Raw genomic sequence first — 56,419 nt, 5'->3', positions numbered from 1 at the left:
CATCAGCTACCGTCAAGCCGTCATCGATGGATTACACCCAGGACGGACAGCGGAAATCCTCTTGAACGATGAAGTCATCGGTTTCGTCGGTGCCACCCATCCGGAAGTGGAAAAAGACCTTGATCTCGACGCAACCTACGTATTCGAACTGAAGGCCGCACCGGTATTCGGATATGATAAAGCACCTCTCGGCTACTCACCGATCCCGCGTCACCCATCGATCACAAGGGATATCGCCCTCGTCGTCACACAGGATGTGAAAGCGGGAGACGTTCAAGCCATCATCAAAGAAGCAGGAGGAAAACTTCTCAAAGAAGTCTCCGTCTTCGACCTTTACGAAGGAGAGCATATGGAACCAGGCAAGAAATCCCTGGCCTTCTCCCTCAAATACTTCGACCCGGCCAAAACCCTGACCGATGAAGAAGTCGTGAAAGTCCATAACAAAGTCCTTGACGCCGTAAAAGCGAAAGCCGGAGCGGAACTTAGGGGATAAATTAAGAAAGATGCCGGGAGTGGTTCCGGCATCTTTTTTTGGCTTTTCCACTAGACTTATCTCTCATCATGATCATGCATGATCCCTTTGCGGAGCGATTCACTATTAATCCTCTCGTTTTTCTTACAGGAACAGTCGAGAGACCCCTCAGGATGATGAAAGAAATCCTCCTGCCCTTTGTCCTCCATCAAATCCCTTCATCTGCAAAACATCTTAATAGAATCATGGGAAGGCTGCCTCATGTCAGTATGCAGGAAGTGGATAAAGACATAATTGGCGATAATGATATCTATCTACCCAAACTGACAACCAAGAAAGAAATGAAGCACTTTACCTCTCCTGTGCTCATCATAGCAGGGCAAAAAAGATTTTTTTCCTGAAGATCGAGTAAGTAAAAGAGCTCAAGAGATCATTACGAATGTAAGTCATATTATATGGGCCACTTTCCTTCCGAAGAGCATCTTGTGAAAATACATCATGATACAGAAGCATTTTAAATTGCGTATAACGAACTATTTCTATCCGAAAATCGCAGAGTCCCCCGGAGCGGAAGGCAGACGACTCCAACGGAAAAAACGGGCAGGGTGAGACTCAGGGGATAAGCCGAAGCAGCTCACTGCAAGCCCCGTGGAAAGCGGCCGACCGCAGAGGAACGAACGACCTAGTCTCCAGCTTCTATCCAATGTAAGAACAAGATGGCGATTCCAAGTTTCGAATCCGCCCCTCTCCATTCTTTGTACAAAGTCCAGTGAAGCGGAAGGTAGACGACTCCAACGGGAAAAGCGGGCAGGGTGAGACCCTGCAGGCCTGCCGAAGCGGCTCACCGCACGCCCCATGGAAAGCGGCTACCTGGAGCGGAGAGGAACGGACCCTATTCAAAACAAAAAAAGATGCCATCCCAAAAGGATGACACCTCCCTCTACTTCTTCGAAATCTTGATTGCCTTATCACTATTGGCAAAATGCCACTTCGTCATATTCTTCAGGGAGTCAACGCCCCTGCGCTTGATGATCTTGGCCGCAGCGATATCAACGGCGCTTCCGGCACCCTTAGGGATCGTCACGCCGGCCTTTTCACTCAGCTTGTCCATCTCCTTCAGGAACGCATAGCGGGCTATGATCGATGCCGCCGCAACGGACAGATGCATGCCTTCACCCTTCGTACTGAAGTAAACCCGGTCCCGCTGGATCTTTTTCTGTGAAGCAATATGTTTGTAGTACGTATTTTTTTCCACAAACTGATCGATCAGGATCCCTTCCGGCTGTTCGGGGGAGATTTTGTCCATCAGATTCAGGATCGCTTTATTGTGAAGCAGGGCTTTGATCTTCCCTTGGGTCATCCCGCTTTCCTGGAGCTCATTGTATTTCGGGTTATGAAGGATGAGGAGACTGTAAGGAATCGTCTGGATCAGGTCCTTGGCGATGCGCTTGATCGTCTCGTCCGTCAAGTTTTTGGAGTCCTGGACACCAAGTTCCTTCACGAGTTCGAGATGCTCCCGTTTTACATAGGCGCTGACAACCGTGATCGGTCCGAAGAAATCCCCGGTCCCGACTTCATCCGATCCGATCACCGACCACGAAGCAAAGTCTTCGGGAAGGGTGGTGGTCTTTTTGTCGATCTTCTTTACTTTAGGAGCAACCTTCGTTCCCCAGCGGGATGCTTCCTCTTCGCCCCGGGCCCCCTGGAAGAGGACTTTTCCCGATTTATAGGCCGTGACGGTGCATCCTGCAGGCTTGGCAGAGAATACTGCACCGGGTGGCACCTTGCCTGTGAGGACGGAAGAATAGTGTTCTTTCATTTTATGTATCTGATCAGATGTCGTTTGAATGACGGTATTGGCCAAAACGGATCTCTCCTTCTTTACAAGTATGGTACGATGGATATGAGTTCATATGACAATGTTCTACCATTCTCAACAGGTACATGGTATGATAGTGTGTAGAATTTTTAAGTGAACGGGGGTCTTTCGGATTGTCTGAAGCAGAAAAAAATCGCATTACCGTGGATATATATGGTCAGCACTATACGATCGTCGGGACAGAGGCGCCTGATACGATCCGCTTCGTCTGCTCCAAAGTGGATGACAAAATGAGAGAAATCAACTCTGCGAACCCGTATCTCGACACGGGAAGACTTGCTGTCCTGACAGCCGTGAACGCCGTGAACGATTATATCAAACTTCAAGAGAAGTACGAAGACCTCGAACGGCAAATCAAACAATTAAAGGATTGAAGTAACTATGTTGGATATCATACTGCTCGTACTCCTGCTTTTTGGATTCCTCATCGGTTTGAAACGGGGATTCATCCTGCAGGTGATACATATATTCGGTTTCATCGCTTCATTCATTGTAGCATATTTGTATTATGATCAGCTTGCTCCCAAGCTGACTTTGTGGATTCCTTATCCGAATCTTGACGACCAGATGGCATTGAAGATGATCTTCCAGGCGGGGAATATGGAAGACGCCTACTACCGGGTGATCGCATTCACCATCATTTTCATTGCAGTGAGGATCATCCTTCAGATTATCGGCTCCATGCTTGATTTTGTCGCCCACCTTCCAATCTTGAAGCAGGTGAACAAACTGGGCGGGGGAGTGCTGGGATTTGCGGAAACGTATTTGATCCTGCTCATCCTGCTGTTCATCGGGGCCCTCCTGCCAATGGATTCCGTGCAGTCGGCCATTCAAGGATCCTTCCTTGGACAGGGCATGGTCAAAAACACCCCGATCTTCTCCGATATGATTCAATCATGGTGGATGGGGAAATCAGCTTGATAACAGGACTGGGTCCAGGAACCGAAGCATTCGATGCTGTTCCGGATTCAGTCTTTTTCTTTTGATGCGGAGTTTGCTACTATAGAGAGTGGAGAAACCATTTTCATGATGGAGAAGGTGATTGACGTGAATAAAAAAGATATCATTAAACTATTAGAAGAGATTGCCATCTATATGGAGTTGAAAGGCGAGAACTCATTCAAAATCTCGGCTTATCGCAAAGCAGCTGCAGCTCTTGAAAATGATGATCGCAGTTTAAGTGAAATAGATGATTTTACAAAAATCAGTGGAATAGGAAAAGGGACGGCAGGGGTCATCCAAGAATACGTGGAAGAGGGCTATTCATCGGTATTGGAAGAGTTGGAGGAACAGGTTCCTGCCGGACTCGTTCCCCTTCTTCAACTTCCCGGACTAGGTGGGAAGAAGATTGCGAAGCTGTACAGCGAGCTTGGCGTGGAAGGAATTGAAGACCTGGAAGAAGCATGCCGTAACGAGAAAGTCCAGGCCCTGGCCGGTTTCGGGAAGAAGACGGAAGAGAAGATCATCGCCGCCATCGAGCAGGTTGGCAAGCGGCCGGACCGCCTTCCCATCGGTTTCATGGAAGGAGTGGCAGTCGAGATCGAAGCCTTCCTAGGCAATATGGACAGCATCAGGACCTACTCCCGTGCCGGCAGCCTGCGGAGGGGACGCGAAACCATCAAGGATCTTGATTTCATCCTCTCCACTGATGAGCCGTCACAGGTGAAGGAAGCCCTTCTGAAGTTCCCCGGTATCGTGGAGACCATTGCAGCGGGAGACACAAAAGTATCATTGACGCTCCGGTACAGCTGGGATGTGAGCGTCGATTTCAGGATTGTCGAACCGCAGGAATTCGCCACAGCCCTCCATCATTTCACGGGTTCGAAAGATCACAACGTCCGGATGCGACAGCTTGCGAAAGAGCGTGGAGAGAAGATCAGCGAATACGGGGTGGAGAACGCTGAAACGGGTGAAGTGACGACGTTTGAAACGGAAGAAGAGTTCTACGATCACTTCGGTCTCCCTTTCATCCCGCCTGAACTCAGGGAAGACGGCCGCGAGGTGGAAGGGTTCACGAAAGACTACCCATTGATTTCCCTTGAAGCCATCAAAGGAGACCTTCATATGCATACCACCTGGTCCGACGGCGCTTACTCCATTGAAGAGATGGTGGAAGCCTGCCGGGCAAAAGGGTATGCCTATATGGCCATCACGGACCATTCCCAATACCTGAGGGTAGCCAATGGCCTGAGCAAAGAACGATTGCTGAAACAGATTCAAGAAATTAAAGAAATCAATAAGCGCTATGATGATATCGAGGTGCTTGCGGGTATCGAGATGGACATCCTGCCTGACGGGACGCTCGATTATGACGACGACGTCCTCAGTCAGCTTGACGTGGTCATCGCATCGATCCATTCGAGCTTCTCGCAGTCACAAGACAAAATCATGGACCGATTGAAAACGGCACTGGAGAATCCCCATGTGGACTTCATCGCCCATCCTACGGGCAGGATCATCGGCAGAAGGGAAGGATATGCCGTCGACATGGATGCTCTGATCGATCTCGCGGCAGAAACCGGAACCGCACTGGAGCTCAATGCGAACCCGAACAGGCTCGATCTATCTGCAGAACACGTGCGAAAAGCCCAGGAACGCGGTGTTCCCCTGGTCATCAATACGGACGCACACAGCCATGACCACCTTGAGTTCATGGAGATCGGCGTCTCGACTGCGCGAAAAGGATGGATCAAAACCAATTCGGTCCTCAATACGAAAGATACAGACGAACTCATGAAGTTCCTGAAACGAAACAAATGATAAAGGTGGAGTATCGTGAATTCCAAAGTACTGAAAACATTAGAGTTTGATAAGATCAAAGAACTACTGAAAGAATATGCGGCATCTGCACTGGGCCTTGCCAAGGTGACCTCCCTCACACCATCCGTCGACTATAACGAAATCCTGGCCCTCCATGAAGAAACGGATGAAGCCATGACGATCCTCCGCCTCAAGGGGCACGCCCCACTCGGAGGGATCTTCGATATCAGGCCCCATGTGAAGCGTGCCCAGATCGGTGGCATGCTCTCTCCCGCCGAACTTGTGCAGGTGGCGAGCACAATTCGTGCAAGCCGTAAGCTGACGCGCTTCGTTGAAGAACTGAAGGAAGAGGAAGTGGAAATCCCGCTCCTGCAGGAGAAGATGGAATCCGTCACGCCGCTTCCACACCTTGAGCAGGAAATCCGTCAGGTGGTGGACGAAAACGGAGGCATACTCGATTCTGCCAGTGATTCCCTACGGAACATCCGCACCCAGCTCAGAGCAAATGAAGGAAGGATCAGGGAGAAGCTTGAGCGGATGATCCGTTCCTCCAATGCCCAGAAGATGCTGTCGGATGCCATCATCACCATCCGGAACGATCGCTACGTCATCCCGGTGAAACAGGAATATCGCGGCCATTATGGCGGCATCATCCACGATCAGAGTTCCTCTGGTCAGACCCTTTTCATCGAGCCCGAAGCCATCGTGCAGCTCAATAACCAGCTCAGGGAATTGAAATTGAAAGAGCAGACCGAAATCGAAAAGATCCTCCTGGCCATGACAGAGAAGGTGCATGAATTCTCAAGTGAGCTCTTCTACATCGTTTCGGTCCTCACGGATGTGGACTTCATGTTCACAAAAGCGAAGTTCGGCCGTTCCATCAAGGGGACGAAACCAATCGTCAATCAGGATAAGCGGGTCAGGCTGAATAAAGCCCGCCACCCACTGTTGCCAATGGATGACGCTGTGGCCAACGACATCGAGCTCGGGGATGATTTCTCGGCTATTGTCATCACCGGTCCGAATACAGGGGGGAAAACCGTCACCTTGAAAACACTCGGTTTGACGACCCTCATGGCACAGGCCGGCCTTCCGATACCGGCGCTGGATGGTTCCGAGGTAGGGGTCTTCAAGACCGTGTATGCCGATATCGGGGATGAGCAGTCCATCGAACAGAGCTTGAGTACGTTCTCCTCCCATATGGTGAACATCGTCGGGATCCTCGATAAAGTCGATTTCGACAGCCTTGTCCTCTTTGATGAGCTCGGGGCGGGGACCGATCCGCAGGAAGGGGCGGCGCTGGCCATCTCGATCCTTGATGAAGTCCATGCCACCGGAGCGAGAGTGGTCGCAACGACCCATTATCCGGAACTGAAGGCATATGGCTATAACCGTGAAGGCGTCGTGAATGCAAGCGTCGAGTTCGATGTGGAAACACTGAGTCCGACCTACCGACTCTTGATCGGGGTACCGGGACGGAGTAATGCATTCGAGATCTCCGAGCGCCTGGGGTTATCCCAACGGGTCATCACGCGTGCGAAATCCCATATCGGGACCGACAGCAAGGAAGTCGAGAACATGATTGCTTCCCTCGAGGACAATCGCAGGCAGGGTGAGCGCGAGCTTGAAGAAGCGCATGAGCTCTTGAGACAAGCAGAGAAGATGCACAAAGACATGCAGAAACAGATGATGGAGTACTACGAGAAGAAGGACTCCCTCTATGAGAAAGCCCAGAAAAAAGCATCCGAAGTCGTCGACAAAGCGAAAGCGGAAGCGGAGGAAGTGATCCGCGACCTGAGAAGGATGCAGAAGGAAAGCTCGTCCGGGATCAAGGAGCACCAGCTCATCCAGGCGAAAAAACATCTCGAGGAAGCAGCCCCGAACCTCCCACAATCGTCGAAACCGAAAAAACAATCGACGGAACGCACATTGCAACCGGGAGATGAAGTGAAAGTCCTAAGCTTCGATCAAAAAGGCCATCTCGTTGAGAAGGTATCCAATAAAGAATGGCAGGTTCAGATGGGGATCATGAAGATGAAAGTGAAGGAATCCGATCTTGAATTCATCCAATCCCAGCAGAAGGTGGAAACCAAGCCTCTTTCCACGGTGAAAGGCAAGGACTTCCATGTGAATCTTGAACTCGACCTCAGGGGCGAACGCTATGAAAATGCTTTGGCCCGAGTCGATAAATACATCGATGATGCTCTCCTTGCGGGCTATCCGAGGGTTTCCATCATCCATGGGAAGGGCACCGGTGCCCTTCGGCAGGGCGTCCAGGAATACCTGAAGAATCATCGTGCCGTCAAGAAGGCCCGATTCGGTGATGCCAGTGAAGGCGGCACCGGGGTAACGGTCATCGAATTCAAGTAGTAGAGGAGAGAAGGGGGATTCCTAGTGGAGAAAATCTGGGAGAATGTGTTGGTGAAGACCGCTGCGAACTACAGCGTCGTCATCCTCTGCCTTGTTCTTTTCCTGGCGGTCTTTGAACTTGTCACGAAGTATAAGAACTGGGAAGAAATCAAGAAGGGGAATCTTGCCGTGGGCATGGCTACCGGAGGGAAGATCTTCGGGATCGCCAATATCTTCAGTCATTCCATTGATCATAATGATACGATCATCACGACGATCGGATGGGGTGTCTACGGCTTTTCCCTCCTGCTGATCGGGTACTTCATCTTTGAGTTCCTGACACCTAGATTCAAGATCGACGAAGAGATAGCCAATGATAACCGCGCTGTAGGATTCATTTCCCTCGTCATTTCCGTCGGACTATCCTATGTCATCGGCGCAGGAATTTCATAAGGAGAGGGAATATGGAGAAACTGGCGAAAGTATTATTGGTCCTTTGCGGAGGATTCATCGTGGTGGGAATCATTTATATGGTTTTCTTTGCTTGACCGCCTTAATATTGAAAGGAAGACTGTCATACAGTAGTGGTGACAGTCTTTTTTATATGGGATGACTCCTGACAAGGGAGGATGACCATAGGCTAAAAGAAGGACTGGGAATCGAATACAAATTGTATCTGAAGTCCTGATGTTTTATAATGGGAATAGAAAAAATTTTCAAACAATTAGATAGGAGGGATCAGTATGAACAAACCCTGGCTCGCTGAATACCCCGAGCAGATTCCAAGGGAGTTTTCGCTGGTGGAGAAACCGCTTCAGAGCTATCTGACTGATGCGGCGGAGAAATATGGTGGGAAAACGGCGATCCATTTCATGGGCAAGGAATTGAGCTATAGTGAGGTGCACGAAGCGGCACTCAAATTCGGCTCTTATCTGCAGGGGCTCGGGATCGAAAAAGGAGACCGTGTGGCCATCATGCTCCCCAACACGCCGCAGTCGGTCGTTGCCTACTACGGCATCCTCTATGCTGGAGGAGTCGTCGTGCAGACGAATCCACTTTATATGGAGCGGGAGATCGAGTATCAGATGAAGGATTCGGGTGCCAAGGTGATGCTCACCCTGGATATCCTTTATCCGCGGGTTACGAAGGTGATGAAGGAAACCAAGCTTGAACATATAATTGTAACCGCTATCAAGGATTGTCTCCCCTTCCCAAAAAACCTGATTTATCCATTCATCCAAAAGAAACAGTACGGCATCGTCGTGAAAGTGGAGCCGTCGGAAACCATCCATCTCTATACGGATATCATGAAGAGAAGCGCAGGAGGACTTGCAGAACCGGAGGAGTTTGATTTTGCAGAAGACCTTGCTCTCCTTCAGTATACGGGAGGGACGACGGGGTTCCCGAAAGGGGTCATGCTCACCCATCAAAATCTGGTGGCCAATGCGTCCATGTGCGATATCTGGCTTTATAAGTGCCGGAAGGGTGAAGAACGGGTCCTGGGCATCCTCCCATTCTTCCATGTCTATGGGATGACAGCCGTCATGGTGCTATCCATCATGCAGGGGTATACCCTCATCCTCCTCCCGAAATTCGATGCCACCACGACCCTCAAGACGATCCAAAAGCAGAAGCCGACCCTGTTTCCCGGAGCTCCGACAATCTATATCGGATTGTTGAATCATCCGGATCTCAAGAAGTACGATCTCTCCTCCATCGATTCATGCATCAGCGGAAGTGCATCGCTCCCCGTCGAGGTGCAGCAGCAGTTCGAAGCGATAACAGGAGGAAAGCTGGTCGAAGGATATGGCTTGACGGAGTCATCGCCGGTCACGCACTCCAACTTCCTGTGGGATAAAGAGAGGGTGAAGGGGAGCATCGGCGTCCCTTGGCCGAATACCGACAGTGTCATCTTGTCCATGGAAACAGGGGAACCGCTGCCGCCGAATGAAATCGGTGAGATCGCTGTGAAGGGTCCGCAGGTGATGAAAGGATACTGGAATCGACCTGAAGAAACCGAGCAGACTCTGAAGGATGGTTGGCTCCTTACGGGAGACGTCGGCTACATGGATGATCGCGGATACTTTTTCGTAGTGGATCGCAAGAAGGATATGATCATTGCCGGGGGCTTCAATATTTACCCGCGGGAAATCGAAGAAGTCCTGTACGAACACCCTGCCATCCAGGAGGTCGTCGCAGCCGGAGTGCCAGATGCCTATCGGGGCGAAACCGTAAAAGCATATGTGGTCCTCAAGGAAGGCGCGTCCCTGACAGAAGAAGAGCTCAACGTGTATGCGAGGAAATATCTTGCCGCATATAAGGTCCCGAGGATTTATGAATTCAGGAAAGAGCTGCCGAAAACAGCTGTCGGAAAGATCCTCCGCAGGGCGCTGGTGGAAGAAGAACGCGTCAAGCTGGAAGAAGAGGAGAAATTAAGTTAAACTATTGAAGGAGAATCCTTCCTTCTTTTTTGTTGGCGGATGGTACAGGCTGTTGACAATCACAGGAGAACCTTATAATATAGAAACATGAATGAATGGTCATTCATTATTCTATAAGGCAGGTCAAAAACCTATGAAGCGAAATAAACCAAAATATAAACAGATCATCGATGCCGCGGTCATTGTGATTGCAGAAAACGGCTACCATCAGGCGCAGGTTTCCAAGATTGCCAAGCAGGCAGGAGTGGCAGACGGGACCATCTATCTTTATTTCAAAAACAAAGAAGACATCCTGATTTCCCTCTTCAAAGAAAAGATGAGCCTGTTCGTGGATAAAATCGAGGAAGTTATTGCAGGAAAACAGACAGTTTCAGAGAAATTATTAGTAATGATTGAAAATCATTGTAAGATCCTGTCGGATGATCATCACCTCGCCATCGTGACGCAGCTGGAGCTTCGACAATCCAATAAGGAGATTCGCCTCAAGATCAATGATGTCCTGAAAGGGTACCTGAAGCTGATCGATACCATCCTGGTCAGCGGAGTGGAGTCAGGTGAATTTTCAGCAGATCTCGATGTAAGGCTTGCACGGCAGATGATCTTCGGAACGCTGGATGAAATGGTCACCACCTGGGTGATGAATGAACAGAAATATGATCTGACGGCCCAGGTACCCACCATCCACAAGCTGCTGCTTCAAGGATGCGGCGGCAGGAACACAATCAGTTTAGGGGGATGAAAATGGAGAATCTTTCGTGGACACTGGAAGGGAATGTAGCATCCGTGCTCATTCAGAGACCCCCTGCCAATGCGTTGGCAAGCGGGCTCATTTCTGAAATAGATGCTCTATTGAATGAGCTTGAGGGGAACCGGGACGTCCGGGTCATCCTCTTGAAGGGAGAAGGTCGATTCTTCTCTGCGGGAGCCGATATCAAGGAATTCACCACCATCGAGACCGGAGATGAGTTCTCGAAGCTTGCCGGACGGGGGCAGGAAGTGTTCGAGCGCATGGAAAACTTCCCGAAACCGATCATTGCCGCCATTCACGGCGCTGCACTGGGAGGCGGACTCGAGCTCGCCATGGGATGTCACATCCGTCTTGTGAGTGAAAACGCAAAGCTCGGCCTTCCTGAACTACAGCTCGGCCTTGTGCCAGGTTTCGCCGGTTCACAGCGTCTGCCTAAATTCGTAGGACGCGCCAAGGCAGCGGAGATGCTCCTGACAAGTGAGCCGATCTCTGGTGTCGAAGCGGTACAATGGGGCCTTGCCAATAAAGCGTATCCTGAAGAGGAGCTTTTTGAAAAGGCTTCGGAGCTTGCGGCAAAGATCGCCAAGAAGAGTCCCGTGGCCATGAAGGCTGCTATCGAATTGCTCAGCTACACAAAAGATGACCGATTCTATGCAGGCGTGAAACGAGAAGCCGATATGTTCGGTGAAATCTTCGTCTCAGAGGATGCCAAGGAAGGGATATCAGCCTTCATTGAAAAACGCGAACCCCATTTCAAAGGGTAGGTTCCAGGATAGCGGGTGTACATCCGCTATCCATTCTTCGGAACGTAATTGTCCGAATCTTCCTAAGAGATGCTGTATTTAAAACATTGTTTCGATTATCATAGTCAAATACCAGGAGGGACTGCAGAATGAACATCTATGTATTGTTGAAAAGAACGTTTGACACGGAAGAGAAGATCTCGATCCAGAATGGGCGCATAGCGGAAGACGGCGCCGAATTCATCATCAATCCTTATGATGAATATGCCGTGGAAGAAGCCATCCAGGTCCGTGACAATCACGGCGGAGATGTAACCGTTATCACGGTTGGAGGGGAAGAGAGCGAGAAGCAGCTCAGGACCGCTTTGGCCATGGGGGCCGATAAAGCCGTCCTCATCAATACAGAAGATGATCTCGACCATGGTGACCAGTTCACGACTGCGACGATCCTGGCGCAATACCTGAAAGATCAGGAAGTCGATCTGATCCTTGCGGGCAATGTGGCCATCGACGGCGGATCCGGACAGGTTGGGCCAAGGGTGGCAGAGCAACTGGATATCCCGTTTGTCACCACCATCACAAAGCTTGAAATCGCTGGTGAAACCGTAACCGTGACGCGTGACGTTGAAGGGGATTCGGAAGTGATCGAAACGTCCCTTCCCCTACTTGTAACAGCGCAGCAAGGGTTGAATGAGCCGCGCTACCCTTCACTTCCAGGAATCATGAAAGCCAAGAAAAAGCCTCTCGAAGAGCTTGAATTAGACGATCTTGATTTGGAAGAAGAGGACGTGGAAGCGAAAACGAAAACAATCGAAATGTATCTTCCGCCGAAAAAAGAGGCCGGCAGGGTGCTCGAAGGAGATGTAGCCGTACAGGTGAGCGAACTGGTACAGCTTCTCCGCACGGAAGCGAAAGTCATCTAATCGACCAGCATACCAATACAATCAGGGGGTTATAAGCATGGCAAGAAAAGTAGTAGTACTTGGTGAAGTTCGGGACGGATCATTGCGTAATGTATCTTTCGAGGCCATTGCGGCAGCGAAGACGGTAGCGGAAGGCGGAGAAGTCGTAGGCGTGCTCGTCGGCCAATCGGTGAGCAGCCTCGGGGAAGAGTTGATTCAATACGGAGCTGACCGTGTCATCACTGTTGAGGATGAAAAATTGGCTCAATATACACCGGATGGCTATTCACAGGCGTTGATGGCAGTGATCGGACAGGAATCCCCAGAGGGGATCATCTTCGGCCATACGGCACTCGGGAAGGATCTTTCACCGAAGCTCGCAGGCAAGCTGAAGACCGGTCTTGTATCCGATGCAACGGACTTGGAGCTCGCAGGAGGGAATCTTGTTTTCACCAGACCGATCTATTCTGGAAAAGCCTTCGAGAAAAAGATTGTAACGGACGGAGTCATCTTTGCGACGATACGCCCGAATAATATCGAACCATTGGCCAAGGATGAGTCCCGCACAGGTGATGTGGCCTCCTTATCCGTGGAAATCAAGGATCTGCGAACGATCATCAAGGATGTCGTCCGCAAAGCAAGCGAAGGGGTCGACCTGTCAGAAGCGAAAGTCATCATCGCAGGAGGACGTGGCGTGAAGAGTGAGGATGGGTTCAACCCCCTCAAAGAACTCGCCGACGTACTGGGCGGTGCAGTCGGGGCCTCAAGGGGTGCATGTGATGCCGACTACTGTGATTATTCACTCCAGATCGGTCAAACCGGTAAAGTCGTCACACCGGACCTTTACATCGCCTGCGGAATTTCCGGAGCGATTCAGCATCTAGCCGGAATGTCCAATTCCAAGGTCATTGTCGCCATCAACAAAGACCCGGAAGCGAACATCTTCAATGTAGCCGACTACGGGATCGTAGGGGACCTCTTTGAAGTGGTACCACTCCTCACGGAAGAGTTCAAAAAGCTGAAAGTTTCTTCTTCCTGATCACTCCCTGTAAAAAGGACTGGGTGTCAGGGTGGAATTTCAACGCATGAACACATAGGATAAGAAAAGAAGAATAAGGAGTGGCGGATGCTTGCTCCTTATTTTCATGGAATGGGGTATAAACCTCTACCGGCAGGGGGAAAGTAGCTACGAGCAGATTTATAGCATCCTACCGGTTACGGTGATATACTTACGATACATTTTAAGATTTGGGAGGCACATTTAAATGGCTATTACACATGCAACTGATCAAAGCTTCACAGCTGAAACAAACTCTGGTCTCGTACTTGCGGACTTCTGGGCTCCATGGTGTGGACCTTGCAAAATGATCGCTCCTGTACTTGAAGAATTGGACAGCGAAATGGGCGAAAAAGTCAAAATCGTCAAAGTAGACGTAGACGAAAACCAAGAAACAGCAGGAAAATACGGCGTAATGAGCATCCCGACTCTCGTTATCCTAAAAGACGGCGAAGTCGTAGATAAAGTCATCGGTTTCCAACCGAAAGAAGCACTTGCTGAACTAGTCAACAAACACGCGTAAGCACGCCACAAAAAAGCATCCGGCCCAAAGCCGGATGCTTTTTTGATTTATTCAAACCAATTGGTATGGGGAACATTATGTGAAGGATGATGCAAACCCGTTTGATTTAGACAGGCGTTTTATCCTTTAAATACGAGAAATACCGCACACCCCAATGAAGAAACAGCACACAATATTGAACCACCAAAGAGTGGAATGGAGCGAAGGGCACTTGACTCCAACGGGAATAGAGGAAAGATCGAGATCCCGCAGGCGCAGCCGAGGAAGCTCGACTTCCTCCCCGTGGAAAGCAAGTGCCCGAAGCGTAATGGAACGGTCTACTTTCTCCTGATACCCCAATCCTTGAAAGGAACCGAAAATGATTTACCTGATATCCTGTCCCATAGTAGGGGAATACCCGCACACCCCATTGTAGAAAGAGTACACAATGATCAACCACCAAAGAGTGGAATGAAGCGAAGGGCACTTGACTCCTATGGGAAAAGAGGGATGATCGAGACCCCGCAGGCCTGTGTGCTGCCCCCTTATTACTAGACACCCCAATCCTAAAAGGAGGAGTCGAAAATGAACAAGCACACCCGTACGTTTAAACTTCAACTGGCCAAGCGTTACTTGGAGGATGAAACGGTTAGTTTTCGAGATTTAGCTTCTCAAGAAGGCGTGGACGCTGCTGCGCTGGGCTATTGGGTCAAGTTGGTTCGCCATCATGGTGATCAAGCCTTTTCTTTTCCCTATACATCGTATTCTCCTGCCTTTAAACTAAAGGTACTTCACTATATTACGGACAAGAATTACTCCATTCGAGAGGCATCTGCCTATTTCCACCTTCCCGATCCCTGTATTGTGCGCAGGTGGTTGAGAAAGTGGGAGAAAAGGGGACGAGATGCCTTCGAATCAAACGAAATGAGGGCCTTGACGATGACTCCTAAACCACCCAATCAACATAAGAAATTAGAAGACATGACTCCCGAAGAGCTACGAGCACACGCCGCCTATTTAGAGATGGAGAATGCTTATTTAAAAAAGCTGAGAGCCTTAGTTCAGGAGGAATCATCACCAAACAGATCAAAGCGAAAGTAGTATTTGAACTAACGAATGCGTTCCCGGTGATTCAGCTCATCAAAGTAGCGAACCTCCCTAGAAGCACCTATTACTTCATCAAAAAACAGTGGGACCAACCGGATCCTGATCGGAAGTGGAAAAGAAGAATTACCTTGATCTTCCGCCGTCATTCAGGCCGTTATGGTTACCGTCGGATTACGGATGCACTCCAGGCAAAAGGGTATGACATCAATAAAAAGAAAGTCCTTCGCATTATGAAAGCCTTAGGGCTTCAATGCCCTAGTAAGAAAGAAGAAATACCGGTCTTATGAAGGGGAAGTTGGAAAAGCGGCGCCCAACACCCTTGACCGAAAGTTCATGGCATCGAAACCAAACCAAAAATGGGTAACCGATGTGACGGAATTCAAGATTGCCGGACAGAAACTGTACTTGTCCGCGATGTTAGACCTGTTTAATCGAGAGATCATTACGTACACGCTTCACACGAAACCTAGCTTTGATTTAGTGGAAACGATGTTACTTCAAGGAGTCGAACGTCTACGTGAAGGCGATGACCTTCTTCTTCACTCTGATCAGGGCTGGCACTATCGTATGCCTAAGTACCGAAGGATACTCAAGGACCATCACATCACTCAGAGTATGTCTCGGAAAGGAAACTGTTATGACAACGCCGTGATGGAGAATTTCTTTGGCATCATGAAATCGGAGTTTCTCTACAGAGAAACCTTTCGGAACCTCAAGGAGTTCCACATTAAATTAGAAGAATACATGGATTACTACAACCACTTGCGAATCAAGTCTACGCTCGGTAAAAAGAGCCCGGTAGAATACCGACTGTACACACAACGAATCAATCAAAAAGTGGGTGTCCAATAATTTGGGTCCAGTGCAGCCTGCCGAGGAGGCTCGACTCCCTCCCCATGGAAAGCAAGTGCCCGTAGCGCAATGAAACGGTCCACTTCCCAACCGCGCTCCTCATCCTAAACAGGACTTGGGATCCAATAAGAAAGTACACTCTTTATGAAAAGTGAACTGAACCCCTCCCCAAAGCCCCAATCATAGAAGTGCTCCGCCAATTCGTGTATACTTCAAGTAAAAGGAAACAACTGATCGACAACCATGAACGATCGTAAGAAAGGGAGAGCGACCGTGAATACAATGATCTCAAATAAATTGGCCCTCTTGCCCGATCAGCCCGGCTGCTACCTCATGAAAGATCGTCAAGGGACGATCATCTACGTAGGAAAAGCCAAAGTGCTGAAAAATCGGGTTCGGTCCTATTTCACCGGGTCCCATGATGCGAAAACCCAGCGCCTCGTCGGTGAAATCGAGGACTTTGAATACATCATGACTTCATCAGACCTTGAAGCACTCGTGCTCGAAATGAACCTCATCAAGAAGTATGACCCGAAATACAACGTCATGCTCAAAGATGATAAAAGCTATCCGTTCATCAAGCTGACCAACGAGCGTCACCCTAGGCTCATTACCACCCGCAAGGTACAGCGCGGCAAGGGACGGTACTTCGGTCCGTATCCGAACGCTGGAGCCGCGAACGAAACGAAAAAACTTCTCGACCGTCTGTATCCACTTCGGAAATGTACCACGCTGCCGGACCGTGCATGCCTATACTACCATATGGGACAATGCCTGGCACCGTGTATCAAGGAAGTGAATAATGAAACCTACCGCGAGATGACGGATGAAATCGCCCGTTTCCTGAATGGCGGGTATAAGGAAATCAAGGAGCAGCTCTCCGTAAAGATGCAGGAAGCATCTGAAAAGATGGAATTCGAGCGTGCCATGGAATTCCGTGATCAGATCCAGCATATCGAGGCAACGATGGAAAAACAAAAGATGACCATGACGGACTTCACCGATCGCGATGTGTTCGGCTACGGCATCGACAAAGGCTGGATGTGCGTCCAGGTATTCTTCGTACGGCAAGGGAAGCTCATCGAACGGGATGTTTCCCTGTTCCCGATCTATAATGAACCGGAGGATGAGTTCCTGACGTTCATCGGACAGTTTTATTCCAAGTCCAATCACTTCAAACCGAAGGAGATTTTCCTCCCGGAAGGAATCGATGTGGAACTCGTGGAGAAACTCCTTGACGTGAGGACCGTCCAACCGAAGCGCGGAAAGAAGAAGGAACTGGTGCGCCTTGCTGAGAAAAATGCCAAGCAGGCATTGAACGAGAAGTTCGCCCTGATCGAACGGGATGAAGACCGTACGATCAAAGCGGTGGAAAGACTCGGGGAACAGATGGGCATTTATACGCCGTTCCGTATCGAGGCGTTCGATAACTCCAATATCCAGGGATCGGATCCCGTCTCGGCCATGATCGTGTTCCTAGACGGGAAGCCCGCAAAGAAGGAGTACCGAAAGTACAAAATCAAGACCGTCACCGGACCGGATGATTATGAATCCATGAGGGAAGTGATCCGGAGAAGGTATGCAAGGGTGCTGAAGGAAGGACTGCCCCTCCCCGACCTGATTGTCATCGATGGAGGAAAGGGGCAGATCGAAGCGGCCCGGGAAGTGTTGGAGAACGAATTGGGTCTCGATGTGCCTCTGGGCGGTTTGGCAAAGGACGACAAGCATCAGACCTCGGAACTGCTGTACGGGAATCCCCTCCAGATCATCCCATTAGAGAAACGGAGTCAGGAATTTTATTTGCTTCAGCGCATACAGGATGAAGTCCACCGGTTCGCCATCACCTTCCATCGCCAGCTCAGGGGGAAAAGTGCGTTCCAATCCATGCTGGATGATATCGACGGAATCGGTCCGAAGCGTAAAAAACAGCTGTTGAAGCATTTTGGATCGATGAAACGGATGAAAGAAGCAACCTTGCAAGAGTTCAGGGAACTTGGGATCCCGGAGCGAGTCGCCATGGAACTTCATGAAAAACTTCATGATAATGGGGAAAAGGATGTTGATACCCAAAAATGATTGTGCTATAATGAACAAAAATTAAAAACATTATCACTTTTTAAGTGGTGATAGAGGTGCGGACTTCAATAGTACAGTTCACGGAAGGGTATGAGCCCTGGCGATGTGACTGGAAAGGGGAGGACCGCCGAAGTGGAGCCGCACTCATATCGGCTGCGCTGGTTCTGCATTTAATAGATGCAGGATTGTCAAGATGATTCATCTTGGAGAGCTATCTCACAATGCCGACTGAACCTTTTTTGTTCGTATGCAGTGTTCAAAAAGCAATGAGATGCTTCGTCTCATTGCTTTTTTTTATACCTGCTGCATGACGGTGTCCCCGGCATGGGGATGCCAAAAGCCGGAATCAGATAGTAGCTCTAATCCATCAGGGTGCTCCGCATCCAATCAAGAAGAAAGAGGGAGAAGCATTGGGTATAATCGTTCAGAAATTTGGCGGAACTTCGGTGGGATCAGTGGAACGGATTCAGCATGTGGCTTCACGTGTGGTGGAAGAGAAGGAAAAGGGGAATGACGTCGTCGTCGTCGTTTCCGCAATGGGAAAAACGACGGATGCCCTTGTAGGCATGGCAAAGGAAATCTGCTCCCAGCCGAGCAAACGTGAAATGGATATGCTTCTGTCTACAGGAGAGCAGGTGACCATCTCACTCTTGACGATGGCCCTCATCCAGGTCGGCCAGGACGCGATTTCATTTACGGGCTGGCAGGCCGGGATCGAGACGGAATCCATCCACAGCAATGCCAGGATCACCAATATCCACACGGAAAAATTGGCATCCCATCTGAATGAGGGGAAGGTCGTCATCGTGGCCGGATTCCAGGGAATGACTGCATCAGGTGAGATCACCACCCTTGGCCGCGGCGGATCCGATACGACGGCCGTCGCCATCGCAGCAGCCCTGAAGGCGGAACGCTGTGACATTTACACAGACGTAGACGGGGTCTACACATCCGACCCCCGTTATATAAAAGGAGCAAGGAAGCTTTCCAGCATCTCCTATGACGAAATGCTGGAGCTTGCCAATCTTGGGGCGGGCGTCCTCCATCCGAGGGCCGTGGAATTTGCCAAAAACTATCAGATTCCATTGGAAGTCCGTTCAAGCATCGAGAGGATCGAAGGTACTTATATTGAGGAGGAAGCAAGCATGGAACAAAATCTAGTTGTACGCGGCGTAGCGTTCGAGAATGAAATCACAAGGGTGACGGTCTTCGGTCTGAATAATGCGTTGAAGGGGCTATCTTCGATCTTCACCACATTGGCGGAGCATCACCTGAATGTCGATATCATCATTCAAAGTCAAACAGAACAGAATACGACCAATCTGTCGTTCTCCATCAAAGGACATGATCTTGAAGAGACCCTCGAGGTCCTCGAACAGCATAAAGAATCCCTTGGCTTCACTCATGTGGAATATGAAGGGGGACTGTCGAAGGTATCCATCGTCGGCTCAGGCATGATCTCGAATCCGGGTGTCGCAGCAGAGATGTTCGAAGTACTGGCAGATAACGGGATCACCATCAAGATGGTGAGTACATCTGAAATCAAAGTCTCCGTCGTCGTGGATGAAGATCTTATGAATAAAGCGGCACAGGTGCTGCATTCCTCTTTCCATCTTGATGAAGTGAAAGTAGAAGAAATCACCCTGTGATCATCAAAAAGCAGGCCCGCTCCTCATGGGAGCGGGCCTGCCTTCTGTGGTCATTCGACCCTGTCTTTGTCATCCCAGACGGCCGTGATCTTGACGGTCTGGTTTCGCTTATGTAGTTCATCAGTCGCTTCGGTGACGAATTTGTACTGCATTTGGACAAATTCGGCAAGAAAGCCCGTTTCCAATTTGAAGGAGGCATCCGATTTCAATGAATTGCGGCGCTTGACGAATTCCCCGCTGAGTTCGAACGTGATTTCGTTCTTCTTCTGCTCAACGATGGCGAGATCTCCCCATCCGGCTTCACGGAAGAATGAAATCAGTTCATCATTGGATGGAAGGGGGAATTTCCTTGCAAGCTGTTTACCGCCCCAGTACAGAATATCGGGTGTGTGTTTCCCGAGGATATCGGGTAGCAGCAGATCGCGTATCAGTTCATATCCGAAGACGGGAACGGACTGGGACTCTACGACTTCTTCTTTTTTCTGTTCCAAATATATCCCCTCTTTCTATAAAACTATTATATACATGAGAGGGAAATTAATCATCCCATACTCGAAAAAAAGTGGGCATGGGATATTTTGGCGCTATAACAAATCCTGTTTGTTTTGATTGAATTTTCTTACGATTTTGTGACAAATACGGGACTAAATTATTTTTCCGATATTGTCGAATTTATGTATACGTTTTCTTGACGCTGTCACTCCATGGGAGTAAAATGGATGTGTCACATAATTGTTACAATATAAAATATGAATAAAAATCTAATTTTTATGCGGAGATTAGTTGGAAGATTCATATTTTATGATTAAGGGGGGTAAATCATGGCTGGAAATCGAGAGTTTAATTTTCGCAGGCTTCATTCATTACTAGGTGTGATTCCGGTTGGATTATTCTTAACGCAACATTTAGTGGTGAACCATTTTGCCACTGGCGGGGAAGAATCGTTCAACCAGGCAGCACATTTCATGGAAAGTCTACCTTTCCGCTATTTCCTGGAGATCTTCATCATTTTCCTTCCATTGTATTTCCATGCGATCTATGGAATCTACATTGCGTTCACGTCCAAGAATAACGCCAGCAGATTCGGATTCTTCCGTAACTGGATGTTCCTTCTTCAACGTGTATCCGGCGTCATCACGTTCATCTTCGTCACATGGCATATCTGGCAGACACGTGTCGCTGCATTCTTCGGCGCGACAGTGAACTTCCAAATGATGGAGGGGATATTCTCCAACCCGTTCATGGTCGCATTCTACGTGCTGGGTGTCCTGTCTACGATCTTCCACTTCGCCAATGGCCTATGGTCATTCTGCGTCAGCTGGGGAATCACGGTCACACCGCGTTCGCAGCGCATCGCTACATACGTGACAATCGGGATCTTCCTTGCGCTTTCCATCGTGGGTATGCGCGCCATCTTTGCTTTTATCGTATAAGGAACACATTCAATAGATCATGCAAGTGCTCTGAAGTTTGGTAGGAAAAGGAGTGAAGGACGATGAGTAAAGGGAAAATCATCGTAGTCGGTGGTGGCTTAGCCGGTCTGATGGCCACCATCAAAGCAGCAGAAAAAGGCGCACCGGTCGATCTATTTTCATTGGTGCCAGTTAAACGCTCCCATTCCGTTTGCGCACAGGGTGGCATAAACGGAGCGGTCAATACAAAAGGAGAAGGGGATTCTCCTTGGGAACATTTCGATGATACGGTCTATGGAGGTGACTTCCTTGCAAATCAGCCGCCAGTCAAGGCCATGACCGAAGCAGCACCAGGCATCATCCACCTTTTGGACCGTATGGGCGTCATGTTCAACCGGACACCGGAAGGCTTGCTTGACTTCCGCCGCTTTGGTGGAACACAGCATCACCGTACTGCGTTTGCCGGTGCGACAACCGGTCAACAGTTATTGTACGCATTGGACGAGCAGGTTCGCCGCCATGAAGTGGCAGGGCTCGTGAATAAATATGAAGGATGGGAATTCCTCGGTGTCATCATCGATGACGAAGGGAAGGCACGCGGAATCGTCGCCCAGAACCTTCAAACGATGGAGATCCAGTCATTCCCGGCCGATGCCGTCATCATGGCAACGGGAGGACCCGGTATCATCTTCGGAAAATCAACGAACTCCGTCATCAATACAGGATCCGCTGCTTCCATCGTGTATCAGCAGGGTGCGTATTATGCGAACGGTGAGTTCATCCAGATCCATCCGACAGCAATTCCAGGGGACGATAAGCTGCGCCTCATGAGTGAATCGGCACGTGGGGAAGGCGGACGCGTCTGGACGTACAAAGACGGAAAGCCTTGGTACTTCCTCGAAGAGAAATACCCGGCTTACGGAAACCTCGTACCGCGTGATATCGCAACGCGTGAAATCTTCGACGTGTGCGTGAACCAGAAGCTCGGCATCAACGGGGAGAACATGGTGTATCTTGATCTTTCCCATAAGGATTCCAAGGAACTAGACATCAAGCTCGGCGGCATCATCGAAATCTATGAGAAGTTCATGGGTGATGATCCACGCAAAGTGCCGATGAAGATCTTCCCTGCGGTCCACTATTCAATGGGCGGCCTGTGGGTCGATTACGATCAGATGACGAATATCCCTGGACTGTTCGCTGCCGGTGAGTGTGATTACTCCCAGCATGGTGGGAACCGACTTGGAGCCAACTCCCTCCTTTCCGCGATCTATGGCGGTATGGTGGCCGGCCCGAATGCAATCAAGTACATCGATGGGCTTGAAAGCTCAGTCGAAACCGTACCTGCATCCGTATTCGAGCGCCATGTGAAACAGGAGCAAGAGAAATGGAACGAGATCATGAGCATGGACGGAACCGAAAACGCGTACGTGATCCACAAAGAGCTTGGCGAGTGGATGACAGATAACGTGACCGTGGTCCGTCACAATGACAAGCTTGTGGAAACCGATAAGAAGATTGTAGAGCTCATGGAGCGCTATAAAAAAATCAATATCAATGACACGGCGAAGTGGAGCAATCAGGGTGCCATGTTCACGCGTCAGCTTTGGAACATGCTACAGCTTGCACGCGTCATCACCATCGGTGCACTGAACCGGAATGAAAGCCGCGGTGCCCACTACAAGCCGGAATTCCCTGACCGTAATGATGAGGATTTCCTCAAGACGACCATGGCGAAGTTCAATGCTTCCGCCAATGCGCCGGAATTCCATTACGAAGAAGTGGATACATCGTTGATCCAACCGCGTAAACGTGATTATTCTAAGAAAAAAGGGGGTTCTAACTAATGGCTGAGAAAAAGATCCGTTTTGTCATCACCCGTCAGGAAGGCCCGGATGCCGCCCCTTATCAAGAAGAATTCTCCCTTGATTATCGCCCGAATATGAACGTGATCTCCGCTTTGATGGAGATCCGTCGTAACCCGGTCAATGCGAAAGGGGAAGGCACGACACCGATCAACTGGGATATGAACTGCCTTGAGGAAGTATGTGGAGCCTGCTCCATGGTCATCAACGGGAAACCGAGACAATCCTGTACGGCCCTGATCGATCAGCTCGAGCAGCCGATCCGTCTTGAGCCTATGCGCACCTTCCCGGTCGTCCGCGACCTGCAGGTGGACCGCAGCAGGATGTTCGACAGCCTGAAGAAAGTGAAAGCCTGGATCCCGATCGACGGTACGTACGATCTTGGACCTGGACCGCGTATGCCAGAGAAAAAGCGCCAGTGGGCATATGAACTTTCAAAATGTATGACATGCGGTGTTTGCCTTGAAGCTTGCCCGAATGTTAACAGCAAGTCGGACTTCATCGGTCCTGCTCCCCTATCTCAAGTACGCCTCTTCAATGCGCATCCGACGGGTGCCATGAATAAGGATGAGCGTCTTGAAGCCATCATGGGCGACGGCGGACTGGCGAACTGTGGGAACTCTCAAAACTGCGTGCAGTCTTGTCCGAAGGGAATCCCTTTGACAACCTCCATCGCAGCGTTGAACAGGGAGACCACTTTCCAGATGTTCAAAAACTTCTTCGGAAGCGACCACATGGTGGATTCATAAACAACATTGAAAAGCACTTTCCCGATGGAAAGTGCTTTTTTTAACCGTTCAAATCGAAGAAAGCATCCTTGTTGGGGAATATGCGCCACATAAATACATGAATGGAGGAGCCAAAATGAAGAACGTTACATATATTGAGGATGTAAATACGTGGAAGGAAGGGTTTTCATTTTTCATCGATGTCAAGGTACGGTTTTCAGAGGTGGATATGTTCGGCCATATGAACAATACCGTTCCATTTGTTTACTTTGAACAGGCAAGGATCGATTATTTCAAGAGCCTTGGATTCATGCAGGACTGGGTGAAGCCCGATCATGAAACGATGATCGTCGTGGCGGATCTTCAGTGTGATTTTGCGAGGCAGGTTTATTTCGATGAGCATATCAGGCTCTTTGTGAAGGCTGGGGAGATCGGGAATTCCTCTGTCGACCTCCATTATATGGGTCTGAACGCCAAGGATGACATCTGCTTCGTCGGAAGAGGAACCATGGTCCAAATATCAAAAAGGACCGGGAAAGGTGCTCCATGGACGGATGAAATGAAGAACAGGTTCAATGAGAGCCCTTCAGGATCGATTTCATAACGGCTGCCTATTTTTTCTGAGAGTCGTTCCTCCATGTCACTCTGACCCAGCTCTTCACATATGATATTTTGACGACCGACAATACCCATCCCCGCGGTTTAAAGCTGGCGAAGGCAAGGAGGGTTACCATAATTGAAGGACAATGATTTTACACACAAACCGTTGCTCACCAAAAGAGAGAAAGAAGTATTCGAACTGTTGGTACAGGACAAAACCACCAAGGAAATTGCCGGTGATTTATTCATCAGTGAAAAAACAGTTCGGAATCATATTTCCAACGCCATGCAAAAGCTTGGAGTGAAGGGGCGATCTCAAGCTGTTGTAGAGCTTCTTCGCATGGGGGAACTAAAGCTTTAACCATAAGAGACTGATTCGGACGGCAAACGATTCGTGGGATTGTTTGGAGGGGAGTCAGTCTCTTTTCATATGGTGACAGGTAAGACATCCGGCTTCTTAAAAGCTACTCCTTGAAATTTTCGCAAAAAAAGGTGAAAATGCTTATAAGGATGTGTACGATGAAATCGGATGTACATACGAGACGTTAACGATAAAGGGGAATTGGAATGGAAAATGTGAAGGATGCCGCCGCAGCCGGAGTGGTAGCGGATATTGAAAAAGATCTTAGGTACATCTCGTCCATCATCAAACAAAAAGGGCGTGAAATCCTCAGTCAGTATACGATCACACCTCCTCAGTTCATCGCCCTTCAGTGGCTGTTTGAATTTGGCGATATGACGATCGGTGACTTATCGAACCGGATGTATCTTGCCTGCAGTACGACGACCGACCTCGTGGACAGGATGGAAAAGAATCAGCTCGTCGAACGCGTCAGGGATGAGAAAGACCGGCGTGTCGTCAGGATCCATATGCTGAAAGAGGGCGAAAGGATCATTGAAGAAGTGATCAATAAAAGGCAGAATTATTTGGAGAGCGTGCTGTCGGATTTCTCATACGATGAAGTGCTTCAGCTTCAGCAAAACCTCTCGAAATTACATCTAGAAATCAAACCAGAATGAGGGAATAACGTGATTCAACCTATAGGCGTGATCGACTCTGGCGTAGGTGGCCTGACGGTGGCCAAGGAAATCATGCGCCAGCTGCCGAAAGAAACCATCTATTATCTAGGGGATACAGCGAGATGCCCGTATGGTCCAAGGACCGTGGAAGAAGTCAGGCAGTTCACCTGGGACATGACCCGGTACCTGCTGCAGTATGATATGAAAATGCTCATCATTGCCTGCAATACGGCAACGGCCGCGGCCCTGGATGAAATCCAGACGCATCTGGATATTCCCGTGATCGGGGTCATCCATCCGGGAGCAAGGGCAGCGATCAAACGGACGCGCAACAAACGGGTAGGCGTACTCGGTACGATTGGGACCGTGAACAGCAAGGCCTATCCCGATGCCTTGCACTCCCTTCATGGGGGGCTCGAGGTATCATCCCTCGCCTGTCCGAAGTTCGTACCTCTCGTGGAGAGCGGGGAATACGGAAGCGACGTGGCCGATCGCATCATCAGTGAAACCCTTGAAGAACTCAAGGGGCTCGATCTTGATACCTTGATCCTGGGCTGCACCCATTACCCGCTTCTGCAGCCGAAGATCCAGGCATTCATGGGTCCTTCTGTGAGCGTCATCAGCTCGGGTGATGAGACGGCGAGTGAAGTGAGCACGATCTTGGACTACTACAATCTACTATATAGAGGGGTCCATCCCCCTGAGCACCGTTTCTTCACAACGGGCTCCTCTACGATCTTCTCCGGGATCGCCTCCGACTGGCTCGACGGGGAGATTAGAGCCGAAACCATCCGCATTGACTAATGCGGGTGTTTTTTTATGGCCATTTTCAAAGAAAGGAAGTTTTTAAGAAAGTTTCGGTCTATTTTCCCGAAGGGCTCGTATACATAGTAGTACAAACTGTCTTTCTAGGAGGTTTACCGATGGCGAAAAAAGCGAAAGTGTCCATTGCAGTAACGGTATTAGCATCTTCTGTGTATCTGTCGGGGTGTGGGTTGTTCAGTTTTGGGGATAAGAAGGAAAAGATCGACCCCCCTCAGGATACCTCGTACTTAAAAGAAGGTGAGAAAGTAGATACAGCCAAAAAAGAAGAAGGCAAGGAAACCTCTGCCAAAAAAGAAGAAGCAACTGAAAACAGCGTCATGACGGAGCTTTATCTCATCGATAAAAACGGGTACGTCGTCTCCCAGTCCATCCCGCTGCCGGGGAAAGAAAGTGTCGCCAAACAGGCGCTTGAGCATCTCGTCGTGAACGGTCCGGTGCAGGAAGTGCTACCGAACGGATTCAGGGCGGTGATTCCGGCTGATACGCAGGTATCGGTGGACATCAAGGACGGGGTGGCGGTAGCCGATTTCTCTCCTGAATTCAAGGAGTATCAGCCTGAAGACGAGCAGCGGATCCTCGAGTCCATCACCTGGACACTGACTCAGTTTGATTCCGTTGAGAAAGTGGAGCTTCGCGTAAACGGCTATCCGCTGACGGAAATGCCGGTTGCGGGAACGCCGATCAGTGAGGATGGCTTGACTCGGAAGACCGGTATCAACGTCGATACGAGCGGGGTTGCCGACCCGACAATCACCAAGCCATTGACCGTATATTATGTGTCCCAGACCGATAAGGAAACGTATTATGTTCCGGTCACGAAGCGGGTGAGTTCGAATGAAACCGATAATGTGAAAGCGGTGGTGAATGAGCTCATCGAAGGACCAGGGTATGCATCCTCCCTCGTCAGTGATTTCACAGGGGCGGAACTTCTCGATGATCCGAAGATCAAAGATGGGAATGTAACGTTGAACTTCAATGAAGGCGTCTACGGGAGCGTGGAGGAAAAACTCGTATCCGAGCATATGCTGAACGCCCTCGTCCTCTCATTGACGGAGCAAAAGGACATCAAGGGCGTATCCGTTGAAGTGAACGGGGAAGCGGCCTCTGTCGCCAAGGATGGAGAAGCTGTGACAGAACCGGTGACCCGACCGGAAAATGTCAATGCGATTGGTTTCTGACTGTGCATTTTTGATATACTATAGAAGAAGCTAACATGTAGAGGTGGGCATTAGCCGCCTCTTCTCTTTTTTTGAAAAACAGCAGTACATATACTCCCAATGGGAGGAAGCACGAAACAGGAGGGACTTCAATGAGATACGATGGAAGACAGAAGATGGAGCTTAGACCGGTTGAAATCGAGACGGGTTATATCAAGCATCCGGAAGGTTCGGTGCTGATCACGGTAGGAGAGACGAAGGTCATTTGCAACGCAAGCATCGAGGACCGCGTACCGCCGTTCATGAGAAACAGCGGAAAGGGCTGGATCACTGCCGAATACTCCATGCTGCCGAGAGCGACCGACACGCGGAACATCAGGGAATCGTCCAAAGGAAAGATTTCCGGGCGAACAATGGAAATTCAGCGTCTGATCGGACGGGCCCTGCGTGCTGTCGTGGATTTGGAAGCACTGGGAGAACGTACGATCTGGATCGACTGTGATGTCATCCAGGCGGACGGCGGGACAAGGACCGCTTCCATTACGGGAGCGTTCGTCGCTATGGCCCTTGCCCTCGGGAAACTTCAGGATCAGAACAAAATCAGCAGCTTCCCGCTTAAAAGCTTCCTCGCTGCGACCAGCGTTGGAATCGTGGAGGACCACGGGGCAGTGCTCGATCTGAACTATGTAGAAGACAGCCAGGCCATGGTGGATATGAATATCATCATGACGGGCGAAGGGGAATTCGTCGAGCTCCAGGGGACAGGGGAGGAAGCGACATTCACCATGAATCAGCTTCAGGAACTCCTTGAACTCGGTCAGACCGGGATCCGTGAGTTATTCGACATTCAAAAAGACGTACTGGGTGAACTCGCAGACAGAATACAGTAAGGGATGGAGAAAACTATGGCAAAGAACGTCATCATCGCAACCAAGAACAGGGGAAAAGCGAAAGAATTCGAACTCATGTTTAAGCCATATGGTTATGAGGTACAGACATTACTAGATTTACCACATATTGAAGACGTGGAAGAAACTGGTGTCACATTTGAAGAGAATGCGATCCTGAAAGCCGAAACAGTGGCTAAAGAGCTCGACTGCCTCGTCATATCTGATGATTCAGGATTGAGCATCGACGCACTGGACGGCCGTCCGGGCGTATATTCCGCACGCTACGCCGGGGAAGCGAAAAGCGATGAAGCGAATATGGAAAAGGTCCTTGCCGAACTCCAAGGAGTGGAGGAAGCAAACCGGACTGCCCGCTTCCATTGTGTACTGGCCATCGCCGGACCCGGCCGGAAGACGGAGACCGTAAACGGAACGTGTGAAGGTGTCATCCTTGAAGAGAAGCGGGGAAGCAATGGATTCGGTTATGATCCGATCTTCTTCGTCCCGTCACTCGGCAAGGCCATGGCAGAGCTTACGCCGGATGAGAAGCGGAGCATCAGCCATCGCGGACACGCACTGGATCAATTGAGAGAGAGACTATCCGACTTCGTGTAAAGGGTGAGTAGATGAACATTTTAGTTGTAAGCGATAGCCACGGGTCCAAGGAAGAACTTGCCGACCTGTCCAGAATGTATGCAGGAAAGATGGACGTCATGATCCACTGCGGGGATTCCGAACTGCGAGCGGATGATGAAGTCCTGGACCACTTCAAAGTGGTCCGCGGCAACTGCGACATGGATCAACGATATCCCGAGACTCATCTTGAGGAAGGGGACGGCAAGCGGATCCTCGTGACCCACGGGCATTTATACGGAATTAAGATGTCATTGATGAAGCTGAAGTACAAAGCGGAAGAACTGGGAGCCGATATGGTTTTCTTCGGTCATTCCCATGAACTGGGGGCGGAGCTGATGGACGGGATCCTTTTCCTGAATCCAGGCAGCATCCTCCTGCCAAGGGGAAGGCACGAGAAAACGTACGCCCTCATCGAAACAACGAAACACAAGATCCACGTGAAATTCCTGACGGAAAAACACGAACTCGTCGAAGAAATCGAATTCGACATGTAAAGAGAGGGCCTGCCATGCAGGCTCCTTTTTACTCCAAGGAATACCCGAAGTTTTTTTGAAAAACCGTTGACTTTCCTTTGATATACGAATATAATAATAAATGTCCTTAAGAAACACGGACGCTTACATAATGCACATGTCCCAGTAGCTCAGCTGGATAGAGCAACGCCCTTCTAAGGCGTCGGTCGGGAGTTCGAATCTCTCCTGGGACGTACGATTGTAGCGGTTAAAACCGCATCATATAAGCCTTCTAATCCGTCAGGTGAATCGGTCAATGAATCGGTCAGCTTGCGAATTAGGAGGCTTTTTTCTTATGACCAAACGGAAGGCATCACTCGTTGTTCAGACGGATTTATCCGATTTGTTCAACGCATCCCCTCAACGTAAATCCACTAAAGGTTACCCGATTGATAAAGCGCTCTCAACCGTCTTGAAGCAAATGAAGGCGGCGGGCCTGCGTGCTAGGACGATCAGCGATTACGAATTACATGTGACGCACTTTGCGGAAACAATTAGCGCCAATACTCTCGAGGCTCTAAACGCGAATCACATATTCGAATGGCTCTCGTCCATGAACGTAAGCAATCAAACGAAGTTGACGCGTCTGAAGTGTCTAAAAGCGTTTCTCGGACGTTGCTTCGATAACGGGTGGCTTACCTCGAATTTTTGGCGAAACATCAAAATAAAGGTCGACAGCCCGGTCAAAGAGGGCGCCACTGACCGCGAAATAAAACTACTCCTTACATTTCTCGATTTAAATCGTTTCGTAGAGTTACGGGACGCGACGGCAATTCTCCTCATGTATCAAACCGGCATTCGTGTCGGAACTCTAACGCAGCTAGAGGACAAGCACGTAAACTTGGACGATAATTTACTTCGGATCGATGGCGGCATTGTTAAAAACCACGAGTCTCTTTATTTGCCGTTCGATGGTGTTCTTGCACGATTGCTTGAAGCGCTGATTACTCAAAACGATCTTATTCGTAAAGAGCGTCACGTGGACAACCGCTTATTATTTATCACTAAACACGGCGGGGAAATAGCGACTAGCCCGACGAACAACAACATTATTAAACGTTTAGGAAAGTATTCGAAGGAACTTGGCTTGCGTAATATAAATCCTCACGCATTGAGGCGTGGATTTGCGAAGAAGTTGCTTGGGAGAGGGGCGAATATAGCTCTGATCTCTAAGGCGCTCGGCCATAGCGACATAGCAGTCACCACCCGTTACCTTCACTTAGACAAAGAAGAAGTTGCGGAAAATTTACGGAGTTATCTATAAAAAGACAAAAAAAGTACGTGCTCACCGAAGTGATACACGCACCTATCCTAACTCAACTATAAGCGAAAAAACTGCGTAAGTCAAACGCTTATTTGAGTGTGCATTCATTTCGGTCGGGCAGGGAGGAGCCGGACCATGCGTTACCTATCGCAACACCAATCGTTCCAATCAGTCGCGGCCTTAAACGAGGCTTTATATCGTCATACCTGCGACCACTATTTCGCCATGAATGAGACGGATCGCAGCGTCTTAAAGATGCTTGGCCGCTATGCCGTTAAGTACGTTGGAGTCGCACATCTAAAGGCGGCTACTATCGCCCAGGCAATCGGTAAAAGTGAAAAGACTGTCAGACGCGCTCTGAGCAAGCTACAAGGCTTGGGCGTCATTGCTAAGGTGAAAACACTCCGACAAGTTTCCGGAGGATATGGCGCCAATCTGTACGTCATACAGCCGCCTGTGGCCGTTAATGACCAGTCGCAAGTGACCAGTGGCGGACAATCCGAAAAGCCAGTCACAACAACGCCTGAGCCTGCGAAAAAGCCGGAGGAAGCCTGTACTTTTTCAAGCGCTAAAGAGTTATCTAACGATAAGACGTATGCTGACGCAGATGTTGCCGCCAGTCCATACCGTCAATTTAAGCGTATGGCTGAAAACTTCGTAGCTGATCGCAAGCTCACGAACCGGCTCTACGGCATCTATTTAGCGCAAAGCAGTTACCTCAAAACAGCGTTCAACCCCGCCGACCTACTCAGCGCAGGCATAGAGGCGCTGAAGGTGACGTTCCAGGCAACCAAGCGTAAACGTATTAGGAATGTCTGCGGCTTCTATACAGGCGTCATAGACAAGCTGTACGACCGCCTATACTTTGCGGAAACCCATGCGTTCTAATTTGGCGATATCGCCGAGGCGGACGATATAATACGTTTCATCGTCGTTTGTGACGATTGCTTCGTCGGGTAGAAGGTGTTTTTTCGCATTTCTTAGCGTGAATGGACCGGTCATGAGTTCGTTTGGGTCGATCATATTAACGCCTCCTTTTACCGTAAGTATAAGTTCAAGACATTGCTTTCGCCAAGTTCGGGCTCAAGCGTTCACTAATACCTTTATCGCTAGAACTTTTTTGCGAAGAAATAAGGTTTGAGAAGAATATCCCCTGCGAATTTATGAGCAGGAATCTTTATTATTTTTAATTGGTTATTGTTAATTCGTTCTTTTTATATTCCCGCTCATAGGAAACGATCGATTCCCGTCTGTAGGAATTGATTAAATCCCGCTGGTAGGAAACGGGCCAACAAGACTAAGATATAATTCGTCATTTTCACGACACAACCACGGCAGTAAAACGGAGCATTCGCGAGCATACATACGATTTGGTCGGTATTTTGCCACTTCGAAAAGTGTGCGAATAAAGTCGTACTTTTGTCCGTTTTTGTGCGAATAAAGTCGTGTTCATTATCAGTCACAACAAGGTTTGCAAATATCGTGATGTTTAAACCTAAGTGAGAAATAAAAAATCAATTTGACCTGTAAAATTATTTTTAAAATGGTATTATATTGAAAGGGAGTGAACACAATTTTTAAAGGGGGAAATAAAGATTTTGCTAAATGATTTATTTATAAAAAAAATATACAATAAACTCGAAGAAAGTAAAAATCATTATGCTTATGATTTTATAGTAACGCAGAATGAGAGCCGTATTAACAATCACATACATCTCAAAATTGTTTATAAATATAATACAGATTTATCTTTTAAAACAGAGTACCTCCCAGATGAAGATGAATTTGAGTGTACGGTACACCCAGGGGAGATTACTGTTAAAGAAGAAAAGTCGTTAAACTTGTACGAATTTTTTGATTTGATTGGAGACTGGACTGAAAGGATAACTGAATCGCAAAACGAATTGCCTGAATTTAGAAAAATTATTAAAGTGCAAGATAGCTTGCGTGAATTAGAGGAAAAATTAAAGGGGATGTCGGGAGAAATTACAGAGCCATTTAGTGATGCTGAATCCTCGGAGTTGCGTAGTAGACTAGATGAGCTAGAGAAGGAATTGTCTAGAGGATTGACTGAACAATCCGAAGAAAATAAATCACTTCAAAAAGAGTTAGAAGCACTGAGGAAAGATTTCGCTATACTTAAAAATCAAACAAAACACCTTGATAAGAAGAATTGGTTATTATCTTTTTACACCAGAGCTTACATTTGGGGCCAGAATAATCCTAAGCTTATAACTAGAGCAATGTTAGAAGTTGCACACAAATTTATTCCTGAGCCTGTAAGGGAATATTTCCCTATTGAAAGTGCTCAAGATTTCTTATCTCTTCCTGACGAGCCAGTTAATAAATCAACCGAAGAAAAAACAAGTAAGGGCGAACGTTGATAACCTAATTGTAGCTTAAATTGATCCGGATATAGGGGTGGTAGGTAAAATGAGTACTTGGTTAAAATGGATCGGAATATTTACGATTGGTTTTGCAGTAGTTACGTCGGTATATATACTGAATATAGAATTACTCGTTATGAAATGGGCATACTCGCTAGGCGTACTTCTGTTGGGGTCACTGTTCGGTTTAATTGCCGTACTTGTAGCACGTATTTACGATAACATTATTCCGGACGAACACGAAAACGAACGCGACATTGCAAAGAAACGACGCCAGGCTACGCTTGATCAATCGAATTTTTAACGACTTTACCTCGCCCACCTGGCGGGGATTTTTTTATGTTCAGATGAATTGTCGCCATCTTACGTATCAAAGAAGTCGTCTGGCCTTGCGCCTGGATCCACCTTCTTTATTGCGTTCATGATTTTCTTAATTGTCGGCAGAGTTGGCGAATAATCTCTGTTGCTCGATATTTGGCTGATTGTATTGCGACTAACCTTCGACTCCTTAACGAGCCATTCCTGCGAAATTCCCCTCGCATCTAAAAATTTCCCGAGCTTTGTGCGCGGCTTTCCTCCGAATAATCCGAACATATCCAATCTCTCCTTCTCCTTAATTTACTATCATTTTGGACGAGTATTGAGAAAAATATACAAGCCTGCTGGGAAAGTTTTCACAACGGACAAGTAAAGTTGGACAATCCGCGCTGCATAACCTACACCATGAAAGCTAAAGAGAGCCGGAAGTGACACGGCATTCTATCAACTGTTATCGCCTAGTTAAGTAATACCCTTGCAAGCCCTATTGAGACAATAAAACCGAAACTTGTTAAGAACGAGAGAAGCGAGTGACGGGGAAGGTGGGGAGCGCGAGGGGAGGAAGGGGAGAAGGATATGTTTTCATCGACAGTTTTAATCGCAGGCGGGACGATACTAGCCACGGCGTTACTAGACAAGACGTGCGAGGATTACGGATTTCACACCCTGGGAACGGTGGTCAAGATACTGCTTCCAATCGCAGCGTTAGCAACCGGTATCTATTTTATAGAGACGAACGCTATCTTGAGGTGGTTGTGGTGAATTGGTGGGCGAAAATGAAACTCCGCAAGAAGCTGATCGATACCTTTAAGTCTGGCGGAATCCATCTAACGTATGAAATGAGCGACGGTACCCGGCGCCTAATCCTTCCGAAGATCCACTCGGTCGACTTAACCGACCTATCCACGCAACTTACTTTCACGTTACCAAACGGGCTTGACCCAAAACTGCTTCAGAAACACTTCTACGTATTCCAACAATACTTTGGCCGGTCGATTGAACTCGAGGGTGACTATAAGCGATTCACTCTCACGGCTTACAGTGGATCGATGCCGGCTGAGCTTCCGTATAACTTCAAGGATATCGCGAATCACATCTGCCGTCACAAGCTTCCTATTATCGCAGGCAAAGACCGGCAGGGGCGCTATGTATCGTTTGACCTGCTGAAGCAACCACATATTCTTATCGCAGGGGAAACCGGATCGGGCAAATCGACGCAGCTCAGGTCGATCCTGACGACGCTCATTAAAACGAAAAAGCCGTCAGAGCTCGAGTTGTACCTGGGAGACTGTAAGAAGTCGGAGTTTCACATTTTTCGCAAAGTAGAGCACGTGCAGTGCGTTCTAAGTAGCGCCAAGGACATTCAGAAGATGTTGCGCCATATAAAGAAGGAGTTGGACGAACGGAGCGATCTGACGGAAACATTCGAAGTGAGTCATGTTGATGAACTACCGCCCGAGCACCGGCGCCCCTACATTGTGGTCTGCATTGACGAATTTGTCATGCTGAGGAAAGACGACTATATCATGGACGTTCTGACGGAGCTGGTCGCCATTGGCCGGACGCTCGGAGTCTTCGCCATTTTGTCAATGCAACGACCTAACGCAAAGGTTCTCGATACAACAATCAGGGCGAATCTAACGGTGAGTATGGGCTTCAAACTGCGGGACAAAATCGAGGCTCGCATCGTCAATACGCCAGGAGCCGATGAGCTAGAAACATCCGGTCGATTCATAATGAATAGCGATAAACTTTACGAGCTGCAAGCGCCTTATTTGAAGTTAGAGAGAGCCCGAGAGTTATTGTCGTCATACATGGTAGCGAAGCAAGCAAAGGAAGTAAAGCCGGAGCCAGTGCCGGAACTAACGGAAAAGGACGTGTTTAACGATGTCTTTAACTAAACGTGATAAAGCGATTATTGCAGATTTGAAAAGGTTTCGTGTAATGGATCGTGACAGCATAGCGGAGATTCATTTTGCAGGGCTTAAGAATCCGACTTACTCGGCAAACAACGTACTGCTGCGGTTGCTCAGAGACGGTAGGGTTCAGAGGTCAACGGCCTTTAGCCCTTACGTGTACTTTGCCGAGGAGTCGAAGATAAAGAAGAACTCGCAGAAGATCGGCCATTTCCTTGCGATTCTCGAAGTGTTTAAGGAGATGCGGGAGTTGGGGCCGTTGGAGGTATTTCGCGTCGAACAGAAGTACGGCAAAAAAGGAGCAGTAGAGCCCGACATATTCTGCCGATTCCGGTCCACGCCTTTCTTTATCGAAGTGCAAAACACAGTGTATTCGCAAAAACAGATGACTGATAAGATGGATCGATATGTCGACCTATATAACTCGGACATATTGGCGGCCCCTAAACCGCACGTCTTGATACTCGCTGAACAACGTTATGCCCTAGACGATGCTTACCCGTTCAAATTATTCCAGGCGCAGTCTTTTACAACTTTTCTACAATCGCTCAAGAAGACACCGCCTGCACCGGTAGGCTCCGGAATACAGATACGCATTGGATAGCATGGGGAAAATTGAAATTAAAAAAAGCACTTCCGTATTATTCGGAGGTGCCTTCTTTATGTACAAATGTGACTACGTCCTCAATATTGCAATCTAGGTACTCGCAAATTAGACCTATGATGTCTAACGCTACATACTCACCGTTGGACATTTTTGCCAGGGTCGCAGGGGAAAGACCTAGATCGTTTCGTAAATTGCTTTTCTTTTTGTCTCTTCTTATTAGAGTGATCTCCATTGGTTTATATGAAGGAACGATACTTATCGGAAACTTTCTCTTCTTTGTAACAGCCATTATAAAACACCTCCATGTTCGGTTTATAAGATGATTATATCACAAAGACAAATTGAAAGTTTTAAAAGTTGAACTTTTTATTCAATTAATGTTGACAGACATTTCTTAAAGTTATATGATAAGTACAAGTTGATGAACAAATAATTCTTGTTTGCGAAAAGGGGGAGTTTTATTGACCGGTAGCATCCGAAGAATAAGTTACTACGTCAAAAAGGTCGCGGAATGGTCAAAGAAGAATCCTGCAACACAAGGCGATAGATATTTCCGTCGTGGCGAAAGGCTACACCGATACAAAATCGCTATGAACAAACGACTAAGAGGAGGAAATCAAAATGAAAATTAATCGCACGAATGATATCGAAACGGTCCAAGTCAGCTTCGTGAAAACAATCGTTGGGTGGTTCAATGTTTACCTGGCCGGCACCGAGCGCTATGTCACTTTAAATCCTGCGGATTTTTGCAAAATGTTTCCGAACGTAAGCCCGAGAACAAGACTAGGTTGCAAAGAAATCCAACGCGTTGAGGCAGAATCTCACTTCGGGGCTGACATCTTTGGAGATAGGGTGATCGTATGAAAAATTTCCGTCCTCACGAAATTACTGTTCATTATTTTTATGAAGAAGGCCATACCTCAATTGGAGAGGCTTTGCTAGTAAAACCGAATGTTGTCGCCGAGATAGTTGATGATGAAGTCGTATTCAGGAAGTTTCCTAGGTCATTGAGCGGGGAGAAGAAAGTGGATTTTTATGAAAATGATGAATCGATCAGCCACTTTTCCATAATCTTGACCATCGACATGAACTCAGTGAATTTGAAGAAGCTTACGGCAATGAGCTTGACTGATCTTGCGGAAATTGGATTTAACGCATAGCACGTAACTCAATAAGATTAGTTTTCGGACAAGCTCGAGCACTTTAGGCAGGTGCTTGAGCGTAAGAGCTTAACACCAATCGGCACTTATTCGAGCGTGGCAGGGCGGCAACCATGCTGCGTTGGGACGAGTATCGGTTGGTGGTACCGCATCACAAAACGGAGGGGATTGGAATGAAACTCGCAAGACTGGTTGAGAATTCAATGGATCAATTACCTGAGAAACTTACGTGGAAGCAAATCGCCGGAGAAGTCGGAGTATCGGAATCGGCACTCTCGAAATTCAGACGGGGTACTGAACTAAACTTTCCCGCACTGTTCACAGTCGCTAGGATTCTTCACCCGGAAAATTATCATGAAATTATCGCAGAATGGTCACAGCATGTACACGGACCAACGAATCTTTGCTTTGCGATGGAATACTTGTCCGCCAATCGCCTGTTTGAAGCAGCCGAGGAAAAGATCAGGACGATGCGCCAGCAAGACTCGAGCAGTAAGTTGTTGGCGGACCTCTGCGATACATACGCACTGCTGATCGAGCGACAACAAATCCAAGTGGGCATACCGACGGATTTCATAATGCAGATTGACGCCCTTAAAGCACGCACGCCAGAAGGTCGGTTCCTTCGCCAAATGCTACGCGTCTATTATCACTCAGACATGCGCCACCTTGAGTTAATGCGGGATTGCCTATCGGTTGCTGAAGAAATGCTTGAACACGTCCACAGTGCCGACCTGCGCGACCTATATATGCTGCGAATCAACGATATGAAGGCCATATCGCTATTGTTCAACTTCAATCGGCCAGAAGAATCGCGTGCATTATGCGAGAAAGTGATCAACTCGGACGTCCTGGACAATACGATCTATCGTGCCGGCGCATATTGCCGCATGGCAACGTCGTACATGTTCTCAAGCTACGACATGACCGCGATGTTTTTCCGGAAAGCAATTGCCATTTACCGAGCTACTGGCAGAGAGGAAGTCGCTGATGCCGTCGAGGCGAACGAGCTAGAGTTTGCGTCCGTGTTATGGGGTAAGGCGAAAGATCCCGCCGAGTTGAAGGACGACTCCAACCGAGCCTTCTATTACGCAAAGAACGGTTTGTCTTCCGAAGCCCTCGAGGTTATTTCGACGCTTAATCCCGATTCGCCGTTTACGCGATTCTATAAGGGCTTGGCGGCAAATGATCCGGCCGTTTTGATGGAGTCGCTTATCTTGTTCATGAAGGGAGGTGACGCTTTCTACGCGGAGTTACCGTTTAAAGCGCTACAAAATCTTCCGCAGTTTTGCGGTGTAGCCAGCCTTCTAAGAAAAAAATAAAAAACCAAAGGGGACTAAAGACTATGAAAAAACTAATCAAATCAATCATCATCGCATCAATTTTATTCGCAGGAGCAACCGGTGCCAGTGTAAGCGCCGCGGAGAAGGGACCTCAAAAGGTCATTCTCGATCCGGGCACGGGGGGCAGCGGAGGGAAGTAATAAAATTTACGCGAGAGGGGTCTTACGGGGCCTTTTTCGTGTTATAATTGGAATATATTACATGGGAGGGATTGTAATGAAATCACAATATTGGACTGGGTTAGAATTGGGAACTCATAGGTATGCTGATAAACCTCACTACAGTATACATAGGAATGGTTCTGTAGAAATAAATCCCGAATCGTTTGGATCTAATAATAAGATAGAATTAAGGGTCAAAGGTATGTACAGAATTACTAAAGATTGGCTATCTAGTAATCACATGTTAGATGAACAGCAACGTGCTGAACTAATCGATTTAATCGCATCCAGAGGGGACAAGATATACAATCCGCGTACTAAAGAATGGGAGTAAGAGCTATGACCTTCCTCGATCGCTTCCTAGACGCCAAATTTTACGCAGACGACCTCGCCAGCCGTGGCGCCACTCAGCCGGACCATGACCGCGCTGACGAGATCCTGCACCAACGAGAGTCGGAATTGTTCGCCGAACTTAATCTCGACACTGAAACGCCAGAAGGTAGCGCAAAATTTGACCGCCTGCTGGAGTTGGCTGACGCGTACCGTCAAGACGAAACTAAATACGAAGCTTTGAGCGAATTTGCAAGCGGCCAGTCACACGAATAATCGTGCGGCGGGCTTTTTATTTTGAGAGGAGAATGACGAAATGATCGTTAAATTTGCCGTAAATGATTTCCTGGAAGAATGCGAACTCAAAAACCTATCGCCTTACACACGCACGACCTACCGCCGAGTGTTGCGGAATTTCACGGACTATTGTCAGGCTTCCGAACTACTTGAAATCGCCGACATCGACCGGCCGGCCGTCAAAGGGTTCCTACTGTATTGTCGCAACGAGCTCGGTAACGCGCCGAATACGATTAACTTGAAGCTGCGGATTGTGAAGGCGTTCGTGAACTATTTAATCAACGAGGAGCTATATGATGAATCGAAAAAGCCGTTCAGAAACGTCTCGTACGGAAAGGTTGACACGCGGGTTGAGATATTTACCGAGGATCATCTGCATCAGATACTCCGGTATTTCGAGAAAGAATCGCGGAACAAGCCGTATCATGCCTACCGTAATAGAGTGATAGTTCTTATTCTCCTTTCCTCCGGAGCCCGCCGAGGTGAAATCGCTAACTTGCGGTGGAGAGACATAGACTTGGAGAACGGAATGATTACCGTGTGCGGTAAGAAGCGCAGGGAAGCAGGTGTGCCACTTGTCTCGAAGATGTGCGATGAATTGGTGCGGTTCCGTCAATATTGCGAAGAGTTTTTCGAAGGAGATGTTAGCGAATACGTGTTTTGTTCGGCTAAAGGTCAGGCCATACGTGCTGAGTCCATCGGTACAATTTTCAAGCGTTTGAAGAAGCATTTCGGCTGGACGGACGTTCGGCTCTCGGCGCACACCCTACGTCACACCTTCGCTTCTTACGTTGTAAAAGGCGGAATGGACACAATCACGGTGCAACGGATGCTTAGACATGAGACGCTTCAGATGACGGAAAAATACGTGAACATGTGGGGTACTCATTTAAAGGATCAAAATGACAAATTCAATCCCCTAAATAAATTTGATTTTTAATAAAGAGGCCTGTTGCATTTTTGAACGTGGCGGGCTTTTCGTGCGGATTGAATCTGGAGGGCATATTTTATTTTAGGGGAACAAAATAAAATTTCTTCGAAAGTGCCTGCAGAAGACTATTATAAATTGAAGGGAATTTCTATTTAATTGCGACAGTATGTAGTTCCGAATCGTTTTATAGAGTAGGAGGTATTTAGTTTTAAAAAAAAATTTTTGAAAAAGTGTGAAAGAAAGACATTTTGGATGTATCACTTAATAAGGAGGTCGAGTAATTATTTGGAAATCAAATACTCTTTGGGGAAGGGTGTGATAGAAATATGACTAATAGCTTGCCTAATATGTAATAGAAGGGGAGGAATCCCGCACGGAAAAGGGAGGGGCGATCTTATGAATGGGAAGTTGTTTGCGACAATCCGTAAACTCGAGGGTTACAATCAGCACAATTTGGCGTTAAAGCTAGGCGTCAGCCAGTCGTTGATTGCGAAGATGGAGCAGGGTGAACGGACCATCACGGAGCAGATGGAGCGTAGACTCCTGCGTGAGCTCAACGTTACACCGGAAAAGTTGGCGGTTATCAAGCTTCTAATCGCTTAATTTTTTTTTCTGCGTTTGTACCTAAAAAAGTACAGAGATATCCCGTTGGCATTATTATACGAAAAAATTCACCGGAATGCAACCGTTAAATCCAAAAATCATAAAAAGGGGCGAATCACATGAACGAAGCACAAACGAAACTATTGCAGGAAGTATTGTTCGAAACCAACTACGGAAGCATGGAGTTCTCGCTTAAGCCGAAGCATCCTAAAATCAAGAAGGCCGTGTACGGCATCATTAACGCAATGGGCAAGGCGAACACTTTCTCGGAATATGAACTCGTCAACACGGCAGCGACATTTGCCTGGGAGACAATCAACGGTTTCCACTTAGTTGAGGGCGCAAGTTGGGACGCGATGGCTGACGGTAGCGATAAACTGAATCTCAACCGCCTGATCAAAACGGTCGTGACCAAACTCGAACACGAGCTACCGCCAATCATTAACCCGAATACGAAGAGGATGTACGATCCCGAAACGGGCGGCAGTGTTTACGTAAATATTGACTTTGAATCGCTCGACGCACCGGTTTATGACGAAGAAGGCGGCGAAGTTGCAACCGTTGGAGACAGTGTGACGGAATCCTTGTTTGCCAGTCAGGCCGACTACGTTGCCAATCCGTTTCTCGCTTGGTTCCGTGCCAACCGTCACGATTTCTTAACGAAGAGGCAAAACCGTTTCATCGACAGTATGTCCGTTGATTCTGCAAAAGATAGTGACTATATAGAAGAATGCGATTTCGAGGAACTGGTCGGCATGTCACGTACTAACCTTTCGAATATGAAAGCTAGAATATTTCAAAAAACAATGGCTGCGTGGAAGAGAGACGGCATATCTCGCCGTGAAACTTATCTGTTGGGCGAAATCGCAAAGTATCGGGAATTTTTAGCGCTAGCAGAGGTCGATGATGATCTTGCCGGCCAGAACGCTACCCTTTCGGCGTGGATAGCTGGCGATGAGGATGCGGTGGAAATAGGCTACGAAGCTTTGGCCGGCGACAGAAAGGCGACCCAGGCGTACGTGTCCTACCTTAAAGGGGATGCGAATGAACTCGATGCACGGTTTTTGTACGACATCTGCGAAGCTATTGAAATGCACGTTGAACGAATGAAGGCGGAGCTAGAAGCGTACGAGCCAAGCGCGCCAATCATGCCGGACGAAGAGGCGAAGGAGACGAATGCGATAAGAAAAGAGAGATACAAAGAGTTCGCTGGACCTCAGCCATGCCACGTATTCAGCATTGACGGGGAGTATCTTCGTACAATTCAGCCGGTAAAGGCGAGTTCCTATAAGATCGTCAAACTGGACACATACGGGATGAGAAACGCAATAAATAAGGAGGAGAGCTAATGAGACAAACTACGAAGCATCGACGCACAACAAAAAGACTTCTACCTCAGACGCATAGTCCATAGTTTTTTCTTTGGAAATGACGCAATCTTCCCAATTTTATATGAACAGCGAATTTACAAGGCCTGCCGGGCATACCGGTGGGCCTTTTTTTTGTTGGCCGAAAACTTCAACCGGACTTTTCAAATTTCAGGAGGCGGAAAATATGTTAATCGAAAAGCAAGGCGAATGGTTCACGGAGCAAGGCGAGGCTTTAACGCTTGTGCCTCAGACACGCAAGGTTGAACACGTAGTAAGCAGCGACGGAGAGGTTGTTGGTAAAAGGTGCGGAGGTCTTTGTGGCTCAATGCTACCGGTCGATAAGTTCGCGAAATGTAGCAAGGGTTTCGCTAAGAAGCGCTCCTACTGCAAGACCTGCGAGAAGTTACGTCACGAAGCGAATCGCAGGGGAGAGGACGTGTACGGCAACAAGAAGCGTCCGATCAAGGCAAAGGCAGAACGTGTTTATGCAGACGGAGTGTGTGTACGAAAGAAATGCCCGACGTGTGACGAATGGAAAGACGCCGATGCCTACTACGTTGTGCGTGGATCACAGGACAAACTATCGACTTCATGCAAGAAATGCCAGGGTAAGCTCATGAAGGTAGCTATGGCGAAGGACCCCGAACGCTATAAAACCTACGGTCACAATAGGCGTGCGAAAGAGGCGGCATTGCCCGGCGACCTTAGCCCGGAAGCGTGGGAACTGGCGCTCGATCACTTCGGCCACGCGTGCGCGCTGACAGGGGCAACGGAAAACATTCACCTGGAACACGCAATCCCTATCGCAATCGGCCACGGAGGAACAGTCGAATGGAACTGCTATCCGTTAGAAGGAACGCTTAACAATTCGAAGAGCGCCACGAACTTGTTCGAGTGGGCTAAGGGGCGTTCAGACATCGACAAGACGAGGTTCAACCGCCTCATTACTTTTCTTGCGGATCAATGCGGCCTGACAGTGGACGAGTATCGCGATTTCTACGACTGGTGCTTCCGCAACCCGAGGCTGACGGTTGGGGAGATCGAGGCGGATGGCGGGTTGGATTCGCTTGACTTGTGTCAGCTCCGAAAATGAAAAAACCACCTATAAAATAGGCAGTTTTCAGTCTTGAATCTTAGGATTAATCTGTATCTTTGTCTAGTTTGTTTATTTCTTCGATATACCTTAAAAATTTTTCTCTCTCTTCGAGTTTTTGCATAGCAGCATGACTTCCGGCCATCTCAGTCGTTTTTGCTGAGGGCTGGATATCTCTTTCTTTTTTGTTATCCAAATTCAAGAAAGTTTCAAATTTAGTGGAGTCAAGCTTCTCTACTTTGGGCTTAGGTTTGAATTCCCCGAAGTTTTTGTGCCCTCCGACACCACCGATACCATCTATTGCCAAAATAATCACCTCCTTGCATACATTCTATTTCAACCTATCTATGAAATTAAAGGGGCTAGATGAAAAAATTAATAATATCCCTCCTAGTAGGCAATGAGGGGAGGAATACGAGTCGCAGGCATATACGTTAGCCCGAGCGCCGTCCCCTCGAAAATTAATCGAAAAGGAATTGATGCGAAATGAAAGAGCGTTTCATGTTCGTCTACAGCAACCGCATGGCCCGTTTTCTTGCGAACGAGCGAAGAATCGAAGCCATTACTACGGCAGTGAATCCGACAAGCGGTCGTTCATTTTCCTTATTTGAACGTACTGAGGAACTAGAAGCCGGTCTACAGGCATATAAGACGCAAAAAGCAAGTAAATAAGCGGATAACCATAAGCGAAGGGGAATGATGCGAAATGAAAAACGAAGCGAAGAAGTATCCATACGAAATTAACGAATATTACTCGCCAGGCCTAAACAGCTTGAAGCGAATCTATACGAAACACCCGAAATTTAACGGCAACACTCGCTTGATTTACGAGTTGATTTTCGACTACTGGAACGATCAATACGGTTATGCGTTTCCGACTCACTATGACTTGGCGCGAGACAGCGGAATTTCCGTAGCGAGTGTGAAGACACAAATCAAAACGCTAACACAACTCGACCTGTTGCAGCCGAAGAAAGCGGACGTGAATGGGCGCAAGAATAACGTATACCTCGTTAAACAGCCGGTCAGGACCATCGATGAGTTTTACCGCAAGTTTCCGGAAGTACGTGATCAGGCGGTTGAGAAACTGCGGAAGATTGACGCTGAGGAACAGTCGGATAAGAGTCGCTGGGCTGGATGGAAGGCTACGGAAAGTCAGCCGAAACGTGCCGAAGATGATTGCGATACTGAGTGGTTGTAATTCCTACGGTTAATTTTTACCTGTATATACGGTTAAATTCTACCCGTAGCTACGGTTAATTTTTACCCGTTATATAAATTTACTTAAATAAATCTACCTAAATAAATATACTAATCCAGCTCATGAAGTACATTCGCTGGCGTTCTTGTTTATATATTATTGAATCGCAAAAGAGAAAAAGAGAATACCAGATAAAAGACAACCCTACGGTTAATTTTTACCCGTAGCAAAAGGAGGATTAACGATGACATTAAAGCAACTTGGCCCCGACCACTATGCCGCAATCGCCATGCTTGCCCTGCCTAAGCGCGGAGGCAAGACGTACGAAGAAATCGCCGAAGAGCTGGGCATCCACGTCAACACGCTTTACAACTGGCGCCGTGACGAACTGTTTCAGCGTGAGTACAAGCGCGAGATCGTGCGTGCATCGGCCGACAGGTTACCGGAGATATTCGCAGCCATTCCGGCTCATATTATCAAGGACGGTAACGCAGCGCTATTCAAGACGTTGTTGCAGGCTAATGACATGCTGACGGATCGCGTGGAGGTGTCGCACAACGCTGAGGAGAGCAAGGACATTGACGCAATCAAGGCGAGGCTGGCAGAGTTCCGTAAGAGGAGCGAATCCACAGACGAATGATGTGGCGGTAATATTATAGAAGGAACGTGGACTGGCGTGTGTGATTACGTGTAGATTTGGCGCTAAACACTTACTGCGCCCTACTGACGCGAGGCCCTCCCGATTTTTTCAAGAGAACCGTTCCAAAAACGATTATTAGTGAAACAACGTTGGTTTGACGCGATTTGTTAAGGTTGCCGATAAAAACCCGTTTCAAAAGATAGTTTCATTTCATAGTTGCTAAAACGTATCGTTAATGGTACGATATCCACAACGAATGAAACGGAGGCGGTTATGATGAAAATCGGGTATGCTCGTGTCAGTACGCAGGATCAGTCGCTGGACTTACAGGTGGATGCATTACAAAAGGCAGGGTGTGAGCGCATATACACCGAGAAGATGAGCGGTAGGAAAGACGACCGACCGGAATTACAGAAGTGCCTGGACGCGCTAAGGTCCGGTGATATCCTGGTGGTATACAAGCTCGACCGGCTAGGACGCTCCACCTTCAAGCTACTGGAACTGACCGCAGGCTTTGAACGTGACGGTGTAGACTTCGTATCCATCGTTGATGGTATCGACACTACAACGCCAGTAGGGCGCTTCTTCTTCCGCACAATGGCCTCTATAGCAGAGCTTGAACGGGATATCATAGTCGAGCGCACACAGGCAGGCCTACAGGCAGCACGCGCCAGAGGTCGAGTAGGTGGTCGTCCAGCCAAGGCGAAGAAGGACGTGGAAAGAGCGCTGAAGCTTTACGATAGCAATCAATACTCTGTTCCTGAAATCGTTGAAATGACTGAAGTCAGCAAAGCAACTCTTTATCGTGCGATTAATAAGCGGAAAAACATCTAGGAGAACAAGTCGACATAAATCGCCGAAATCTGCATGCGAAAAGGGGGTGCCCAAGGGGGCGGGCCTCCGAATTCCGGGCATCTAACGCAGAAAAAATCTGCGATATAAAAATAAATTTTGGGTTTCCATTTAAAGGATTCGTCACCAGTTATGCCGAATGTATTGGGTATAAAGGAGGTGGTACTATGATCGCAACAGAACGACAAGCATTGCGTGAGCAGTTACTGGTAGAGCTCTACGATTACCATTTCGCAAATAAAGGCGAACCCAAGAACGTTTTGCGAGAGGTAAAGGAAGATGATGAACGGTTCTTAGCTTATAAATATCTAGACGACAAGGGTCTAATCAGATTCCAAGTAGAGATTGCTGGGATGGAAAGACGGATATATGAGGCATACGTAAGCATTCAATCTTACGGAATCGACACAGTAGAAAATAACAGAACAAAATAACAGAACAAAATAACGCAATACATAAGGCACTCCTTCGCAGGGGTGTCTTTTTTGTGCGCTCGTAAGGACGAATGCCTGACGCAATGCCTAAGCGCCAGGACGCCGGCCACTCGGGCGCTAACTTTAACGAAGGAGCTGACCGCCATTGTCATGCGATTGTCTACAGAAATACTCACGCACAGTCAAACGTCTCAACGACGAAGCACGTAACGCCTTGCCAGCCGACCGTGAACGCTCTTACCGACGTTGGGTCCTTTATCGAGCTATTAATCGCAAGACTGTCACGGAACATTGCCGCAGTCTGAAGCCGAATGCCTAACGGGCCACTCGGGCGCTACATACAAACCACACGGAAGGGAGGCGATCGTCATCGCATGGGTAAACTCACGCTGGCTTAGCCGGCCGGAACGCGAAGCATTAATCGAATCAACACGTGAACTAGCGCAGCAAATGGCCGAGCTGGCCGAAGCCGGCACGCTATCGTCGGACGAGTACGAGGAACTGGACGATATACTCACGGAGCTTGAAAGACTCGAACGCATACACCGTAGCGAAACCGATCTGCTTTACTTTGCGCTTGAGTATTTCAGCGAATCGCATAACCCCGGCAACCCTGGCAATTGGGACGCGTTTGAGCTCGACAGCGTTAACGATGCCGCCAACTTCCACAAGGAAATATGCGCCTCAATCGACGAGGTCTCGAACGTCAATAAGAACGCCAAGATTGCGCGGGCAGCGCCCAGGTCGCACGGAAAAAGCTCGTACTTAAGCAAGGCAGCGCCCCTTCGCGAGACAGTTTTTCGCAAACGTAAATATATCATTATCATTTCGGAGACGCCGTCGGTGTCCGGGCCAAACCTCGAATGGCTATCGGGGCAGCTTAAAACTAACGCGAAGCTACGTGCAGACTATGGGCCGTTGCTATCGCCTAAACAGCAGATGAATCCCAAGGACAATTCGGAAACGTTTGTGGCTTATGAACCAGAGGCAGACGGGTCGCCTCGCACACTTACAATGGTTCAGGCTGCATCTACCGGCCAAGCGCTGAGGGGCAGGAACTGGAATGGCGTACGTCCGGATTTGGTAATTGGGGATGACCTCGAAGATATTAAGACAAACGCAGCCACGAAAGAACAGCGGGAGAAACTGAGAGACTGGTTTGCGCAAACAGTTATGCCACTTGGGGACGCCAAGGGAGAAAAGACGGCGTTTATTGTGATGGGAACTGTCGTACATGAGGCGAGCTTGCTTAACGAGCTCTTACTTAACCGTGCTGACTTCAAATCGCATAAATATAAAGCGCTGATTGAACTACCTGAACGCATGGACCTTTGGGGCGAATGTCAGGAGATTTATCAGAGCGCCCAGATACCGGTGAATCAACGTGAAACTATGGCGCGGGAATTCTACGAAGCTAACAAGGCGGAAATGAATCAAGGCGCTGTCGTCTTGTGGCCGGAAGTGCAGCCGATTTGGAAGCTGATGACTTGGAAATGGTCGAACGGATCGAAGGCATTTAACACGGAGTATCAGAACGAGCCGCGCGATGAAGAGTCGATGATCTTTACCCCCGACACCTTCCGTTATTTTGACGAGTCGGATTTAATCGATAGTGACGGACGCAGGCTACCCTTAGAGTATTACGCATTTTGGGACGTCGCTGCCGGCAAGTCGTCGCGATCGGATTACAACGCTATAGTGACCCTTGGTCGAGATCGCAGAACGGGCGTTATGTATGTGATCGACGCATGGGCGAAGAAGTGCCCGGCGCATAAGGCGCTCGACATGGCGGTCGAGAAGATTCGAGAATACGGCCACAAGATTTTCGCAGTAGAAACAATTGGAGTCGGCCACGATATGCACCGTCAGTTACGCGACAGGCTGATGAAAGAACGTATATATGGAACAAAACTAAAACCCATCGCACACCAAGGCGCTAACAAAGAGAAACGAATTGAGGCGCTTGAACCGTTGTGTGAGACGGGTTTTTTGCGTTTTAAGAAGGGGCAAAGCCTTTTGCTTGAACAGCTCGAGCAGTTCCCATCAGGCCAGCATGATGATCTTCCAGACGCATGCTCTGGCGTTGTATCGATGCTCGGTACCAATCGCAGAAAGTCCTACGTAAATAAGCCGCCAGGGCTATAACAGGAGGTATTTTAATTGGCATTTATAGAAACCGGCGGCTATTTTCCGCCCGAAGGTCACAAGGACCGCATTCAACGTTATCGCAAGAACAAGCAATTATTCTTAGGCAATCATTACGCAGTATTTAACAGCTACAAGCTACCGAGCGAACGGCGCCTGGCTGTCTTTATCGCATCCAACTTGGCGGGAACAATCGCTAAGAAATCGGCCGACTTTTTGTTCGGTGAAACACCGATCTTCAGCGCTGGGAAAGACGACCAGTCCGAGGAGCAAAAAGCGCTTGAACGCATCGTTGAGGAAAACGAATTGAATATCACAAATTACGAGTCGGCGCTTTCGAACGCATATCGAGGCGACTCATTTTACAAAGTGCGATACGGCCAACGTTTCGGCGGAAAACTACCGGAATCAGTCGACCCATATCGCGTTTTTGTTGAGGCGCAGAAAGCCGAGTATGTTTTTCCTGAAACGTTGCCCGGTGATGATACCTCAGTCTTTGCTTACCATATTGCGGTTCCCTCTGTTATCGAAGGAACAGGCGACCAGGAATGGGTGCTGAATGTTGAATCGCATTATCCCGGAGAAATCCGATATTCAAAGTACCGTATATCACCGTTTGGCCATTCGCATTATGAAAATGCGGTAGTTGAGTGGAAAGTCGAGAAAGAGCTACCTATCACGGAAAAAGAAACGGTTGTTGAGACAGGCGTACCATTCCCGTTAGTCGTCCACATACCGAACTACTCAACGGATGACTGTTGGCAAGGTATCGACGACTTGAGCGAGAACGAATCCATTTTTGCCGAGATTGATAACCGTCTTAGCCGTATCGCTGAAATTCTCGACAAACATTCTGATCCTGCGATGGTCGTGCCGCAAGGTTCACTCGGAGAAGATGAGAACGGCGATCCGATATTCCATGCCGGCAGAGACAAGATATTTGAGGCAGCAGATAAGTCCGATGTTCTACCGCAATATATCACATGGAACGGTCAACTTGACGCTGCCTTTAAAGAGTTGGAGTTACTGATGGAGCAATTGTTCATCGTATCGGAACTACCTCCGGTTGCGCTCGGTAAAACGGACAGTGGGACGTCAGGTTCGTCTGCGTTGGCTATTAAATATCGCATGAACACGTTACTTGCGAAGATTAATAGAAAGCGTCAGTACTACGACAAAGGTCTGAAACGCGTTTTGTTCATCGCACAATTACTTGAGCACGAAAAAGCCGGTACAAAGTTACCGTATGAAGTTACCGTGCCGATCATCAAGTTCAAAGACGGCCTTCCAGAGGACGACATGGAGAAGGCGCAAATTGCTCAACTAAGAACCGGTAGCAAGCCAATTCAGTCTCAACTCAGCGCCGTTATGGAAACGCTTGGACTTAGTGAGGAACAGGCGAAGCTGGAACTTGAGCGAATCAAGGCCGAGGAACAGGCGGATCAGTTCGTTAGTCCTTCGGTATTTAACGATATTGAGGGCGATGAGTAATGAACCGAATTCCAGCGCCGGTATATGAAAAAGACGTTGCGACTCTAGTGCGGTACTTTAGACGAGCGATGGCCGAGATTGATACGGAACTAATGCGCATGGACCTCTCAGACTTCCGGAGAGCTAACGCATTGGTTGTTCAAGCCCAAATTCGCGAGATACTGAAAGACCTTGACGTAAACATCACAGCGTGGGCCAGCACGACATTTCCAAAGGCGGCGCAAGAAGGTGTGGCCCGTTCAATCGTTTCGCTGGGAGTCGCTGAAACCTTCTCGGAAGCAATGAAGTTAGTAAAGTTCAACGAATTGAACAAGTCGCTTATCGAGCTTGCAATTGCCGATACACAGGCCGACCTCTTGCAGGTGACGCAGAACATCGACCGGAAAACCCGTAACGCTATCCGTCAAGCAATGGCGGATGTCATGCGTGTAAACATGGCACAAGGCGTTAACGGCGTCCGGTCTATTCGGCGTGACTTTCTTGCGGAGGCGCGCCGGCAGTTGGGCGACTCAATAAGCACCGGCATCATAGACGCAAGCAACAGACGGTGGAAGCCGACCGACTATGCGGACATGGTTACGCGAACGAAGCTACACACGACGTACCGAGAGGCAGCCAGAAACGACGCGATAGATCGTGGGGCGCTTTACGGAGTTATTAGCTCGCATGGCGCAACTGACGCCTGCCGTAATTGGGAAGGCAAGGTTGTAAAGTTCGTGCCGGACGCTCCCGGACCTTATCCGTATATTGGCGACCTACCCCGGCGCGAGATATTCCATCCACGATGCCGGCATCACGTATCGCCGATCAGACGTCCCGACCTGGCGTAAGTCATTAAAAGACGCAACTCCAATCCGTGTCGATCACGATAAAAACGAGGGGGAAACGAAATGACAAACTTACTACCTTTAAATCTTCAATTCTTTGCGGAAGAAGCACCGGACGCGGTGGAAAACACGGAAACCAAATCCGCAGAACAAGAACGAGCCGAGCACATGATTCCGAAGTCGCGCTTTGACGAAGTGAATCAACGCTATAAGGAAACGCAAGCCCAACTTGAGTCGCTGACAAAGCAACGTCAAGACGACGAGCGTAAGGCACAAGAAGAGGCTGGCGAATTCAAGTCGTTGTACGAAGCTACCTCGAAAGAGTTCGGAGAGTTTAAATCGCAGTTTGAGTCGGCACAGGCACGTAACGCAGAATTAGAAGCAGTTGTCGGAAAGTTACTCGAATCACGTATCGCAATAATTCCCGAAGAGTTTCACGATTTGATTCCGGATAACCTGTCGCCCGAAGGAAAGCTCGAATGGGTGAACAAAGCCGAAAGTAAGGGACTGTTTAGAAAGGCAGCACCGAAACCGGTTGGCGAACAGACTAACGGAAACGAGTATCAAGGAATCTCTAAAGAATCATTCGAGAAAATGAGTTACGCAGACAAGGTAAAGTTATACAGCGAAAATCCAGATTTATATCAAAAATTAAGCAGGTAGTTACTTACTATCTGTTTTTATTTTAAAACCTAAAAATAAGGAGTGTTCTAAATGGCACAAACAAAAGCATCAGATCTAGTAAATCCCGAGGTAATGGCTGACGCAATCTCCGCAAAACTTCCAAAAGCAATTCGCTTCGCACCTTTCGCTCGTCTTGATGACACGCTTGTTGGACAGCCAGGTGATACAATCACGCGCCCTAAATATGCATACATCGGAGCGGCTGAAGATCTTGAAGAAGGCGTACCGATGGACCCTGCCAAGCTAAGCATGACAACTACGCAAGTAACTGTAAAAGAAGCTGGTAGAGCGGTTGAAGTAAGTGAAAAGGCAATTCTCACTAATCTTAATGGCACTGTGGAAGAGGCTGAAGGTCAAATTCTGAAATCACTCGCAGATAAGGTTGAAATTGATTATCTATCAGCGCTAGGATCTACCCTCTTGTCCTTTAACGGAGAAGCTACTTCAGCCAATAGTATCTTAGATGCCGTTGGAGTTTTGGATGATGAGGACGAAGAAGATTACATCCTTTTCATTAACAACAAAGATTATACAAAGCTAGTTAAGTCACTATTCAGTGCAGGAGGAGAGGTTGCGCAAACAGCCCTTACTAAAGCTCAGGTTTCAGAACTTGTCGGGGTTAGGGACATTGTTAAATCAAAAAGGCTACCTGAAGGAGAAGCATATATCCAAAAGCAGGGAGCGGTTGAAATCGTCCTTAAACGAGGAGTAAACGTCAATAAAGACGGAGACATTCTTACCCGTACAGTCGTAATGGCAGGAAACCAATACTACACAGTAAACCTGTACAATGAAGCAGGCGTAGTTAAAATCAAGGTATCTGAATAACAGAACGAGGTGATTCGATGATGTTGAGAAGGCATTATAAGCAAAAGTCGGAGCCTCAAAAGCCCGACGAATCAAATAAAGCGGAGAAGAAGCCGAAACCCAAGGCGCGTAAATCCTCCGCGAAATAAATCCTGAGGTGAACGTCATGGTGTTTTCAATTTCTAACGCTGACAGCTTTATCGAACAGAATGTAATAGACATCGAGGATTGGCAAGACGCTGATCCTGCGAAAAAGCAACGTATCTTAAACGTGGCGAGTCAGACGTTTTCGTCGAAGTACCCAAAGTATGTGATTCCGGAAAATGCCGTCTATGAATTCGCGGCTGTGCTGGCGTCAGCGTACAACGATACGAACCGGCTTAACAACCAAGGAGTGGCGTCATTCTCGATTACGGGGGTGGCGTCTTTCAATTTCAAAGACACGCAGTCTCGCGAGCTAGTCGCTTTTATTCCGCAGCGGTCGCTTGATCTAATCGGCCAGGCCAACGGCGGAATAAAACTTGGCACTCGACGTGTCGGAAGGTCGGTGCGCTAATGCCAGTCATCCCAATGCGTCAAACAATCACGGTAAAGTCAGGCGGAGGCACGGACGAATGGGGCTGGCCCACGGAGCCTAGCGTCACAGATCACCGTTGCCGGATCGACGAGGGCACAATGTCCGTTAAGTCGAGGGTCGGCGGCCTCACGCGTGACGGCGAAGTCATTGTCGCAGATGCCCGCATTTTGCTCGACGGACTGGTCGCCATCAAGTATGAGGACGAAATCTCCTTCACGAACGAGCTAGGCGAAACCATGCGTCGTAAGCCAAAGGAAATCAACGTACAGCGTAACATTGCCGGCAAGCCCATATTGACGGAGGTGTTCGTGTGAGTGATTTCGAATTTGACGCCTCGGACTTTTTCGAAAAGCTAGACAAAGCCGACCGCAACGTCACCGGCGTTGGTAAAGCGATTGTGGAGGATTCCGTCATGGACCTTGCCAAGATAGCCTCGAACATTGCGCCAATTGAATACGGAGCTCTTGGAGGCTCGGCTAAGTCTAAGACGACCGTAAAACGCGGTGCTATTGAAGGCCAAGTAACTTTCAGCGCGGTAAACAAGGACGGCAACGGCCGATTCAACTACGCTTACTGGACGCATGAAATGGACTACAATCTCGGCCCTGCGTCGAGCAAGGCGACAGGAATGGCGGGTTACTCCGTCGGCAACAAGTACCTCGAGCGCCCCTTAAAAGGCGAGGCGAACAAATACGTAAACTGGTGGGCGAAAGCCTTGGCGAAAGGGTTGTGATAGCGATGCGAATACTGGATCTGATTAACTTCGTAAAGAGTCGAGTCCCTGGCGTCTACTATCCGAACAACTTTCCGGCTTCGGCACCTGACGCATGTACTCGCATTCGCCTGACGGGCGGTTTCCCTACGGACGAGTATACCGGCAAGAAGCAGCCGTCGTTTCAAGTATTCGTGCGCGACGTTCATCCCGCGAAGGCTGAGGATCAAGCGTATAAGTTACAGGGAGCGCTGACAAACCTCACCAACGTAAAGGTGGGCGACAGTTCGGTCGTCAAGATACGGGCGAGCAACAGTATACCGATTTACATGGGCGACGATGAAAATAATCGCCCTATTTATTCACTGAATTTTGATTGCGTCGTCAGGCCATAGCGTCCGGCGGCGTTTTATTTTGCAAACTTAAAGGAGGACGTTTACATGGCAGGAATTAACGTACCAATCGGCCCAGCAATCGTCGAATATGGCGAAGGTGCCGACATGACTAAATTCGAATTCACCAAAGGCGGAATTGTATTTTCGTATACGACGTCAAAGCAGGACGTTACGATTGACCAGTACGGCGACACGATCGTCAAGTCTATCATGAAAGGCCGGACAGCTCAGGCGGTCGTACCATTCGCGCTACATGACATCGACAAACTTTCGAAGGTAACGCCAAATAGCGAACTAATTACCGACGCGAATGACCCGATGAAAAAGAAACTCGTCGTTAAGTCGGAGGCTGGCTACGACATGCTTTCTAACGCAAAGAAGCTCGTCATTAAGCCGACTGACCCGGACGCAACAGCTAACGACTGGATTTCAATCCCACTTGCCGGAGCAATCTCCGACGGAGAGCTAACGTACAACAGCGACAATGAACGCGTGCAGAATATCACGTTCATTGCGTACCCTGACATCGAAAACCAAGGCAATCTATTCGTAATGGGTGACGAGACAGCAGAAGCATAAGAGTGAGGGCGTCCTAGCGGGCGCTCTTTTTATTTCAGTAAACGAAGGGAGTAACGCCCATGTTGAAACAATTTCAGAAACTAAAGGCGCTGAACGAGGACGAAATGTGGCTCGGAGACAAGCGCGTGAAAATAAATAAGCTAACCCCTAACCGATGGCGCGACCTATTCACAACGGTAGATCGATTACCGGGTATTATCGTGCAGGTTATTTCTGCGCCACAAGAAGACTTTTACACGACAGTAGTGGCGGGCCTTGAAGTTGCGATGGACGAAGTAATCGAGATCGTGGCGGTACTGTCCGACCTAGATGCGGATTTTATTAACGCCGAAGTGGGCGTGGATGAGATCTTCGAATACTTATCTCGCACCGTTAAAAAGAACCGACTCGACTCCGTTGCAAAAAACGTCAAGAGCCTTCTACCGATAAGTCCAGCGGAGTAGGCACGGAAGAAGGCGAAAAGGGAACGGTCGATGACTTCATTATTGACGCGGCTATTTTGCTCGGCAAGACGCAGGTCGAAATTGAAACCGGCTATTATATGGCCGATTTAATGGAGTTGGTTGAGCGCAAAGGCAAGTACGACGCAGCCAGACGAATGCAAGAACTACAGCTACGCATTGCCACGAACAATCGTGCGATGGAGGATGCGGACTATAAAACGCTGATTCATGGAATGACGAAGCAACTAGGCGTCCAGGAAGAGACGTCCGGCTTCAGTCGTGAGAAGTTCGAACAGTTGCGCGCAATGATGAACTAGGAAAGGAGGAAAACGAATGGCAGAAGTCGGAGAAATACGCGCCAAGATGGTGCTGTCGAACGAAGAGTTCAAACGCAAACTCCAGGAGTCAAAGGCGGAAATGAACAAGACGGGCGACAGCGCCAAGAAGATGAAGCAGGACTTCGGTGCGATTCAAAAAGCGTCGTTGGTCATGGGCGGGGCAGTAGTGGCAGCGATCGGATCGAGTGTGGCCGTTGCTGCAACGTTTGAGCAGTCGATGTCAAAGCTAGGGGCCATTTCGAATGCTTCGGCGGAAGACCTGGCGAAGTTAGAAAGCGCAGCCCGTGAGATGGGTGCTACGACTCAGTTCAGTGCTTCCCAGGCCGCCGAAGGACTTACGTTCCTGGCAATGGCGGGGTTTAGCGTCGAGGAGCAAATTGACGCCTTACCGGCCGTACTAAATGCGGCAGCAGCAGGCGGAATTGACCTCGCAAGGTCGGCCGATATCGTGTCGAACATCATGACCGGTTTTGGAATCGAAGCAACCGAGTCAGGCCATGCGGTTGACGTACTCGTTAAAACGATGACGACAGCCAATACGGACTTACCGCAGTTAGGTGAGGCGATGAAGATGGTGGCCCCGGTCGCGGCTTCACTCGGATTTTCAATCGAGGAAACTGCCACGGCAGTCGCCAAAATGTCCGACGCAGGTATTCAAGGCTCGATGGCCGGGACCTCTTTACGTGCGGCTTTCCTATCGCTTGCCAATCCGGTCGGTCAAACGAAGAAGGCAATGGATGAGCTTGGCTTTAGTGTCACGGACAACGAAGGCAAAATTAAGCCACTGTCGCGGATCGTCGGAGAACTCAGCGAAAAGATGGACGGCATGTCTGACGCACAAAAGACGGCCACGGCGGCTCAGTTGGTTGGACGTGAAGCAGCCGCCGGATTTACGACGTTGCTTGCGATTGGTGAGGATCAACTCGCTGACTATACGAAAGAGCTTGAAAACAGCGCAGGCACAGCCGATCGAATGGCGAAACGAATGCAAGACAACTTACTCGGCGCATTCAAGGAGTTTCAGTCGGCGCTAGAAGAGGTCGGAATTAAGCTCGGTAAAGAGTTCCTGCCGATGTTCACGAGCATCGTACGTGAAGCGTCTAAACTCACGCTCGCATTCGGTGAGGTCGACATGGCTACGGTCAAAGCTGGCCTAGCATTCGGAGGTACTGCCGCAGCAATCGCGTTAGTGCTCTCGTCAATCGGTAAGCTAGTTATCACCATGCGTACGCTTATGGTGTCGATGGGGCCTGCCGGTTGGCTCATTACGGCGCTATCTGTTTTAGGTGGATTATTCGTTAGTGCGTCCGTCTATCAAAGCGACTACAACGACGT

At 48.6% G+C, this 56,419-nt stretch carries 67 protein-coding genes, 1 tRNA gene, 1 pseudogene and 1 riboswitch (2 of these 70 cut by a window edge); of the genes and pseudogenes, 63 read left to right on the top strand and 6 right to left on the bottom strand.

The features are described 5' to 3' along the window. Positions 1-493, top strand: partial view of a phenylalanine--tRNA ligase subunit beta gene (pheT, locus tag ABJ225_RS10725; protein WP_347320106.1) — the final stretch only. The gene continues 1,919 nt to the left of window position 1, outside the view; the window shows 493 of its 2,412 coding nt (coding positions 1,920-2,412); its start codon lies off the left edge, out of view; the stop codon is at positions 491-493. 152 nt (positions 494-645) lie between these two features. Next, complete coding sequence (locus ABJ225_RS10720) at positions 646-873, top strand: hypothetical protein (RefSeq protein ID WP_347320104.1); 228 nt, start codon at positions 646-648, stop codon at positions 871-873. 539 nt (positions 874-1,412) lie between these two features. Here ABJ225_RS10720 and rnhC read toward each other — a convergent pair. Beyond that, positions 1,413-2,336, bottom strand: coding sequence for a ribonuclease HIII (gene rnhC, locus ABJ225_RS10715; protein WP_347320102.1), 924 nt, complete (start codon positions 2,334-2,336; stop codon positions 1,413-1,415). 128 nt (positions 2,337-2,464) lie between these two features. Between rnhC and zapA the strand changes: the two genes are divergently transcribed. The 15 genes and pseudogenes from zapA to ABJ225_RS10640 all read left to right on the top strand — a co-directional run bounded on the left by zapA (position 2,465) and on the right by ABJ225_RS10640 (position 19,537). Further along, positions 2,465-2,725 carry a cell division protein ZapA gene (gene zapA / locus ABJ225_RS10710; RefSeq protein WP_048006300.1) on the top strand — a complete coding sequence of 87 codons (261 nt, stop codon included), beginning with the start codon at positions 2,465-2,467 and terminating at the stop codon, positions 2,723-2,725. A gap of 7 nt (positions 2,726-2,732) precedes the next feature. Further along, positions 2,733-3,272 carry a CvpA family protein gene (locus ABJ225_RS10705; RefSeq protein ID WP_053426387.1) on the top strand — a complete coding sequence of 180 codons (540 nt, stop codon included), beginning with the start codon at positions 2,733-2,735 and terminating at the stop codon, positions 3,270-3,272. A 105-nt stretch (positions 3,273-3,377) separates the two neighbouring features. Then, a complete protein-coding gene (polX, locus tag ABJ225_RS10700) occupies positions 3,378-5,111 on the top strand; it encodes a DNA polymerase/3'-5' exonuclease PolX (RefSeq protein ID WP_481900619.1) in 1,734 nt (577 codons plus the stop codon). A gap of 15 nt (positions 5,112-5,126) precedes the next feature. Continuing rightward, positions 5,127-7,481 (top strand): endonuclease MutS2, encoded by a 2,355-nt coding sequence (locus ABJ225_RS10695; RefSeq protein ID WP_347320099.1) that lies wholly within the window; start codon positions 5,127-5,129, stop codon positions 7,479-7,481. Between the two features lie 24 nt (positions 7,482-7,505). Then, complete coding sequence (locus ABJ225_RS10690) at positions 7,506-7,913, top strand: DUF350 domain-containing protein (RefSeq protein ID WP_056534996.1); 408 nt, start codon at positions 7,506-7,508, stop codon at positions 7,911-7,913. Positions 7,914-8,203: 290 nt separating this feature from the next. Beyond that, positions 8,204-9,901 (top strand): AMP-binding protein, encoded by a 1,698-nt coding sequence (locus tag ABJ225_RS10685; RefSeq protein WP_481900618.1) that lies wholly within the window; start codon positions 8,204-8,206, stop codon positions 9,899-9,901. Positions 9,902-10,034: 133 nt separating this feature from the next. Further along, on the top strand, positions 10,035-10,640 hold the full coding sequence (locus tag ABJ225_RS10680) for a TetR/AcrR family transcriptional regulator (RefSeq protein ID WP_056538360.1): 606 nt from the start codon (positions 10,035-10,037) through the stop codon (positions 10,638-10,640). A 2-nt stretch (positions 10,641-10,642) separates the two neighbouring features. Then, entirely contained in the window at positions 10,643-11,413 is a 771-nt protein-coding gene (locus ABJ225_RS10675) for an enoyl-CoA hydratase (protein WP_347320098.1), read from the top strand. 128 nt (positions 11,414-11,541) lie between these two features. Further along, on the top strand, positions 11,542-12,315 hold the full coding sequence (locus tag ABJ225_RS10670; protein ID WP_053426392.1) for an electron transfer flavoprotein subunit beta/FixA family protein: 774 nt from the start codon (positions 11,542-11,544) through the stop codon (positions 12,313-12,315). Positions 12,316-12,352: 37 nt separating this feature from the next. Then, positions 12,353-13,333 (top strand): electron transfer flavoprotein subunit alpha/FixB family protein, encoded by a 981-nt coding sequence (locus tag ABJ225_RS10665; RefSeq protein ID WP_056535003.1) that lies wholly within the window; start codon positions 12,353-12,355, stop codon positions 13,331-13,333. Positions 13,334-13,559: 226 nt separating this feature from the next. Continuing rightward, positions 13,560-13,874: a thioredoxin gene (gene trxA, locus ABJ225_RS10660; protein WP_053426394.1), complete on the top strand. Its 315-nt coding sequence runs from the start codon at positions 13,560-13,562 to the stop codon at positions 13,872-13,874. A 195-nt stretch (positions 13,875-14,069) separates the two neighbouring features. Further along, the gene (locus ABJ225_RS10655) at positions 14,070-14,408 is read left to right on the top strand and encodes a hypothetical protein (RefSeq protein ID WP_347320096.1); all 339 of its coding nucleotides are present in this window, start codon (positions 14,070-14,072) and stop codon (positions 14,406-14,408) included. 30 nt (positions 14,409-14,438) lie between these two features. Further along, positions 14,439-15,812, top strand: a pseudogene (locus tag ABJ225_RS10650) (IS3 family transposase). Positions 15,813-16,085: 273 nt separating this feature from the next. Continuing rightward, positions 16,086-17,888 carry an excinuclease ABC subunit UvrC gene (uvrC, locus tag ABJ225_RS10645; RefSeq protein WP_347320304.1) on the top strand — a complete coding sequence of 601 codons (1,803 nt, stop codon included), beginning with the start codon at positions 16,086-16,088 and terminating at the stop codon, positions 17,886-17,888. 43 nt (positions 17,889-17,931) lie between these two features. Then, positions 17,932-18,110: riboswitch (Lysine riboswitch) on the top strand. Between the two features lie 188 nt (positions 18,111-18,298). Beyond that, positions 18,299-19,537, top strand: coding sequence for an aspartate kinase (locus tag ABJ225_RS10640; protein WP_056535006.1), 1,239 nt, complete (start codon positions 18,299-18,301; stop codon positions 19,535-19,537). 50 nt (positions 19,538-19,587) lie between these two features. On the opposite strand, the gene ABJ225_RS10635 is transcribed toward ABJ225_RS10640, so the two are convergent. Continuing rightward, complete coding sequence (locus tag ABJ225_RS10635) at positions 19,588-20,028, bottom strand: YslB family protein (RefSeq protein ID WP_056535008.1); 441 nt, start codon at positions 20,026-20,028, stop codon at positions 19,588-19,590. Positions 20,029-20,358: 330 nt separating this feature from the next. On the opposite strand from ABJ225_RS10635, the gene ABJ225_RS10630 reads away from it, so the two are divergent. From ABJ225_RS10630 to ABJ225_RS10565, 14 genes are all read left to right on the top strand, one after another. Continuing rightward, positions 20,359-20,970 (top strand): succinate dehydrogenase cytochrome b558 subunit, encoded by a 612-nt coding sequence (locus ABJ225_RS10630; RefSeq protein ID WP_347320093.1) that lies wholly within the window; start codon positions 20,359-20,361, stop codon positions 20,968-20,970. A gap of 62 nt (positions 20,971-21,032) precedes the next feature. Then, positions 21,033-22,796 (top strand): succinate dehydrogenase flavoprotein subunit, encoded by a 1,764-nt coding sequence (gene sdhA, locus ABJ225_RS10625; protein ID WP_148984673.1) that lies wholly within the window; start codon positions 21,033-21,035, stop codon positions 22,794-22,796. Further along, entirely contained in the window at positions 22,796-23,563 is a 768-nt protein-coding gene (gene sdhB, locus ABJ225_RS10620; RefSeq protein ID WP_053426397.1) for a succinate dehydrogenase iron-sulfur subunit, read from the top strand. Before sdhA ends, sdhB begins: the two co-directional genes overlap by 1 nt. Positions 23,564-23,678: 115 nt before the next feature. Further along, positions 23,679-24,146, top strand: a complete 468-nt coding sequence (locus ABJ225_RS10615; RefSeq protein WP_056535014.1) for an acyl-CoA thioesterase — start codon at positions 23,679-23,681, stop codon at positions 24,144-24,146. Positions 24,147-24,278: 132 nt separating this feature from the next. Further along, positions 24,279-24,503 (top strand): helix-turn-helix domain-containing protein, encoded by a 225-nt coding sequence (locus ABJ225_RS10610; protein WP_048006283.1) that lies wholly within the window; start codon positions 24,279-24,281, stop codon positions 24,501-24,503. Positions 24,504-24,709: 206 nt separating this feature from the next. Beyond that, positions 24,710-25,162 carry a MarR family winged helix-turn-helix transcriptional regulator gene (locus tag ABJ225_RS10605; RefSeq protein WP_048006282.1) on the top strand — a complete coding sequence of 151 codons (453 nt, stop codon included), beginning with the start codon at positions 24,710-24,712 and terminating at the stop codon, positions 25,160-25,162. A gap of 9 nt (positions 25,163-25,171) precedes the next feature. After that, positions 25,172-25,966, top strand: a complete 795-nt coding sequence (gene racE / locus ABJ225_RS10600; protein ID WP_056535016.1) for a glutamate racemase — start codon at positions 25,172-25,174, stop codon at positions 25,964-25,966. 119 nt (positions 25,967-26,085) lie between these two features. Then, on the top strand, positions 26,086-27,165 hold the full coding sequence (locus ABJ225_RS10595) for a GerMN domain-containing protein (protein ID WP_347320089.1): 1,080 nt from the start codon (positions 26,086-26,088) through the stop codon (positions 27,163-27,165). Between the two features lie 131 nt (positions 27,166-27,296). Continuing rightward, positions 27,297-28,034, top strand: coding sequence for a ribonuclease PH (gene rph / locus ABJ225_RS10590; protein ID WP_056535020.1), 738 nt, complete (start codon positions 27,297-27,299; stop codon positions 28,032-28,034). A 15-nt stretch (positions 28,035-28,049) separates the two neighbouring features. Beyond that, positions 28,050-28,646, top strand: coding sequence for an XTP/dITP diphosphatase (locus ABJ225_RS10585; RefSeq protein WP_347320087.1), 597 nt, complete (start codon positions 28,050-28,052; stop codon positions 28,644-28,646). A gap of 11 nt (positions 28,647-28,657) precedes the next feature. Then, positions 28,658-29,161: a metallophosphoesterase gene (locus tag ABJ225_RS10580; RefSeq protein ID WP_148984670.1), complete on the top strand. Its 504-nt coding sequence runs from the start codon at positions 28,658-28,660 to the stop codon at positions 29,159-29,161. 138 nt (positions 29,162-29,299) lie between these two features. After that, positions 29,300-29,373 (top strand) — tRNA-Arg (locus ABJ225_RS10575). Between the two features lie 101 nt (positions 29,374-29,474). Next, complete coding sequence (locus ABJ225_RS10570; RefSeq protein ID WP_347320085.1) at positions 29,475-30,443, top strand: tyrosine-type recombinase/integrase; 969 nt, start codon at positions 29,475-29,477, stop codon at positions 30,441-30,443. A 135-nt stretch (positions 30,444-30,578) separates the two neighbouring features. Next, positions 30,579-31,331 carry a helix-turn-helix domain-containing protein gene (locus ABJ225_RS10565; RefSeq protein WP_347320083.1) on the top strand — a complete coding sequence of 251 codons (753 nt, stop codon included), beginning with the start codon at positions 30,579-30,581 and terminating at the stop codon, positions 31,329-31,331. Here ABJ225_RS10565 and ABJ225_RS10560 read toward each other — a convergent pair. Next, positions 31,302-31,466, bottom strand: a complete 165-nt coding sequence (locus tag ABJ225_RS10560) for a hypothetical protein (protein WP_347320081.1) — start codon at positions 31,464-31,466, stop codon at positions 31,302-31,304. The two genes, ABJ225_RS10565 and ABJ225_RS10560, sit on opposite strands and share 30 nt — an antisense overlap. Before the next feature lie 575 nt (positions 31,467-32,041). Here ABJ225_RS10560 and ABJ225_RS10555 point away from each other — a divergent pair. Both ABJ225_RS10555 and ABJ225_RS10550 read left to right on the top strand, forming a co-directional pair. Further along, positions 32,042-32,827, top strand: coding sequence for a hypothetical protein (locus ABJ225_RS10555; RefSeq protein WP_347320079.1), 786 nt, complete (start codon positions 32,042-32,044; stop codon positions 32,825-32,827). 49 nt (positions 32,828-32,876) lie between these two features. Beyond that, positions 32,877-33,134 (top strand): hypothetical protein, encoded by a 258-nt coding sequence (locus tag ABJ225_RS10550; protein ID WP_347320077.1) that lies wholly within the window; start codon positions 32,877-32,879, stop codon positions 33,132-33,134. A gap of 59 nt (positions 33,135-33,193) precedes the next feature. On the opposite strand, the gene ABJ225_RS10545 is transcribed toward ABJ225_RS10550, so the two are convergent. Beyond that, the gene (locus ABJ225_RS10545; protein WP_347320075.1) at positions 33,194-33,424 is read right to left on the bottom strand and encodes a helix-turn-helix transcriptional regulator; all 231 of its coding nucleotides are present in this window, start codon (positions 33,422-33,424) and stop codon (positions 33,194-33,196) included. A gap of 365 nt (positions 33,425-33,789) precedes the next feature. On the opposite strand from ABJ225_RS10545, the gene ABJ225_RS10540 reads away from it, so the two are divergent. Further along, positions 33,790-35,049 carry an FtsK/SpoIIIE domain-containing protein gene (locus ABJ225_RS10540; protein WP_347320073.1) on the top strand — a complete coding sequence of 420 codons (1,260 nt, stop codon included), beginning with the start codon at positions 33,790-33,792 and terminating at the stop codon, positions 35,047-35,049. A 43-nt stretch (positions 35,050-35,092) separates the two neighbouring features. Further along, on the top strand, positions 35,093-35,668 hold the full coding sequence (locus ABJ225_RS10535; protein ID WP_347320071.1) for a replication-relaxation family protein: 576 nt from the start codon (positions 35,093-35,095) through the stop codon (positions 35,666-35,668). 37 nt (positions 35,669-35,705) lie between these two features. On the opposite strand, the gene ABJ225_RS10530 is transcribed toward ABJ225_RS10535, so the two are convergent. Further along, positions 35,706-35,960, bottom strand: a complete 255-nt coding sequence (locus ABJ225_RS10530) for a helix-turn-helix domain-containing protein (protein ID WP_309516358.1) — start codon at positions 35,958-35,960, stop codon at positions 35,706-35,708. 332 nt (positions 35,961-36,292) lie between these two features. Here ABJ225_RS10530 and ABJ225_RS10525 point away from each other — a divergent pair, with 332 nt between their 5' ends. From ABJ225_RS10525 to ABJ225_RS10480, 10 genes are all read left to right on the top strand, one after another. Further along, entirely contained in the window at positions 36,293-36,535 is a 243-nt protein-coding gene (locus ABJ225_RS10525; protein ID WP_347320069.1) for a hypothetical protein, read from the top strand. Beyond that, entirely contained in the window at positions 36,532-36,831 is a 300-nt protein-coding gene (locus ABJ225_RS10520; protein ID WP_347320067.1) for a hypothetical protein, read from the top strand. The genes ABJ225_RS10525 and ABJ225_RS10520 overlap by 4 nt, the downstream gene beginning before the upstream one ends. 173 nt (positions 36,832-37,004) lie before the next feature. After that, complete coding sequence (locus tag ABJ225_RS10515) at positions 37,005-38,153, top strand: AimR family lysis-lysogeny pheromone receptor (RefSeq protein WP_347320065.1); 1,149 nt, start codon at positions 37,005-37,007, stop codon at positions 38,151-38,153. A 23-nt stretch (positions 38,154-38,176) separates the two neighbouring features. Beyond that, positions 38,177-38,314, top strand: coding sequence for a hypothetical protein (locus ABJ225_RS10510; RefSeq protein ID WP_309516363.1), 138 nt, complete (start codon positions 38,177-38,179; stop codon positions 38,312-38,314). A 76-nt stretch (positions 38,315-38,390) separates the two neighbouring features. Beyond that, entirely contained in the window at positions 38,391-38,669 is a 279-nt protein-coding gene (locus ABJ225_RS10505; RefSeq protein ID WP_347320063.1) for a hypothetical protein, read from the top strand. Between the two features lie 5 nt (positions 38,670-38,674). Continuing rightward, positions 38,675-38,941, top strand: coding sequence for a hypothetical protein (locus ABJ225_RS10500; protein ID WP_347320061.1), 267 nt, complete (start codon positions 38,675-38,677; stop codon positions 38,939-38,941). Positions 38,942-38,981: 40 nt separating this feature from the next. Next, positions 38,982-39,902, top strand: a complete 921-nt coding sequence (locus ABJ225_RS10495; RefSeq protein ID WP_347320059.1) for a tyrosine-type recombinase/integrase — start codon at positions 38,982-38,984, stop codon at positions 39,900-39,902. A gap of 387 nt (positions 39,903-40,289) precedes the next feature. Beyond that, complete coding sequence (locus ABJ225_RS10490; protein ID WP_347320057.1) at positions 40,290-40,496, top strand: helix-turn-helix domain-containing protein; 207 nt, start codon at positions 40,290-40,292, stop codon at positions 40,494-40,496. Positions 40,497-40,615: 119 nt separating this feature from the next. Further along, positions 40,616-41,845, top strand: a complete 1,230-nt coding sequence (locus ABJ225_RS10485) for a hypothetical protein (RefSeq protein ID WP_347320055.1) — start codon at positions 40,616-40,618, stop codon at positions 41,843-41,845. 205 nt (positions 41,846-42,050) lie between these two features. Next, positions 42,051-42,959 carry a hypothetical protein gene (locus tag ABJ225_RS10480; protein ID WP_347320053.1) on the top strand — a complete coding sequence of 303 codons (909 nt, stop codon included), beginning with the start codon at positions 42,051-42,053 and terminating at the stop codon, positions 42,957-42,959. A 46-nt stretch (positions 42,960-43,005) separates the two neighbouring features. Here ABJ225_RS10480 and ABJ225_RS10475 read toward each other — a convergent pair whose 3' ends face one another. Beyond that, positions 43,006-43,266, bottom strand: coding sequence for a hypothetical protein (locus ABJ225_RS10475; RefSeq protein WP_347320051.1), 261 nt, complete (start codon positions 43,264-43,266; stop codon positions 43,006-43,008). Between the two features lie 179 nt (positions 43,267-43,445). Here ABJ225_RS10475 and ABJ225_RS10470 point away from each other — a divergent pair, with 179 nt between their 5' ends. From ABJ225_RS10470 to ABJ225_RS10385, 18 genes are all read left to right on the top strand, one after another. Continuing rightward, a complete protein-coding gene (locus ABJ225_RS10470; RefSeq protein ID WP_347320049.1) occupies positions 43,446-43,631 on the top strand; it encodes a hypothetical protein in 186 nt (61 codons plus the stop codon). Positions 43,632-43,665: 34 nt separating this feature from the next. After that, positions 43,666-44,160, top strand: a complete 495-nt coding sequence (locus ABJ225_RS10465) for a helix-turn-helix domain-containing protein (protein WP_347320047.1) — start codon at positions 43,666-43,668, stop codon at positions 44,158-44,160. Between the two features lie 244 nt (positions 44,161-44,404). After that, positions 44,405-44,800 carry a phBC6A51 family helix-turn-helix protein gene (locus ABJ225_RS10460; RefSeq protein ID WP_347320045.1) on the top strand — a complete coding sequence of 132 codons (396 nt, stop codon included), beginning with the start codon at positions 44,405-44,407 and terminating at the stop codon, positions 44,798-44,800. Positions 44,801-45,076: 276 nt separating this feature from the next. Then, positions 45,077-45,634 (top strand): recombinase family protein, encoded by a 558-nt coding sequence (locus tag ABJ225_RS10455; protein WP_347320043.1) that lies wholly within the window; start codon positions 45,077-45,079, stop codon positions 45,632-45,634. A gap of 185 nt (positions 45,635-45,819) precedes the next feature. Then, a complete protein-coding gene (locus ABJ225_RS10450) occupies positions 45,820-46,086 on the top strand; it encodes a hypothetical protein (RefSeq protein ID WP_347320041.1) in 267 nt (88 codons plus the stop codon). A gap of 450 nt (positions 46,087-46,536) precedes the next feature. Continuing rightward, positions 46,537-48,231: a phage terminase large subunit gene (gene terL / locus ABJ225_RS10445; protein WP_347320039.1), complete on the top strand. Its 1,695-nt coding sequence runs from the start codon at positions 46,537-46,539 to the stop codon at positions 48,229-48,231. 15 nt (positions 48,232-48,246) lie between these two features. Further along, positions 48,247-49,722, top strand: coding sequence for a phage portal protein (locus ABJ225_RS10440; protein WP_347320037.1), 1,476 nt, complete (start codon positions 48,247-48,249; stop codon positions 49,720-49,722). Then, a complete protein-coding gene (locus ABJ225_RS10435; RefSeq protein WP_347320035.1) occupies positions 49,722-50,552 on the top strand; it encodes a phage minor capsid protein in 831 nt (276 codons plus the stop codon). Before ABJ225_RS10440 ends, ABJ225_RS10435 begins: the two co-directional genes overlap by 1 nt. Before the next feature lie 60 nt (positions 50,553-50,612). Next, on the top strand, positions 50,613-51,212 hold the full coding sequence (locus ABJ225_RS10430) for a hypothetical protein (protein ID WP_347320033.1): 600 nt from the start codon (positions 50,613-50,615) through the stop codon (positions 51,210-51,212). A 51-nt stretch (positions 51,213-51,263) separates the two neighbouring features. Then, on the top strand, positions 51,264-52,061 hold the full coding sequence (locus ABJ225_RS10425) for a N4-gp56 family major capsid protein (RefSeq protein ID WP_347320031.1): 798 nt from the start codon (positions 51,264-51,266) through the stop codon (positions 52,059-52,061). 145 nt (positions 52,062-52,206) lie between these two features. Beyond that, positions 52,207-52,596 carry a hypothetical protein gene (locus ABJ225_RS10420; RefSeq protein ID WP_347320300.1) on the top strand — a complete coding sequence of 130 codons (390 nt, stop codon included), beginning with the start codon at positions 52,207-52,209 and terminating at the stop codon, positions 52,594-52,596. A 119-nt stretch (positions 52,597-52,715) separates the two neighbouring features. Continuing rightward, the gene (locus tag ABJ225_RS10415) at positions 52,716-52,931 is read left to right on the top strand and encodes a hypothetical protein (protein WP_347320029.1); all 216 of its coding nucleotides are present in this window, start codon (positions 52,716-52,718) and stop codon (positions 52,929-52,931) included. Next, entirely contained in the window at positions 52,928-53,350 is a 423-nt protein-coding gene (locus ABJ225_RS10410) for a hypothetical protein (RefSeq protein ID WP_347320027.1), read from the top strand. Before ABJ225_RS10415 ends, ABJ225_RS10410 begins: the two co-directional genes overlap by 4 nt. A 5-nt stretch (positions 53,351-53,355) precedes the next feature. Continuing rightward, positions 53,356-53,724, top strand: a complete 369-nt coding sequence (locus ABJ225_RS10405; RefSeq protein ID WP_347320298.1) for a minor capsid protein — start codon at positions 53,356-53,358, stop codon at positions 53,722-53,724. Between the two features lie 45 nt (positions 53,725-53,769). Continuing rightward, entirely contained in the window at positions 53,770-54,303 is a 534-nt protein-coding gene (locus ABJ225_RS10400) for a hypothetical protein (RefSeq protein ID WP_347320025.1), read from the top strand. A gap of 59 nt (positions 54,304-54,362) precedes the next feature. Continuing rightward, the gene (locus ABJ225_RS10395) at positions 54,363-54,746 is read left to right on the top strand and encodes a hypothetical protein (RefSeq protein WP_347320023.1); all 384 of its coding nucleotides are present in this window, start codon (positions 54,363-54,365) and stop codon (positions 54,744-54,746) included. Between the two features lie 56 nt (positions 54,747-54,802). Continuing rightward, positions 54,803-55,063 carry a hypothetical protein gene (locus ABJ225_RS10390; RefSeq protein WP_347320021.1) on the top strand — a complete coding sequence of 87 codons (261 nt, stop codon included), beginning with the start codon at positions 54,803-54,805 and terminating at the stop codon, positions 55,061-55,063. 16 nt (positions 55,064-55,079) lie between these two features. Further along, on the top strand, positions 55,080-56,419 hold the 5' end (the start) of the coding sequence (locus ABJ225_RS10385) for a phage tail tape measure protein (RefSeq protein ID WP_347320019.1). It continues 1,429 nt past the right edge of the window; 1,340 of the gene's 2,769 nt are visible here — the first part of the coding sequence; it begins with the start codon at positions 55,080-55,082; its stop codon lies off the right edge, out of view.

It is taken from the genome of Rossellomorea sp. RS05 (assembly GCF_039822645.1).
Lineage (GTDB): Bacteria > Bacillota > Bacilli > Bacillales > Bacillaceae_B > Rossellomorea > Rossellomorea marisflavi_B.
Note: the sequence above shows the minus strand (reverse complement) of the source record. Positions and strands in the feature narration are given on the sequence as shown.

Coding starts and splice junctions, on each gene's coding strand:
- ABJ225_RS10680 (WP_056538360.1), top strand. CDS start 10,035: ATGAAGCGAAATAAACCAAAATATAAACAGATCATCGATGCCGCGGTC.
- sdhB (WP_053426397.1), top strand. CDS start 22,796: ATGGCTGAGAAAAAGATCCGTTTTGTCATCACCCGTCAGGAAGGCCCG.
- ABJ225_RS10525 (WP_347320069.1), top strand. CDS start 36,293: ATGAAAATTAATCGCACGAATGATATCGAAACGGTCCAAGTCAGCTTC.
- ABJ225_RS10470 (WP_347320049.1), top strand. CDS start 43,446: ATGAAAGAGCGTTTCATGTTCGTCTACAGCAACCGCATGGCCCGTTTT.
- ABJ225_RS10415 (WP_347320029.1), top strand. CDS start 52,716: ATGTCCGTTAAGTCGAGGGTCGGCGGCCTCACGCGTGACGGCGAAGTC.
- ABJ225_RS10455 (WP_347320043.1), top strand. CDS start 45,077: ATGAAAATCGGGTATGCTCGTGTCAGTACGCAGGATCAGTCGCTGGAC.
- ABJ225_RS10495 (WP_347320059.1), top strand. CDS start 38,982: ATGATCGTTAAATTTGCCGTAAATGATTTCCTGGAAGAATGCGAACTC.
- ABJ225_RS10505 (WP_347320063.1), top strand. CDS start 38,391: ATGAAATCACAATATTGGACTGGGTTAGAATTGGGAACTCATAGGTAT.
- ABJ225_RS10655 (WP_347320096.1), top strand. CDS start 14,070: ATGGAGCGAAGGGCACTTGACTCCAACGGGAATAGAGGAAAGATCGAG.
- terL (WP_347320039.1), top strand. CDS start 46,537: ATGGCCGAGCTGGCCGAAGCCGGCACGCTATCGTCGGACGAGTACGAG.
- trxA (WP_053426394.1), top strand. CDS start 13,560: ATGGCTATTACACATGCAACTGATCAAAGCTTCACAGCTGAAACAAAC.
- ABJ225_RS10685 (WP_481900618.1), top strand. CDS start 8,204: ATGAACAAACCCTGGCTCGCTGAATACCCCGAGCAGATTCCAAGGGAG.
- ABJ225_RS10705 (WP_053426387.1), top strand. CDS start 2,733: ATGTTGGATATCATACTGCTCGTACTCCTGCTTTTTGGATTCCTCATC.
- ABJ225_RS10425 (WP_347320031.1), top strand. CDS start 51,264: ATGGCACAAACAAAAGCATCAGATCTAGTAAATCCCGAGGTAATGGCT.
- ABJ225_RS10465 (WP_347320047.1), top strand. CDS start 43,666: ATGAAAAACGAAGCGAAGAAGTATCCATACGAAATTAACGAATATTAC.
- polX (WP_481900619.1), top strand. CDS start 3,378: ATGATGGAGAAGGTGATTGACGTGAATAAAAAAGATATCATTAAACTA.
- ABJ225_RS10670 (WP_053426392.1), top strand. CDS start 11,542: ATGAACATCTATGTATTGTTGAAAAGAACGTTTGACACGGAAGAGAAG.
- ABJ225_RS10485 (WP_347320055.1), top strand. CDS start 40,616: ATGAACGAAGCACAAACGAAACTATTGCAGGAAGTATTGTTCGAAACC.
- ABJ225_RS10450 (WP_347320041.1), top strand. CDS start 45,820: ATGATCGCAACAGAACGACAAGCATTGCGTGAGCAGTTACTGGTAGAG.
- ABJ225_RS10395 (WP_347320023.1), top strand. CDS start 54,363: ATGTTGAAACAATTTCAGAAACTAAAGGCGCTGAACGAGGACGAAATG.
- ABJ225_RS10720 (WP_347320104.1), top strand. CDS start 646: ATGATGAAAGAAATCCTCCTGCCCTTTGTCCTCCATCAAATCCCTTCA.
- ABJ225_RS10530 (WP_309516358.1), bottom strand. CDS start 35,960: ATGGCTGTTACAAAGAAGAGAAAGTTTCCGATAAGTATCGTTCCTTCA.
- ABJ225_RS10490 (WP_347320057.1), top strand. CDS start 40,290: ATGAATGGGAAGTTGTTTGCGACAATCCGTAAACTCGAGGGTTACAAT.
- ABJ225_RS10595 (WP_347320089.1), top strand. CDS start 26,086: ATGGCGAAAAAAGCGAAAGTGTCCATTGCAGTAACGGTATTAGCATCT.
- ABJ225_RS10560 (WP_347320081.1), bottom strand. CDS start 31,466: ATGATCGACCCAAACGAACTCATGACCGGTCCATTCACGCTAAGAAAT.
- ABJ225_RS10615 (WP_056535014.1), top strand. CDS start 23,679: ATGAAGAACGTTACATATATTGAGGATGTAAATACGTGGAAGGAAGGG.
- ABJ225_RS10630 (WP_347320093.1), top strand. CDS start 20,359: ATGGCTGGAAATCGAGAGTTTAATTTTCGCAGGCTTCATTCATTACTA.
- ABJ225_RS10500 (WP_347320061.1), top strand. CDS start 38,675: ATGACCTTCCTCGATCGCTTCCTAGACGCCAAATTTTACGCAGACGAC.
- ABJ225_RS10550 (WP_347320077.1), top strand. CDS start 32,877: ATGAGTACTTGGTTAAAATGGATCGGAATATTTACGATTGGTTTTGCA.
- ABJ225_RS10430 (WP_347320033.1), top strand. CDS start 50,613: ATGACAAACTTACTACCTTTAAATCTTCAATTCTTTGCGGAAGAAGCA.
- ABJ225_RS10535 (WP_347320071.1), top strand. CDS start 35,093: ATGGATCGTGACAGCATAGCGGAGATTCATTTTGCAGGGCTTAAGAAT.
- ABJ225_RS10675 (WP_347320098.1), top strand. CDS start 10,643: ATGGAGAATCTTTCGTGGACACTGGAAGGGAATGTAGCATCCGTGCTC.
- ABJ225_RS10460 (WP_347320045.1), top strand. CDS start 44,405: ATGACATTAAAGCAACTTGGCCCCGACCACTATGCCGCAATCGCCATG.
- ABJ225_RS10480 (WP_347320053.1), top strand. CDS start 42,051: ATGTTAATCGAAAAGCAAGGCGAATGGTTCACGGAGCAAGGCGAGGCT.
- ABJ225_RS10580 (WP_148984670.1), top strand. CDS start 28,658: ATGAACATTTTAGTTGTAAGCGATAGCCACGGGTCCAAGGAAGAACTT.
- sdhA (WP_148984673.1), top strand. CDS start 21,033: ATGAGTAAAGGGAAAATCATCGTAGTCGGTGGTGGCTTAGCCGGTCTG.
- ABJ225_RS10510 (WP_309516363.1), top strand. CDS start 38,177: ATGAAAAAACTAATCAAATCAATCATCATCGCATCAATTTTATTCGCA.
- ABJ225_RS10545 (WP_347320075.1), bottom strand. CDS start 33,424: ATGTTCGGATTATTCGGAGGAAAGCCGCGCACAAAGCTCGGGAAATTT.
- ABJ225_RS10405 (WP_347320298.1), top strand. CDS start 53,356: ATGCGAATACTGGATCTGATTAACTTCGTAAAGAGTCGAGTCCCTGGC.
- ABJ225_RS10570 (WP_347320085.1), top strand. CDS start 29,475: ATGACCAAACGGAAGGCATCACTCGTTGTTCAGACGGATTTATCCGAT.
- ABJ225_RS10520 (WP_347320067.1), top strand. CDS start 36,532: ATGAAAAATTTCCGTCCTCACGAAATTACTGTTCATTATTTTTATGAA.
- rph (WP_056535020.1), top strand. CDS start 27,297: ATGAGATACGATGGAAGACAGAAGATGGAGCTTAGACCGGTTGAAATC.
- ABJ225_RS10420 (WP_347320300.1), top strand. CDS start 52,207: ATGGTGTTTTCAATTTCTAACGCTGACAGCTTTATCGAACAGAATGTA.
- ABJ225_RS10585 (WP_347320087.1), top strand. CDS start 28,050: ATGGCAAAGAACGTCATCATCGCAACCAAGAACAGGGGAAAAGCGAAA.
- ABJ225_RS10665 (WP_056535003.1), top strand. CDS start 12,353: ATGGCAAGAAAAGTAGTAGTACTTGGTGAAGTTCGGGACGGATCATTG.
- ABJ225_RS10565 (WP_347320083.1), top strand. CDS start 30,579: ATGCGTTACCTATCGCAACACCAATCGTTCCAATCAGTCGCGGCCTTA.
- ABJ225_RS10435 (WP_347320035.1), top strand. CDS start 49,722: ATGAACCGAATTCCAGCGCCGGTATATGAAAAAGACGTTGCGACTCTA.
- ABJ225_RS10515 (WP_347320065.1), top strand. CDS start 37,005: ATGAAACTCGCAAGACTGGTTGAGAATTCAATGGATCAATTACCTGAG.
- ABJ225_RS10605 (WP_048006282.1), top strand. CDS start 24,710: ATGGAAAATGTGAAGGATGCCGCCGCAGCCGGAGTGGTAGCGGATATT.
- ABJ225_RS10400 (WP_347320025.1), top strand. CDS start 53,770: ATGGCAGGAATTAACGTACCAATCGGCCCAGCAATCGTCGAATATGGC.